This window comes from Deltaproteobacteria bacterium (assembly GCA_026388545.1).
In the GTDB taxonomy this organism is placed as follows: domain Bacteria; phylum Desulfobacterota; class Syntrophia; order Syntrophales; family UBA2185; genus JAPLJS01.
The window spans coordinates 1-57671 of the sequence record JAPLJS010000104.1 but is presented as its reverse complement, the minus strand read 5'-3'; the positions used below and the strand labels follow the sequence as shown (position 1 = coordinate 57671).

Below are 57671 nucleotides of genomic sequence, written 5' to 3'. Positions count from 1 at the left end.
AGTCTGCAGTCCGGCGGAAGCAGCTTTTCAATCTCCTGAATCAATCCGGAACGATTGATCTGGGGGTTACATCCCCCGCAGTATTTGATGCCTATCAAAGCCATTTAAGAGGAAGTGTTAATCTTTGATTCCGAGAATGTCCTTTGCAAGAGCCTTCTTGTATTCCAGGTTGCCCTGGCGTGAAATCATAATCCTCTGCGCCTGCGGCGATCCGGCGCCGTGCATGGATTCCGTCCGGTATCCGACGGCCGCTGTTCCCAGTGTGATGTTTTCAATCAGGCGCAGAACGCGGCAGCGATGCTCCGTCGGCACAGACGCCACTCCTTTCAAATATTTCTCCACGACCTTGCCGATCTCAGGGTGGCGCAAATCCTTTTCCGATGCCATTGTGACCATGAGTCCTCCCGCTATGTCCTCTGCCAGTCTCGCAATTTCATACGGAAAGCGAGTCACGTTCTGCTTGCATACGTTGGCCAGAAGCAAATCAATGAGATAGTTTCCGGATGCGGTCTTATGACCTTGCGACGAACAGGCAATACCGCAGGCATATAATGTTTCGTTGAGGTGAATCATTTCGATCAGCTTGTCCCGGACATGGGATGCCCTGGAAACGCCGTTGTAATCGGCAGCCAGAGCCGCCGCGCCGATCAGCACATCTCCGACACCGACTTTGCAGCCGCCATAGCTCTGGCGGTGGTAACCGGCAAAACGCTCTATAAGAGCGCCGGTGAATTCATACTCGCCACACATAAAGACGTTCTCCCAGGGAACGAACAGATTATCAAAAACCATCAGCGCCTCATGACCGCCAAATTGCGGATTGCCTACATCGATCTCGCCTCCCTCAAGTTTTCGGGTGTCGCATGACTGGCGTCCGTAAATATAGAAGATTCCCGCGGCGTCGGCGGGCGCCACAAAGGAAAGAGCATAGTCGCTGTCCTCTTCCGTCATCGTGATCGTCGGCATGACAAGAATCCAGTGGGAATTTACGGCCCCGGTCTGGTGGGCCTTCGCACCCCGGACGACGATGCCGTCCTTTCTCTTTTCCACCACGCGTGTATAAAGGTCCGGATCGGCCTGCCTGCCGGGTGAGAGACTCCGGTCCCCTTTTGGATCGGTCATCGCGCCATCCACCGTCAGGTCTTCTTCCTGCATCATGAGCAAAAACTTGATAAATCGGTCTCGATATCCGGTGCCAAATTTCTTATCCATTTCGAAGGTGACGCTGTCCATGGCATTGATGGCGTCCATTCCGACGCAGCGCTGAAAACAGGCTCCCGTCTTTTGCCCCATCAGCCGCTGCATCTTCACCTTCTTGATCAAATCGTCGGTATTCTGGTGGATGTGGCAGAACCGGTTGATCTTTTGTCCCGTCAGGTGCGATGTCGCCGTCATCAAATCTTCATGTTGAGGGTCCTGAGCAAGGGCGTAAGTCATCTTCACCGAATTCATCGACGGCCGGATGATGGGATGATCTACAGGGGTTTTTACCAACTCGCCCATCAAATATACTTTAAGATTGAGTTTCCGAAGACTCTCCTCATATTGTTCAGGGGTTTTCAGTGCCATTTTCTTTCCCTCCTTATTACTATATTACTTACCACTGCTCATGTAAGGATAGTAGCTCTGGGCCACGTCAAGTCTCGCCAGCTGCCCTCCACCAAGCCATATCTGGATAATCTTGCTGTCCCTCAGGTATTTCTCCACGTGGTACTCCCGGGCATAGCCGTAGGAGCCCATGAGCTCCATCCCTCTATTACATACCATCTCCGTGACGTCGCAGGCATGCACCTTGGCTGCACTCGCACGCGCTATGAGGTATTCCTCTCCCGGGTTTCCAAATCTCTTCCGGTTATTGAACATCGCCGCGACAGTGAGGTAAAAGGCGCGGGCCGATTCTATGCCGATGGCCATGTCGGCGATCATGGCCGCTTGCAGGGAATGATTCCGGACGGGTTTCCCCCCGTAAGCCCTCGTTTTGCTGAACTCTATGACGGCCTCTAAAACGGCTTGCGCGTTTCCAAGCGAGATGGGAGCGCTCGTGAGCCGACCCCAGCCGACGTTGGCCCTGAATAGTTGCCAGTCAACACCGGGCCCTCCGGCTCGATATTCCTTCGGCACCCTTACGTTATCGAAGTAGATGGCGGTATTCACATCCGTTACCTTCATCCCCATCTTTTCTTCCGGTTTGCCGAAGGAAAGTCCGGCAGTATCCTTCGGGACATAGATGAGAGCCACCCCTTCTTCCTTCAGGCCGGGATCGGTGGTACAGACAACGCAATAGACATCTGCAATGCTCGCGCCGCTGGGCCACATCTTTTGACCATTGATGACCCATTCATTTCCCTCAAGCTTGGCCGTGGTTCGAATAGTACGCGCGCGTTCGCCTACATCTTCAATATTGCAGCCTCCCGCCGGCTCGGTAATGGCCATACAGCCGCAACGCGGCGTGTCTTCACAGAACATGGGAATGAATTTTTCCATCAGGAACTTGTTGCGGGCGCCCATCGCAGCCGCCAGACACCATGGGATAATCAGGGTGTGCAGGGAAAGGCCGCTGTCTCCTCTCGATATCTCTTCAGAAATGGCGCAGACCGTAGGCCCCGAACGAATTCCCAGGCCACCGTATTCCGGCGAGAAACCCCGTTTCTGGATGCCGAGCTTGACCAGGCCGGCATAGGCCTTATCAAACACGGCATAGTCATCATCCAATTGCATGCGGACCGGCATTACTTCCTTTTCGACATAATTGCGGATGGTCGTCAAAAAGGCCAGTTCCTCCTCGGATGTGATAAAATCTCCGTACCTCTTCATAAAAAATTCCCTCCTTCTACCCTGGAACAATTCCTTCTTCGAAACCTTGCGCGTTTGCCTTACATCATCATTTGCAAAGGCTCAGTATTTCCGCAATGACCTCTCTCGTGTACGCTTTCATTCCCCACACCAAGGCTGTTGCAGACGCGTTTTCCGCAATTCTGCCGATCTCGGCTTCCGATACATTGGCCTCTTTCAGCGATACGGGACTGCCGATTGATGAGAACCAGCGTTTCAAATGATTGATCCCTTCCGCCGCCGCTTTCAGGTCGTCCTTTTCTTTGATATGAAAAAGCTCTCTTCCCAATCGGGCAAATTTCGATGGGTTTTTGGGCATGGCATAGATCATCCAGCCTGGCAGTGTTATGCTCAGGCCTGCGCCGTGTGCAATATCGTAAAATGCACTCAGTGAGTGTCCCATCATATGAGCGGGAAAGCTGACAAGACCCATGCCTGCCGTTGTCAATCCGTTGAATGCGAGTGTTGCCGACCACATCATGTTGGCTCTGGCGTTATAATTTTGAGGATCATTAAGAACTATTTCTGTGCTTTCCATAACGGTTTTCATTATCCCTTCAACCAGTCTGTCCTGGAGCGGGCTCTCCGGTTCCCTGTTGTTAAAATAGCCTTCCAACATGTGCGTAATGATGTCTACGGCGCTGTAGGCACTATAATCAGGGGTAAGCGAATACAGAACGGTGGGATCAAGGACAGACGACTTGGGCTGTATAAAGGGAGAGACGATGGTGAGTTTCTGTGCGCCTTCCTCCTTTGTAATGACAGCCGTGGGATTCATCTCCGAGGCGCTGGCGGACACGGTAACAACGGTCAAAATGGGAATAGCGCCTCGTATCTTTTTCTTAAAGGTGAAAAACTCCCAGAGATCTTCACCGGGATCCGCCTTTACACCCACAGCGATCGTCTTTGCCGTATCGATCACGCTGCCCCCTCCTACGGCAAGTATGACGTCAACATTTTCGCGCCGGGCAAGTTCGATCCCCTTGAGAACATGGGAGAGAACAGGATTCGATCTGGCGCCGGGAAATTCCACGATGGAAAGGTTTGCCTCATTGAGAGAGGAGATCACCTGATCATATATCCCATTTCTTTTGATACTGCCCCGGCCATAGACCAGAAGTACCTTCTTTCCGCATCGATTGACTTCACTGCCTATACGGGCAATCATTCCCTGGCCGAAAATAATCCGGGTCGGATTTTCGAATACGAAGTTTTGCATAATATCATGTCACTCCTTTCGAAATGTTAATGAACCGCCGCTCATTTCATGAGAAACTGGTTCTGTTACCGAGTCATGGAAACCTCCAGAATAGGCAAATGCTTTTAAAATAAGCGAGAAGGAAGAAATAAAACGAGAAGGGAAACAAAAAATATTTTCCAACTGAATTGTGACAGGAACATGCGCTGTAATATTTCAAGTATAGGAAAAACTGTTCTTGCATGTCAAGAAGAAAGGCTCCCGGTAGGTGGTGTATAAGGTTAATCCGGAAATAGCAGTGCAGTACTTTATGATAACGGCGTCCCAATGAGTATTACCATTTAAATGTTGCATTTTGAAAAAATTGCCAAAAACAAGACTACAGGAAGTTGTCCGCATCTTACCTGAACAGAAAATAAGCTGTCAAGACTTTGCGCCTTTCATCCCGAATTCAATAAATTAATTCGATTAGCAACTATGCACATTAGTATTTGCTATCAGTAAGTCTGAACTTGGTTAAATTCAAATAAATCTAAGCTCTTGTACAAAGGTTGTAGACAAGATTTTATCATGAATCGAAGATTTCCGGAAATGCCTCTTAACGCCAAGTTAAGGGGCGCGGCGGCTTTTTGCCGTGTCCCTTAGTTGTGGTTGGGCAGCAAATTTCTGACCAACATTCGATTAGCCTTTGACAAGGTGCAATAGACAGGGTTTACTTCAGGGTCTGATCCCAACTCTTCTTGCCATCTGGATCGTACCAGCCTTGGAAACGAAGCGCGCTGGGTACTTCACGCACCTTCCAGTACCCGTTGTTACTGCTGACGTATTTCCTCAGCGATTCGAGGATCTTGCCGTAGTCCTTCCGGTCTTGTTCGCTGAGTGTCACATTGGAGATCCGAGCGTTCAGGAACTGTATGGTCGCATCTCTGAGCAGCGCCAGATCGCTCTGAGGCCACTGCACGAGCTCCAGGTCGTTATCGGGATTCTTGTCAGCATCATTGGCCGTCAGGATCTGCTTCAGCTTGGCGCCTTGCTGTCTGAGGTTTTCGCCATACGACGACAGGACGTGGTCGCGACCAACGCTCATGACAAGCGCCTGCTGGGCCGGGCTTAACTTGTTCCATACGCTCTTATTGATGATCATGTAGGTGATCAGGAACTGCTGGTGCCAGCCGGGGAAGTGCAGGTACCGAGTCCCCACAGTACCGGGATTTCCCTCGGGAAGTCCGAAAAGCTGTGAGAAGTCGTCGAGGGGAGTAGCGAATTCATACGCCTGAATCTGGCCGTCGACCACGGCCTTGACCAGAGACCCACCCCCGGCGATGGCCGTGATAAACTTGATGTTCTTTTTCGGAATCACGCCACCCGCTACCAGGTTGTCACATGCGCGATCGAGAACGTACTGAGCCGGCGGGAGGTAGCGGAACGTCCAGTTCTGCTGACACAACCCGGCCAAGCCGACGCCGGCCGTTGATCCGACATTACCTATCGGCAGCATGAAGTAGCCGGAGCCCTGTTGACTGCTTCCGACAATGGGAACCGCCACAACGTTCTTGCCGCTTTTGTCAAGTATTTGCCGGAGCAGGTCGAGGCCGCTCTCTGTGCCTTCGATCGACTTCCCATAGAGAAAGCCTATGAACTCATCGAAGTTGGGGCCGAAGGGAACTGCCGAATTGTAAATAAACCCCCATGCCGGGTTGAGGTCCGATCCCGAAATATAGGCGGCGTCGAACCCTTTCCCTCCCGCCAAAGGTCCCCCAGCGCCGACGGCGGCCACAATATCTTTGAACTTTTTGGGAATCGCCGGGGTCGGCGTGTACTTGGTGAACTTGACCTCCCCGGCCTTACCGAGAACGGTCGTCGAAATGCTCAGCAGCTTGGCGGCATATTCATCCGCGGGAGGGCCGATTGCCGCCGAGCCACTAAAGCTGCGAAAGGAAATATCCAGCGCCAGAGCGGATTGCGCCGCCAACAAGATTGCACAAGCAAACGCCATAACAGTGGCACCGAAAAACGACAGGTGTTTTGTGTGAGATGCCATACGTTCATCACCTCCATGAACTGTGTAACTTCTGCCCAAATTTGAAGTAGCCATTTTGTCCTCCTTTCATTTACGTGATCAGCGCCTAACTATTTATTTACTCTTATTCAACAAAACCCCGCACTCTTTTGAGAAACGGGGTTTCAATAATCAATCCATGGCACCCTCACGCAGGGTTTATATGGTTCAGAAACATAATCGCTGCTGATACATACGTTTTTTTTATTATCACGAATTACAAAAGAAATCTATTGTAAAAAGGAAAATCGGGTTGGTAAGAATTACAAAAAAACATTCACTTTCTTCTTGAGCGGAAGAATAAAGGTTCAGGCTTTGCCCCTTTGATCCTGTAATCAATAAACCGGACCGATAGTCGGATATGAACGATAGTATTTGTTACCGATATTCATGGCAAAACGTAATTTGACAGTGTCCGTCATCTTGGAAATCTTAAAATACTGAAAATCACCAATCATGGGTTAATCCCGCTACTGCTCAGGCGGGTTCAAGAGGAAGAGGAAACGGGCCTCTGAAATCGGAGATTCCCGACTCTGTACTTATCCCTGCGCCCGTGAAAACTACCAAGTAGTGGGACTCACACATCAACTGTGCCAATGTTTGGATTCTTTTTTCCAGATCCCCGTTCATCGTTTATGTAATAAAACACTTTCCACCGGAGCGGTCAAGAAGGGAAGAATCGTTGCAGGGGGAAACCATCAACTCCTCCCTTTGGTAAAGGGAGGGTGGGAGGGATTTTAAAAGCGCTAAAGTATTATGCGGAAGTTAGTTTATCTATTGGCGATTAGAAAGAGATAGTTATAGGTGGATAATTGATCAAAAAGTGCCTGGACGAAGGTTTTAAAAAATAAAGGGGCTGCAAATCGCAGCCCCTTTATGGTAGGTGTCCACCTTATGGAAAGAATTAACAAAGAAAAGAATTTTTTCCTGATAGGTCCCCCTTTTCTAAAAGGGGAATATGGAATCTATTTTCGTAGGAATGACAATTTGAGACGAAACCGTCAAATTTATCCTCCAACTTAACTCTTCAGTAATCCTCGTTTGCGCCAATCGGCGATGGTTTTCTCCAGCCACGTCTGAGTGGCATCGCCATGCATCAGGTCGGGCAAATCGCGCTCTGCATTCTCTGGCTCGATGAGAATCAGCCAGCCTTTGCCGTAAGGATCCGAGTTCAACAAACCCGGCTTATTCATGACCTCCGGGTTGATTTCGATTACCTGTCCCGCGATGGGCGCTCTGAGTGGCCCGACGTACTTGCCCGCTTCCATCGTTCCGAACGGCTTGCCCTTGGCAATGGGCCGGCCCGGCGGCTTGAGCCGGACGGCGGTCACCGCTCCGGCTGATCGCTGGGCCAGGTCATTTAGCCCAACGGTTGCCCGTGTGCCTTCCATGCGCATCCACAGGTGATCATCCGGATGGTAATAGAGTTCATCCGGCAAATTGATTCCTTCGACTTGAGCCATACGGACCTCCTTAATTGTGAGACCTTTGAAAAATGCCTCCTTTTCGTCATTCCCACCCCCGATAAGTGCATTCGAGGGCAGGCTCCGGTGGAAATCCATAAAAAATTGAAAATAACTTTATCCTGATACGTCCCCCTTTGTAAAGGGGGATACAGGGGGATTTTTCTAACGATTATCAAATCCCCCCAACCCTCCTTTGCTAAAGGGGGGAATATACGGTGGCTATTCTCGTAATAGTGATAAGGGTCATTTGTCCAGGGCCTCGGCCAGCAATTCTACGATGTCTTTCACTGTGACATCGGGAGCGGTTTGCTCTGCTCCGCGCGTCAACGTCCGCACGCACTGTGGGCAGGCGGTCACGATGACCTGTGCGCCGGTTGCAGCCAGCTTGCCTGCCGTTCGCGCCGCCACGCGCCCGGTCAACGCCGGGTCTACCATTTCCAGGTCGCCGCCGCCGCCGCAACACAGCCCCCGCTCGCGCCGCTCGTGTACCTCGATGAGCTGCAGACCCGGGATTGCCGCCAGCACCGCGCGCGGCGCATCATACACCCCACCATTACGCGCCAGGTCGCACGGATCGTGGTACGTGACTATTCGTTTTACATCCTTCATCGGCAACCGTTGGGCAGCAGTCAACTCTGCCAGCAACTCGGTCGAGTGGAGCAGCCGCACGCCGGGCAAATGGCGAGCGTATTCTTCAAGCCACATCATCCGGCAGGCCGGGCAGTTAAAGACGATGGTTGTTGCGCCGATCGCGCGGACATGTTCCAGGTTGCGCTCAATCACCGCGTGCGCCTGTTCATGCATCCCGGCGGCAAGCAGCGGAAAGCCGCAGCAGATTTCGCCTTCGCCCAGGATCGTGAAATCCACCCCGGCGGCTTCGAGTACGCGGACAAACGCCTCGGCGATGCGCTGGACGCTCGGCGAAAAGGACGTCAAACAGCCGACAAAATAGACCATCCCGGCCTGATCCCGTTGGTAGAGATCGGCGGGGGCATCATCCATATACTCGACCCAGCCGGCCCGTTCGTCGTTCGGGTAGCCATAGACGTTGCCGGTCTTGGCGACGTTATCGCGCGCCGCCGCCAACCCTTGGGGCGACAGGTCTCGCGCGACTGTTTGCCTGCGCGCCTCCAGCCAGAACCGGCGCAGATCAATGCGCGTTGAGCAGACCTGGGTGCAGTGTCCGCACAGCGTGCATTGGTAGAGCCGCGTCATCTGATCTGCGGTCGGCGGTGTTCCCTCCATGATCAGCCGGGTGAGTTGAATGCGGCCGCGTGGCGAGCATGATTCCCAGCCGACGCCCGCGTAGGTCGGGCAGACCGCCCGGCAATAGCCGCAGTAAGCGCAGATGACTGCTTCGGCCATCAGTCCTTCGAAAAAGGCCTGATCCTTCATGGCCGCTCCCTTCCCAGTGCGATGTGCGCCGCGCCAAGCACTGTAGCTCCTATGCCAAACGTGATCGGCCACAACGGGAACGACGCCTGATACAACTTGCCTGGATTCATGATGCCCGACGGATCAAGCCGCGCCTTGCGCCGCCTGAGCTCGGACAATCGAGTCCGGCTGAACAACCGGGGCAGGTAGGCCGAGTTCCACAGCCCGACACCGTAGGGCCACCCACCATAGCGCGCGGCCAGGTCGTGCAACCGCTTGGTGAATCCAAGCGCCGCCAGGTATTTTACTGTACGTCGCTCGTCGGTCGGATAGAGAGACATGACCAGGGCCATGTCCGGTGCGACGGCCAGGCCATAAGTACCGATCAGCAAACGGCTGCGTTCGGCCAGGGCCTTGACCGACTTGAGGTAGTGGTGCAGCGCGTCTATCGGCAGCCACGATTCGGCAGCCAAAAGCGTTGGCCCGGCCCGCTTGGCGCGCAGGTGATACAGGCGCAGATTCCATTCCTCCAGCGCCAGGTCGGAAGACAGCTCGCACCCCGCCACACGGGTCAGCCTGTCTTTGCCCTGATTGACCTCATACGGCTCGCCCTGGAAACTTACCAGGAGCAAGCTTTTCTCGCTGACAGGAAAATGTGACTGCGGCAAGTCGAGCGGAATGTGGAACCCGGCGCGCGCCAGCAGGCGCAGGTAGCCGCTGTCGGCGAAAAAGATGGTGAAGGGGCGTGGCTCAGCGCGGGCGAGCGAGACGACGTTCCGGCCGAGTGTGTTCAGGTCATCGAAGGCGAACAGGTGATGAGACTCAGCGGCAGGACGCGGGCGGATGGTCAGTTCAACCTGGGTGATCACGCCCAAGGTGCCTTCGGCGGCGACGAACCAGTCGAGCGGCGGATCGCTTTCGCGCGTGACGTTGACCAGCTCGCCATTCGGCAGCGCCACTTGCAAGCTGACCAGTAGCTCGCCCACTCCGCCGTACTTGAGACTGCCCATGCCGTGACCCTGCATACTCACCCAACCGCCGACAGTCGCCGAGACCGCGCTTGACGGATACGACTTGACGGCAAAGCCCCTCTGTTGCAAGGCGTCATCCAGATCAAACCAGGTGGTGGCCGGCAGCACTCGAACGGTCTGCCGCGCGGCGTCCAGCTCGATTCCATCGCGCAGGTCATTCACATCCAGCACCCATCCCCCACGCACGGGCACGGAGTTATAGTAGCTAGTGCTGGCGGCGGCGCGGGGTGTGACCGGGATGCGCTCGCGCGCGGCATGGCGCATCACCTCGGCCACGTGCTCGGCGGTGCCGGGCCGGATGACGGCATCGGGCAGCGTCAGGAAAAACGGCTTGACCATGATGGCCGGGACAGGGGCCAGGTCGCGCGAATACAGCTTGCGCTCGATGGCGTCCTCGGTCACGCGGTCAGCCGGAATGGTAGGGAATGTTATCACCGATTTTAAAATTTTGTCCCTTTTCGAGGTCATTTTTCGGGATTCCCGATCAATGCATCAAACACGTTACAATAGCTTTAGAAACGTCAAGCATATCATTTACAGGCACAAAACATCCCCTTCCGGCCCAGGTTATTCATCTATGCTTTCCTACTATTCACTCCTGCAATCTTCCGCAGGTCTTTCTTTTCGGCCACCACAATCTTTAAAAGGAGTTGAAACAACCCTTCCATGTCCCGCAGGTCGATCATTTCGACGGGTGAGTGCATATACCGGACTGGTATCGAAATCATTAACATTGGTATCCCTCGTGAAAGAAAATGCTTGCCGTCGGTGTATCCGCCGGTAGGGCCTGTTTGGAGGGAAATTGCCTCTTTCTTGCTGAGGCTTATAACCCACCGGGCCAGTTCCGGAGTTGAAATTGAGTGGTGATCCATCATCCGCAAAATAGGTCCATTTCCGAGTACAGATGGACCATAGTGAAAAGGAATCCCCGGTACATCGGCGCTGGAATAGGAATCGACGGCAAACATGACGTCCCATAGCCCCCTGCTTGCGAGAACCTGCCCGCCAATTGCGCCAATCTCTTCTTGAACCGTCCAGGCGAAGGTTATTTCAGAATCAAGTTTTTTCTTGTATGCCTCTTCCAACAATTTAATCAACAAGGCGCATCCGAATCGGTCATCGATAGCCCGTGCCGCGCAACGATTTTGGTTTAAAATAATAAAATCTTTTTTAAATATTATGGGGCTCATGATCTTAGTTCCCAGAGATTCTGCTTCTTTTCTTGAGGAGGCGCCGATATCGACAAAGATCTTGTCCCAGGTCGGAACTTCACGAAGACGTTCAAAATCCTCCAGGGAGGTGTAAAGATGGGGTGGTCTTATCCCGATGACACCCGGAACTTTACCGCCCTCACTAATAATTTCGACAGTACGACCGATCAAAATCCTGTCATCAACCATGCCCACTTTCCGGATTCTTAAAAAACCATCATCTTCAATATAACTGACGACCATCCCGATTTCGTCCATGTGGGAGGCGAAAAGAATTCTGGGAGTTCCGGCTCCGATAGTAGCCGTCACATTTCCCACAGGATCAACCTTCGGCGCCGTGAACTTTTCAATTCTCTTTATGATAAAATCTCTTATCGGTGATTCGTAACCGGAAAGGCCGGGTTGGAAAATAAGTTCTTTCAATAAGTCCAACATACACCCCTCCTTTTAAAGAGAAGAAAGGGGGGTATACCCCCCTTTCTCAAAAAATGAGATACCTCTATCGCACCATCTACTATCACATGTTATTTTTTCTACCCTTTGAGTTTTCCACCCGGCTTTCTCATTCCCATTAACTTTCGAAATTCAGCGGGCGCAATGATCTCACGTCCAAGGAGCTCAATCATTTGCTTGGCTGCCAGGTAGGTTTCGAGATTGTTCTTAATTTTGTCATCTCGATGTGGCCATCTCCATACGGAATCCTCCATACCAACCCGAATATGAAGGCCAAGAAGGAGGGCAAAAGCCGTGAGGAACGATGATGCCCTGCCGGATGCACAGACAACAATTTGAGAACCTTCATCGATTTCCTTTATTCTGTTTGTATAGTGCATCAGTACTTCAACCATAGCTTTGGGATTCTGCATTGGCGAGCCGCCGGGGAGCGTCGGGAGAATAATCCAGTAATAGGGTTTCTCCAGAAGCCCGGTCTTAATTAGATATCGATTCGCGTTGTCGATATCACCGTCACTGTAAACAGCAACTTGCGGTTTGACGCCGAGTTCCTGGCAAATTCGCGTCTTTTCAATCATGACATGAGGCGGTTTCACAAAGACGGTATCTCCACAGTAGGCGGCCACACTATTAATGGGTGTCTGATCAAAGAGCCCATCTTGTAAACACTCGATCATTTTTGGCCATTCGCCTTTCTGAAATGGGACCATACATCCGCACACGATCCTATCAGGATACTGTTTCCTTATGGGGTCAATCACGTAGTGAAAAAGTTCGGGATCCAACACATTGTATCCGTCCTTATCCCGAACATGAATATGTACGTTCGGAGCTCCCGCTTCAAGGCATGCCAAAGCCTGCTCTTTAATTTCATCCGGTTCGATGGGGTGATTTGGGTTACCCTTCTTACTGTAAAAGGCTCCAACAATGGTCTGAGACACAAATACTTTTTTGGGAATGTTCCACTTCGGCTGAACCTCAACCCCAATACCGTATTTAGTATTGACGGGATCAACAATCTCCGGAAGGCCATACGGAATCCAGATGCATTGGAACTCTTCATGTCCTCCCAAAGGAGTAGGGTCTTTTTTCCACTCGTTTACCCATTCCCAATTTACTTTTCCCTTTGTCATAGTGACACCTCCTTTTTTCTTATTTAATAAACCCCTTAATTCTTTGATGCAGCGGCCAAAGAGCTTTAAAGGCCACCGGTGATGAACTTGGCTTTCTCCGAGGCCAGGAAGGCCACCATGCAGGCGATATCTTCCGGATCGCCGTGATGTCCCAGGGGGATGTTCTGCTTGGCGAACCAGTCAATGGCTTCCGGCCCTGACATCCCAATGAGCTTGCCCAGTTGCTCACCCAGTTGTCCGGGGCCCTCCCACAGCGGTGTGTGGATGGGCCCGGGGCAGACAGCGTTTACCAGGATGTTATCCTTGGCCAGATAGTTGGCCAGATCCTTGGTGAACATGATCACGGCTGCTTTGATAGAGTCATAGTCCACCAGGCCGCCCGGTTGCTTCCCGAAGATCGAGGAGATATTGATGATCCGTCCCCAGCCCTGCTTCCGCATGCACGGGACGACCTCCTTGGAGCACTGAATGAGGCCGAAGAACATCAGGTCCATGTTATAACGGAACTCTTCCTCGGGAAGCTGCATCAAGTCGCTCAACCGGCCTGTACCGGCATTGTTCACCAAGACATCAATGCGCCCGAACTTTTCGATGGTCTTGGCTACCATGCTCTTGATGTCTTCCGGTTTAGAGACATCTGCCTGGATGGCGAGGACCTGCATCCCCTTGGATTTGATCTCCTCGGCCGCCTTCTCTAAGGCTTCCTTACCGCGAGCGCAGATGGCCACGTCGCACCCTTCTCCGGCCAGTACCAGGGCGCAAGCCTTACCGATGCCCCGGCTGGCCCCGGTGACCAGCGCTACCCTTCCTTTTAATCCCATGTCCATTGTTTATCCCTCCTTGCATAGACTACTTAAGACCTTTGAAAAATACCCCCTCACGTCATTCCGGCGGAAGCCGGAATCCAGAACTATATGAAATAACTGGATTTCGGGTCACGCCCGGAATGACGAAGAAAGGATTCAATTAGAAATTCAAAGTTCTCTACTTGTGGAGTTGCCAACAGCTCCTGAACTGAAAACACCGGGCATCATTTTCCCTGCCCGGACTTCTTCCGCATGGTACGAGCTGCGCACTAAAGGCTCGGCCATGACCATTTGAAAACCCAGGGCTTGACCTACCTCACGATACCACGCGAACACGACCGGGTGGACGTGATCGGCCACCTCGATTTGCCGGCTCGTCGGCTGAAGATACTGGCCGATGGTCAGAATGTCGCAACCGGAGCGGCGCAGGTCACGCATTGTCTCGATCACTTCACCGCACGTCTCGCCCAGGCCGACCATCAACCCTGATTTGGTTGTCAGTCTTCGCTGTTTGGCCCAGGCCAGCACGGCCAGCGAACGGCGATACCCGGCCTTGGCCCGCACTTTGTTAGACAGCCGCTCGACGGTCTCAACATTGTGATTGAACACATCGGGCCGTGCGGCGGCCACAGTGTCCAGAGCCGGGAGCGACCCGCAGAAATCGGGAACAAGTACCTCGACCGTCGTACCGGGCAAGCGGTTACGAATGGCCTGGATGGTCAAGACGAACTGGCCGGCGCCGCCATCGGGCAGGTCGTCGCGCGTGACCGAGGTGAAGACGACATGATGCAGACCCATTCTCACAGCCGCCTCGGCGACACGGCAAGGTTCCTGTGGATCGGGTGGAAGCGGGTGGCCGGATTTCACGTTGCAAAAGCGACAGTGACGAGTACACACATTGCCGAGCAGCATGAACGTGGCCGTGCCCCGCGCCCAACATTCACCGATGTTCGGACAGGCGGCTTCCTGGCAAACAGTATGTAAACTCAAATCGGCGACCAATTGCTCAATTCTCGCCGTCGCTTCCTGGGGCGCGGGAGCAACCAGCCATGGCCCGGGCATCAAACGCGGCGCGACCTGGCGCATGAACACGCGGCTAAAGGCAGCAGCGAAACTGTGTTCGACTTCCTCCATCGCCACTGGCTTCCCCAGGACTGCCCGCATGGATGTGACGCCACGGCTGTTCAAGCCGCACGGGACGATCAACTGAAAGTGTGCCATGTCGGGATCAACATTGAGCGCCAGTCCGTGAGTCGTCACCCGATCCTGCACCGCCACGCCCACTGCCGCGATCTTGTCTCGTCCGATCCATACGCCCGGGTGCCGCTCGACACGCCTGGCGGCGATGTCCCATTCGTTCAGAACCTCCAGCGCGACCTGCTCCAATCGCCATAGATAATCATGCAGGTCATCGTTCGGCAATTTCAGGATTGGATAAACAACCAGTTGGCCCGGGCCGTGATACGTCATGCGTCCACCGCGCTCGGTTGGGATGACTTCAATGCCGAGTTGCCGGAGATAGTCGGAGGATGCACGCAAATCTTCGCTTCCGCCTGCACAACCCAGCGTGATGACCGGCGGGTGCTCGACGAGAAGCAGCGCATCTCCCATGTCACCCCGACGGCGGGCGTCAACGCCTGGCCAAGGATCGCTCGCCCGGCCTCCACCATACTCTCGCTCAGCGTCGGGTGAATCCGGATAGCCCACGCAAAATCCTCAGCCAGGGCTTCGAGCTGGATACCCAGTGTCGCTTCGGCGATCAATTCGGTCGCCCGGTGGCCGACGATGTGAACGCCCAAGACCTTGCCCAGCTTGCGGTCGGTGACGAACTTGATGCCGCCTTCGACCTCGCCCAGGCCCATCGCCCGCGTGTTTGTTCCATAGGCGATGTTGGCGACCTCAACGTCGTAGCCCTTGTCAGTTGCCTCGTCTTCGGTCAGGCCGACGGTAGCGACTTCGGGGATCGAGAACGCATAGCGCGGCACCGCGCGTTGATCCAGGCGGCGATTGCGTCCCATCGCGTTTTCCGCGGCCACCAGACCCCCGGCCGTTGCCAGCGAGGAATACATCCGCCCGCCGGTCAGATCGCCCAGGGCATAGACGCACGGCACGCTCGTCTGCATGCGGGCGTCCACGATGACGGCGCCGTCGGCCAGTTTGACACCTGCCTCCTCCAATCCCAGCCCGTTGGTCGCCGGGACGCGACCGGCCCATAGCAATTTGTCCACCACGACCGGAGTCTCGCCCTTCAAACCGGACAGGGTGACATCCAACCCCCCGCCGGTGCGCATCGCGGACTTGACGCGGACGTCGTTCATCACCTGGATGCCCTGGTTCTGCAAGATGCCCTGGAGCCGCTGACCGATTTCGTAATCTTCCATGGGCAAGGGGTATGGCCCGTCCACGGCGAGCGTCACCTGGCTGCCCAGCGCGGCATATAACGTGGCAAACTCGATGTCAGACGCACCCCCGCCCCAGATGAGCAGCCGGCCCGGCACCGAGTCGAGCTTGATCGCCTCGTCGGGCCGCAGGACATCCTCCACGCCAGGCGGCAACGGCGCCCACCGCGCCCCGGTCGCCAGGATGATGGCGCGGGTTGCCCGCAAGCGTTGTCCATCCACCTCGACCGTCTTCGCATCCACGAGACGGGCCTGGCCCTGAACGATCTCGATGCCAAAGGTCGGCAGCAGGCCCGTTATCCCCTCGCGCAAATCTTGAACGATGCGATCCTTGCGAGCAATCATCCCGGGCACATTGAGCGAGGCTGGTCCTACCTGGATGCCCATGTCACCGGCCTGGCCGATGCGCCGGTACAACTCGACGCTCGCCAGCAGGCTGGTCAAGGGGATGCAGTTGTTATTGACGCAGTTACCGCCCAGGTGTGCACGCTCAATCACGGTCACCTGCGCGCCAAGCTGTGCGGCGCGAGTCGCGGCGGCAGTCCCACCCGGTCCCCCTCCTATAACGATGATATCCGGCATAAAAACCTCCATTGTCATTACGGGCAACTGACCTCGTTTTTCGCATCGAGGTTATTGATGTAAAATACTTTATATTCCCTCTCCCTCGATGGGAGAGGGGCAGGGTGAGGGTGAAAAACACATAAATATCATTACGTTCTATTTCCCCCTCCCTCAATCCCTCCCACCAGGGGAGGGAAGTTTAAGAGGTCGAAATGACATAATGTTGTTTTTCAAAGAAAACCCCGTCTATCGATAGGCGGTACATTCCTGTGCCGCCGGTAGTGCATAAAGGGTTTGAACTGTCCGTGGCAGATATGTCACTGCTGCGCGAGAAGCATGATCGCGTTTGTTAAATCGCCGGTTGTCAGGCCTGGCGATTGAATGGCGATGCTGCGATACATATCTTCGATGCGTGCCCGGACGGCGCTCGCTTCCAACGCCGTCCCGCGCAACGCCTGTTCGAGCACGCCCGGCGCGAACTTGGGCAGCATCGTGAAATCGCCGGAGAGCGTTACATCGTCAATCCGCCCGTCGCGCACCCGGGCGGTCACACGGATGAGGCCTCCCGGCGTTTTCAAAGCCACTTCCCGCACGCGCACATCCTGGTGAATCTTGACTCCGGCTTGCCGCAAGCCCCCCTTTTGGTACAGCCACTCGTCCGTCACAAATTGCTCGTCAAGTTCCACTGCAAGCGCAAGCTCCCTGGCGGTCAGCTCGCCGCGCAAGATGGGGCGTCCGAGTGTGGCTTGCGCCTTTCCCATATAAATCTTGATAACGGCGTCGCGGTCAGGCGTATAGCCGAGCTGACGCGTCATCGTCGTCATGTACTCGTTGAGCGACTGGAAAATTTTGTCGCGCATCTTTTCCGACGAGACCTTGAGCACTTGCGACATCAACTCGAAATTGAAATCGAACATCAGCGATCCGACGACGACTTCGGCCATGCCCATCTGCGCCGCGCCCGTGCCGCCTATTTTTTTGCCCTCCACGTGTACGTCATTGATGGGACGATAGTGTGCGGGGATGCCAATCGTGTGATACGTTTCGACGAGCGGCTTGACATACAGCGCAAAGCGCTCGTTAATGTCGCACGGCAGCAAGTCTCGGTGAAAAACCCACTGCATAAACAATTGGTTCTTATCGAGATACACCGCGCCGCCGCCAACTTCGCGTCGAACCATCGGCAATCCGTGCGCGTGGCAGTACTCTACATCTATTTCTTTTTCGAGTTCCTGATGAAAGCCGATGCAGACGTATGGCTCGCTCGGCGCGACGAGAATGATGGTGTCGTGCGTGTTCCCGTCAAGAGCGTAGGCAACGGCGTGGTAAATCGTTTGCGAACGAATCGGCGGAACATGCCCCAGGTCGAGCAAGCGAATGGCGTCCATGGTTCAAGCTTTCCGGTTACACATCCACCGGGCAATCCTCACACAAGCAGCCGGTACGGATTCTCTATCATCTCCTTGAGCGACCGCATGAACTCGGCGCCCGTCGCGCCGTCAATCAGGCGATGATCTATTGTCAGGCTGAGCACCATCATTTTCCGCCGGGCGATCTGGTCGTCGTGGACGACCACCCGCTCGACGATCCGGCCCACGCCCATGATCGCGGCCTCCGGCGAATTAATGATGGGCGTAAAGCCGTCAATGCCATAGGCGCCCAGGTTGGTGATGGTGAAGGTGCTGCCCATCACTTCGTCCACCGTCAGCGTGTCTTCCCGCGCTCCCTGCGCCAGTCGCCGGACTTCCCGGGCGATTTCCTGCACTGTCCGCTTGTCGGCGTCGCACACAACGGGGACAATCAGCCCATCTTGCAGCGCCACGGCGACGCCGATGTGAATGGACTCGATCTGATGAACCTCGTCGCCGATGAGCGTCGCGTTCAGCATAGGATGAAGTTTGAGCGTCTTGGCTACGGCCTTGACCGCCAAATCAGTGTATGTCACATCAAAATCAGCCTTGACCTGCTCGCGCAACCTGACCAGGTCGGTGACGTCCACTTCCATCATCATGGTCAGTTGAGCCATGTTGTGCAGGCTCTCGACCATGTGTTCGGCGATGGCCTGGCGCATCCCGGCGAACGGGAAGACGCGGGCTGCAGGCGTGGCCGCCTCTGTCGGCGCGGCTGATGACGGGGCCTTAGCCTGCGCTTCAAAAGCCAGAACATCCTGCTCGGTGATCCGTCCGCCGATGCCGGTGCCGGGGATCTCGGCCAGTTTAAGACCGCGCTGCTCGGCGAGCTTACGGGCCGCCGATGTCGCCAGCACCTCGGCGGCTTGAGCGATTTCATCGATAAAGCGCGTTACGTCTGTCTCGGTCACCATGCCATCGGGCCCGGTGCCTTTCGCTTGAGCCAGGTCAATTCCCTTCTCCTTTGCCAGTCGGCGGGCAGCCGGGGAAGCCAACACAAAGCCGGGCTTGGCCGGGGGTGGAGCGGCCGGCGCGGGAACCTCAGTCGTCACAGCCGTAGCGGCGGCTGCCGGAGCGACATCCTCGACTGCCGGGACCGGCTCGCCGGGCGCAGTAATAAAAGCGATGACTGAGTTTATGGGCCGCGTTTCTTTCTCCCTGACAATGATGCGCAGCACGCCCGACTCGGGCGCTTTGAGCTTGTAAGTGATTTTTTTGCTCATCACGACGGCGATCTCTTCGTCCTTGTTCACCCAGTCGCCGTCGCGCTTGTTCCACTTGGCGACAATTCCTTCGGTCATCGCCATACCTAACTTGGGCATGATTATCTTGATCGCCACAGATCAGTCCCTCTCTTTCGAGTTGCCAAGCCGTTGAAAAACTCCGCAGCGGGTGGCTTCTTCCATGCAACGGGCAATATCCACGACGCGGGGGCCATTATTCGTCAGTCGGACGGTGATCGTCCGCGTGCCGTACACCTCTATAGAGCGCTCGCCATCGAGGGCAATGGTGCAGGGATTGGAACTCAGCGTCACCGTGCTTCCAACAGGCACCAGGTGGTGTTCCCGAACGGGGACTCGCGTGACCAAGCCCGGCCCTATCGGGGCGAGCACCTGTGTGCCGCCTGGACCGAGCGCCAGGTACATCCCATACCCATCGCGGGCGCTCAGCGCCTGAAAGCAACTGCCGACCGACGACAGGCCGATGCTGCCCGGCTCGGCGCGCGCCAGGACAATTTCCTGGATGTGGCTGTGGTCCCAGATGGCCCGCGTGGCAATCCACAGATCACAACTGGACAGTACGTCCACCAGCGCAATGTCCACCAGCTCGCCGTCAATATACACTTCCAGCCGCTTGGCTTGATAAGTCACTGCCTCCGCATCCACCGCGCCCAGCGCGACCAAACCGGCGGCCATCCCCGCGATGGTGCCTTCGACCATCACAGGAAAGACGTTGTTGGTGCCGGTAGAGATCGTGACGATGGGGACGCAGCCGCTACCTTTCCCTACGACGCGGTTAGTGCCATCGCCGCCCAAGACCACGATGCTGCCGACATTCATCTCGCTCAGCCGCCTTGCCGCCGTAGTCGAATCCTCGTCGGTTGATATCATCGGCATATCCAGAATGTCGGCGCGCAGCGAGGACAGTCTCAACATATCCAACGCCCTTTCTCCGATGCCATAGTAATCGGGCATGATGCTCACCCGATCAATGCCGATGGCGTCCAGGGCCAGCAGCACCCGTTGCAGGATGTTGACCTTTTCGTTGTTATTGAACACCGACGCATGGGCGACCAGGCGGCGGATGTCCTTACCGGAAGCCGGGTTGGCGATGATCCCTACATGCGACATGGAGTGTCTTTCTTTGTTCTTTACAATGCTCCGCTCCGTAGATTACATCCGGAGCTTTCGAATGTCACCAGACAGTTTTATGAAAGCATAAGATACTTGGGCGGTATTGCCCTTAAAAGCACTTAGCTATCAGCCGTCAGCCTGAGCACGTTATGTGTATTTGGCCAAAAACTGATAGCTGAGTGACAACCATAGTTATGCGACAGCCTCCTTGACTGCGGCAACGATTTTGGCCGGGCTGGGAATATAGGCATCCTCCAGCGGAGGGCTAAATGGTACCGGCGTGTGCGGTGCCGTGACCGTTCGCGGCGCCGAGTCCAGGTAGGCAAATGCCTGCTGAGCGGCCAGCGTGACAATGTCATTGGCGACACTGCAGCGCGGATTGCTCTCGTCCACGACCACCAGACGGTGAGTCTTTTTGACCGATTCGAGAATGGTGCTTTCGTCCAGCGGTGAGAGACTTTGCGGGTCAACAACTTCGACGTCAATACCGTCCTTGGCCAGAGCTTCTGCCGCTTGCAGGGCAAACAGCCTCATGCGACCGATGGCGACCACGGTCACGTCCTTGCCGGTGCGGGCGATCTCGGCCTTGCCGAGCGGGACGATATATTCGCCCTCAGGCACCGGTCCCGACGAGTCGAGGAGTACGAGATGCTCCATGTAAATCACCGGGTCGTCGTCGCGGATGGCCGCCATGAGCAGGCCCTTGGCATTGTATGGTGTGGAAGGCGCGACGACCTTGAGGCCTGGCATGTGTGTAAAGATCGAATACAGCACAGCCGAGTGCTGGGCGGCTGCGCGAAAGCCGGCGCCGTACAGCGTGCGGATCACCATCGGCACCTTGGCCTTGCCGCCGAACATGTAGCGCATCTTGCCGCCCTGGTTGAAAATCTGATCCAGGCACACGCCTAAAAAGTCTACAAACATCAACTCGGCGATGGGGCGCAGACCGGTGGAAGCCGCGCCGACGGCCGCGCCGATGAACGACGATTCGCTGATGGGTGTGTCTCTCACGCGCGACCGGCCAAACTCTTGGACGAGGCCCTTGGTGACGCCCAGGTCACCGCCCCACGCTTCCTCGCCCTTTTCCTCCAGATGCGTAGCCGCGCCGCCCGCCACGTCCTCGCCCATCAGAATCACAGCGGAGTCACGTCGCATCTCTAGCCGGATGGCCTCATTGATTGCTTCACGGTAAGAAATAATTCGGGTAGTCATGACAACACCTCCTAGTAGCTTACATAAACGTCGGTCAGGACCTCTTCCAGGGCTGGATAAGGCGATTGCTCGGCTAATTGGATGGCCTCGTCAAGGACCTCCTTGGCGCGGGCGTCAATTTTGGCCAGTTCGGCTTCCGACAACAGTTTGCGCTCGGTCACGCGCTTGGTGAACTTGTCAATCGGGTCGCGCGTCTTTTGCCCGGCCCTTTCCTCTTCCGTGAAATAGCTCAGGTTATCGCCCTCGAAGTGACCATAGTAGCGGAAAGCTTTGCACTCGATAAGCGTTGGCCCCTCGCCTCGCCGCGCCCGCGCGATAGCTTCACCGGCGGCTTCATAGACGGCGAACAGGTCGGTGCCGTCCACACTAAAGCCCGGCATGTTGTAAGCCGTCGCCCGGTCGGCAATGTCCGCGGCGGCGCAGTGGTAGCACGATGGCGTCGTCTGGGCATAGCCGTTGTTTTCGCAGACAAAGATCACCGGCAGTTTCCAGATGGACGCCAGGTTCATGGACTCGTGCATCGTGCCCTGCGCGGCAGCGCCGTCGCCAAAGAAGCAGACGGTCACCTGATCCGTTCCTTTGACCTTGGCAGTCAAGCCCGCACCACAGGCCAACGGACCGCCTGCGCCGACGATTCCGTTCGCGCCCAACATGCCTTTGTCTACATCGGCGATGTGCATCGAGCCGCCCTTACCTTTGCATGAGCCGTTCTTTTTTCCGTACAGCTCGCACATCATCGCCTTGATGTCCACGCCCTTGGCGATGCAGTGGCCGTGGCCGCGGTGCGTCGAAGTGATATAATCGCGGTCGCTCAGAAGGGCGCATACCCCGACGGCGATGGCCTCTTCGCCGGCGTACAGGTGCACAAAACCCGGCACCTTACCCTGCGCAAACAACTCGGCTGCCCGGTTTTCGAACTCGCGAATGAACCGCATACGTTCATAGATCCAGAGCAGCTTGTCCTTGGTGATTTCAGCCATAGTTTGCCTCCTTTTTTCTTATAAAAGTTTATTTCTGCTTTTTCCACCCAGACAGGGGTGGTATAAGTAATCAAGTCCACACTATTTATCCTTCAAACAGCTCATCGCCGCTTTTGCCCCCCAGCCCGGGGTGTCCATCGAAGCGAACGGCCCCAACTGCCGCCTTGCCGGCGACCGCCTTGACGATCCGAGCCGTTCCTACGTTGCCGAACCCACCGCACAACTCGATCGCCTGCACGCCTTCGGCCACCAATGATTGGGCTACCTTCTCCGCCTCGGCATAATCACGGGCCGCGACGGCCGTCAATTCCACTGCAGGCGTCATTACTGTAGAGCGATGTTTCGCCGGGTCAACGTCCGGCGCCAAGAAAATGAATGCTGCTTTCAATGCCATCTCAAAACCTCCTTGTCGAGTTTTTGCCGCAAACGACACGAATTTCACCGATACCTGCCTATATAAAGGCCGTATTGCTCCTTCACCAGTTCCGCCAGGCTGAGTTCTGTTTGTGGGAGATTATGAAAGTTCTACTTATTGTTGATGTCGTCTTTCGATCCCCCTTTCGATTATTGATTTGTGTTCATCAAAGAATAAGAGGACATTTTACTGCAATTGTAACGACAGTTTGATAATCAAGAAGTAAGTGAGTATTAGGAGGAGTAACGTACCGTTTGAATAGATGAGAGAAACAGGGTAAGAACAAGCAATTGTCTGTTAATTATAGTAGAAAACAATAATTTGTCAACGGCAAAATGGGTGGCCAGAGAATATATCTTTGATTGCCACTCAAAGTCTGGAATATCTCGTTGTAGAAACGTATGCGACTCGACAGCAAAGTCCTGCCGTTTATTTGTAAGTCACCTATGAATATCAGGTTTTTATTACCTTCATGCCCTGTGCTGACACCACGAAGGCATGTAAGTCACCCTCACCCTTACCCTCTCCCTTGATGGGAGAGGGTAAATGGAACCCGACTTTTTACGAAAATGCCGTCTTTATTGTCCCTAATTTTTCATGGAAGGCGGCTGTCCGGTTGTTTCGAGAACGCGCATCCATATATTGCCCTCAGGATTGACCTTAGAGCCTGACGCGACCATCCGGAAAGGGATGTGAACGTATTCGTCTTTTATCAGCCCGACCAGCATCCTTGTTTTCCCTGCCATACCCGCATGAACTGCATATTGACCGAGGGCTCCGCAGTAGATAGCATCACTGGCATTGGCAGGGACACTTCGAATTGTATAACTCGGGTCTATATATTTAAGGTTAATCTCCAAGCCGATTTTCTTGAAATACTCTTCTGTGTGTGTCTTTAAAAATGTGCCAATATCCAAAAGCTTAACATTGCCCGATGCGTCCTTTTCAATGGCTTCATTACCTTTAAGAATATGATCCTGGCCCGCACCTTCCGCAGCGAGGATGACACAATGTCCACTATTTTTAAGGCGGTTCTCCAGGACCCTGAAGAAACCGTTTTCTCCTTCCAGATCGAAGGGCACTTCCGGAATCAACACGAAATTGACATCTCCCTGCGCCAGAGCGGCGCCCGCGGCAATGTGGCCGGATTGGCGCCCCATGATCTTAACAAGACCAATGCCCATGGGGGCGCCTTGCGCTTCCGCGTGTGCACACTGGAGAGCCTTTACTGCTTCTGAGATGGCCGTATCAAATCCGAATGTTTTTTGAATAAGGTTGAGGTCGTTGTCGATGGTCTTCGGTATACCGATCACGCTTATACTGAGTTGTCTCTTCGCTATCTCTTCTCCAATGAATCCGGCGCCTCTCATGGTGCCGTCTCCACCTATGCAGAAAAGTATATCCACATTCATGCGTTTTAATGTATTTACAATTTCGGCAGGCTCCTGCATACCGCGTGATGAAGAAAGAATACTTCCTCCAAATGTATGGATATCTTTAACAAAATCAGGCGTCAGTACCATTGCCTGGTGACCGTATTTTGGTATTAAACCCTGGAATCCATATTTAATTCCCACTACGTTTTTCACTCCGTACCGGTAAAAGAGCTCCATTACAATTGCCCTGATGACGTCATTGATGCCGGGGCAGAGGCCTCCGCAGGTAACAATTGCTGCCTTGGTCTGGGCAGGGTCAAAAAAAATCTTTTCCCGTGGACCAGCCACCTCAATTGAGAGAGGAGTACCGTCCGGCGCAGTTAAATCTTTATAGTGCTCAAGGTAAATATTAAAAAGGATCCGCTTGCTATCGCACGTATAATAACTGACGTTTACCGGTGATGGAATGGTTTTCTCCCCCAGATCATGAATGGTAAAATCATTATCCATATTTTTTCCCCTCCTGTTCCAAAATTGAATGAGCCGCATTCATGCCGGATAGTATTTCTCCCTCAAAACCAAGACCTGCCAGTAACATCCCTCCAGTCATAGTGACATTACGTAGTGGTGTCTTATTGGGCATATTTACCATACCGAAAAAAGATTCGGACCGCAAACGATACTTCTGATTTGCCACATCCTGATACTTTCTTGATAATTCGATAGATTTGTCGATATTAAGGAAATCGATATTTTCCGCAAGGAAAGGAAGGAATGTCTCAAGCTTTCTGAGCACAGTTTCTGAAATATCTTTGAGTTCTTGATTGTTCAATACCAGTGGAGATTCTTTTACAAAAACAGTCGCGCTTAATGCCCGTTTCCCGAAAGGGGCTCGTTCAGCATCGCCGGAGTCGCTGATCTCAACAAAAACGAGATTATTATCCATAACGGGTCTGTTTTGCTCATCAATAATGGCAACGTAATTCGCCATTTTTTCGGGAATGCCTTTTTCAAGAACGCCTATGTGCAAAGTGAAAGGATGGTATGCCGCTTTAACCAACGTAAGCCTTCTTTCCAGACGCCGTAATTTCCGGTCATTAAGGAGAAGCAATCGAAATTTTTCCCATTTTGTACTTGCGATGAGATATCTTCCCCTGATATTTGACAATGTATCCGTAGTGTCAATATCGACATCAACTTCTTTATTTAAGTTAATTCTGATGACAGAACAATTTTTTATAAGACGACCTCCGGAATCCTCAAATCTTGATGTGAGTAATCGAAAGAGTAATTCATTGCCGCCCTTATGATAATATAGTCCCCTTAAGGGAAGGGAAAGGGTATAGGCCGACAAGGGACAAAGGGGTCTCATAGGGTCTCTATAAGCGTTTGAAAGGAGGGCGATTTCTGTCTCAAATACTCTCGCTAATGCAGGATCATTTTTAATTGTACGAAATGCTTTTGAACATGACAATCGTTCCTTTATTAATGATGGAATCTTTTTCAAAAGCTCGACAAGTTCTTTATAGTTTTTCGGATAAATATATGGTTTTTCACTGATCCACTGATGCACAAGATCACTCATCTTCAAAAACGATGCATATACCTTGCGAATATCCTGAGCCTGATTGGCAAACTCTCTTTCCATATCATTAAGGAGTGCTTCTCGATCATAAAAACAATCTATTCTGTGATCGGGAAGGATAATTTGGAGACCGGGATTCAACAAATGGAGACCGGCGAATTCCTCGATAGGTATGGCAAGATCCGCTAATAGACGGGACATTATCTGTGTTGGGCCGAAGCCGACCAATGGGGAGGGATCGATAGTGAAGGTATAACCTGATTCCGAGAAGCCATATTGATTATCGCCTTCGGATAAAAGAACCGTTTTCTTTCCCTGGTGAGAAAGTATTGCAGCCGCGATGAGCGAGCTTAAATCACTACCGATGACAATAGTATCGTACATGTTTTAAACAGACACTTTATTGAGATATTAGTAAACATTGAGTTCTTAGATTGCCCGCATTTCATTTCCCAAGGCATATCACTGTAGGCGTGTTAAAAAACTGTCAGGGGAGGATTATAAAGTGGTGTTTCGGGTATCCTCTTACTGCCTTTTATTCTGACTTTTCTTCCTATTATTTCAATTCTGCCTTCGGCGTAAAATTGAATGGCCTGAGGATAAATTCTGTGTTCTTCTTTGAGTATTCTTGCGGCAAGGGTATCCTCGGTGTCATCGTCATAAGCCGGAACGACGGCTTGAATAATAACAGGGCCGGAGTCTATACCCTCGTCGGCAAAATGAACAGAACAGCCGGAAAACTTTACACCGTATTCAGCAGCCCTTTTCTGAGCGTTGATACCGGGAAAAGCAGGAAGAATTGCGGGATGTATATTCAAAATTTTCATGGGAAACGCATTCAGAAAAAGAGGGCTTAAAATTCTCATAAACCCTGCCATTACAACCAGTTCAACAGAGTATGCTTTAAGGACATCGATTATTTTCTGATCACAATTTTCCCTGGTTTCGAAATCAGTATGTTTGATAATAACTGATGTAATATTATGTTTTTTTGCTCTTACAAGAGCATATGCATCGGGGTTGTTGCTTATCACAACATTAATATCAGCATCCAGGAAACCTCTTGCTATGCTGTCTATGATAGACTGGAGATTTGAGCCGCTCCCGGAGACAAGAACACCCAAATTTACTTTTTTCTTCATAGTTTTAAATAAATGAAACTGAAGATTGTTCTTTGTCTCTTTTTTCTATAAAACCGATTGCGTATGCCTTTTCTCCAAATTTATCGAGGCGTTCGACTACTTCTGCCGCCGTTTTTTCCGGTGCGATAACCATCATGCCTATACCCATATTAAAGACCCTGTACATTTCTGAGTCGTCGATATTTCCCATATTTTTTATAATGGTAAAAACATGTGGTATATCCCAGCTATTCTTTAAAATAACCGCCCGACACTGACCAGGTAAAATGCGTGGTACGTTATCGATGAATCCACCACCGGTAATATGAATAATACCTTTGATGTTAAAATTCTTGACCAGATTCAAGATGGATTTCACGTAAATTTTTGTCGGTCGCAGAAGCTCCATCCCTATGGAATGCCCGAGATCATCTATTTTGTCATGGGCATTCATTTTTCCTTTTTCAAACAAAACCTTTCTGGCAAGGGAAAAACCATTGCTGTGCATGCCGTTTGAAGCAATACCGATAATCCTGTCACCGACGTGTATTTCGGTACCATCGACTATTTTATCAGCTTCTACTAAACCGACACAGAACCCCGCCAGATCATATTCCTCATCTTTATAAAAATCAGGCATTTCGGCAGTTTCTCCACCGATAAGAGCGCAACCTGCCTCCTGGCATCCCTTTACTATCCCTTCAATGATCTTTACATTTCTTTCTACGTTGAGTATCCCTGTTGCTATGTAGTCAAGGAAAAAGAGAGGTTCTGCTCCCTGGACCACGACATCATTGACAGACATTGCAACAAGGTCGATACCGACAGTGTCATGTTTATCCATCATTTGGGCAATCTTCAATTTCGTACCAACACCGTCTGTTGATGAAACCAATACGGGATCGCTGAGCTTTCCCATATCAAGATGAAACAGACCGCCAAAACCCCCGATAGGGCTCATGACTTCTTTGCGAAAAGTTGATTTTATAAGTGGCTTAATTTTCTGAACAAAAAGATTACCCTGGTCGATATCAACACCGGCATCCTTATACGTTAATTTATCGAGCATATTATTTCCAATACGTGTGTAAGATGGGGATCAGCTTTATCGTAATTGTTCTCGATTGTCAATTCTTTACTTGCGAAAAAATTGAATATCTGTTAACTGCATGCAGTCTTTATATATGATATTATTATATTAATAGTGAGCTTGGCAGATTTGATATGGAATCATTGAAAGCAATCCTTGAAAAAATAGAGGCGCCGCTTATGTTCTTATCAAAAGACTCATATAAGCATCTGCCGCTCATCAAGGACTTTGAAGGAACAATGACGACATTCTTAAAGCAACTGAAAAACGAATTGTCAATGTATGCAATGCAAGAAGACTCTGTTATGACATGGGGAGATACCATTTCCGGATTTGAAGAAGCAATTCTGGGCTTTGATAAAAAACAATTAGAAGACAAAAAGGAGCGCATAGAAAAAGCAATTCTTCACTTAAATAAAATGAAAGAATTTGTCAAAGATGACATTCAAAATGACGATTCGGTCCAACGATTGAATACTGGTGAGCTCAGTTTAGAGAAATTATCCCTTCCCGTACAGTTTATAAAAGGGGTGGGACCAAAAATTTCTGTTTTACTTGAAAAGAAAGGCTTAAGAACTGTTGAGGATTTACTTTATTTTGTACCGAGAAGATACGAGGACAGGCGCACTATAAAAGATATTCAATCAGTCAGGTTTGGTGCACGGGAAACAGTTATCGGTAACGTTGTCAGGATAGATACCAGGTTTTACAAGAAGAGAAAAGTTTACGAGGTTACCATAGACGATGGGAGTGGGGTGCTTACAGCCAAATGGTTCAAAGGGAATCACACGTACCTGAAAAGAATTTTCAAAAAAGGTATGCGCGTTATAATGACCGGTGAAGTAAGCAGTTACCTTCTCGGTAAAGATATGATCCACCCGGACTTCGAAATTCTGGACGACGATGAAATCAAGGATAATCTCCTCCATTTTAAAAGGATTGTTCCTGTTTATTCCGAGACGGAAGGCCTTCACCAGAAGTATATCAGAAGAATCATGGCCTATGTGATCGAAAATTATTCACAATATATTTTGAGCCCCATACCCGAAGAAATATGTAGAAAACGAAATTTTGAGGATATTGACAATGCTTTAAGAAGCATTCACTTTCCTGCAATTAGCGAAGATATTGAAGCCTACAACGAAATGCGATCATGGGCACACCAAAGACTTATTTATGATGAATTTTTTTTTCTTCAGTTGGGCATAGCTCTGAAGAGAAAGGGGAATATCCTGGACAAAGGTATCGCATTTAAGACGGGAGGAGATCTTCTTAATAAATTTTATAAGATTCTTCCTTTTGGCTTAACCGATGCTCAAAAAAGAGTAATTAGAGAAATCGAAGCTGATATGGAGAAGACCTTTAGCATGAACAGACTTCTGCAGGGAGATGTAGGGTGCGGTAAAACAGTAGTTTCCATGGCAGCAATGGTTATTGCCTGTAAAAATGGGTACCAGGCGGCAATAATGGCGCCAACGGAGATTCTGGCAGAGCAGCACTATAAACGTATTAACCACTGGGCCGATCAGCTTGGATTAAAGGTTGTTTTGCTTACCAGCGGTACAAAAAATACGGAAAGACGGAAAATTTATGAAAATACAGAAGAAGGAGAGGTTCATATCATAGTCGGCACCCATGCGTTGATCCAGGAAGATGTCACTTTTCGGAATCTCGGATTTGTCGTTGTCGATGAACAGCATCGCTTTGGTGTTATCCAGAGAGCATCTCTGAGAAATAAGGGTGTAAACCCTGACGTTTTAGTTATGACAGCAACCCCCATTCCGAGGACGCTTGCCATGACGGTATATGGAGATTTAGATATTTCAGTGATTGATGAATATCCTCCCGGACGGAAAGAAATTAGGACAAAGGTGTTTTTTGAAGAGCAACGAACCAGGGTTTACGAAATAATCCGTATGGAGTTAAAGAAAGGAAACCAAGCCTTCATCGTTTATCCTTTGGTTGAGGAATCTGAAAATCTTGATCTGAAAGATGCGACGAGAATGGCGGAACACCTGCAAGAGAATGTATTTCCGGACAACAGGGTAGGGCTGATTCACGGCAGAATGAAAGGAAAAGAAAAAGATCAGGTAATGACAGGTTTTTTAAATAAAGAGATCGACATCCTCGTTTCCACAACCGTCATTGAAGTGGGGATTGATATTCCCCAGGCATCACTGATGGTGATAGAACATGCGGAGAGATTCGGACTGTCACAATTACATCAATTAAGAGGACGTGTTGGAAGGAGTGATATTCCTTCATACTGTGTTTTAATGTCGCAACGCAAAGGTTCTGAGGATTCAAGAAGAAGACTCTCTGTTATGGAAGAGACAAATGATGGTTTTAAAATCGCTGAGGAAGATTTAGCCATTAGGGGCCCCGGTGAATTTATGGGTACCAGGCAGTCAGGCATTCCCGATTTCCTGATCGCTAATATCCTCAGAGATGTGCGCATTTTAAATGATGCAAAAAATGATGCCTTCACATTCATTGAAAAAGATCAACTCCTCGAAAAAAAGGAACATTCATTATTAAAGGATGTTCTCTTGCACAGATGGGGAGGCAGGCTTGAGCTGGCAAAGACAGGTTAACATACCGCTTATTTGCTTTGACAAATATGGGTTAACTGTTATAGAAATTGCAGCGTTCTAGAAACAGGGACACACTTTGTCGGGTAATAAAGCCAAAAAGCTTAAATAAAAGTAATGACAAGGGTATGAGCTCATGAAAACGATCAACCTGGGATTAATCGGCTTCGGTACTATCGGAACCGGGGTAGTCAGGCTGCTTCAAGAAAGCAGTGAACTCATCCAAAAGCGACTTGGTGCGAAACTTGTTCTTAAGAAAGTTGCTGATCTTGATATTACCACGCCGAGACAGGTCACCGTTGAGAAAGAGCTGTTAACCAAGGATGCGAAAGCAATACTGAATGATCCTGAAATATCCATTGTTATAGAACTTATTGGTGGGTATGAGCCGGCTCGCTCGTTTATGCTCGAAGCCATTCGTAAAAAAAAGCATGTAATTACTGCCAATAAAGCACTTTTGGCTGCATACGGAAATGAAATATTCCAGGCTGCTGAAGAAGAAGGAGTTGATATCGGCTTCGAGGCAAGTGTAGGAGGAACAATCCCCATCATCAAGACACTGAAGGAAAGTCTTGTAGCAAACCGGATAAAGTCAATTTTCGGTATTATGAACGGCACATCAAATTATATATTGAGTAAAATGACTGATGAGGGGAAATCTTTCGATGTTGTGCTGAAGGAAGCCCAGGAACTCGGTTTCGCGGAAGCTGATCCGACATTTGACATCGAAGGCATCGATACGGCGCATAAGCTTGCCATTACATTATCTTTGGCGTACGGCAAGAGGGTCAACCTTGACGATGTCTACAGAGAAGGTATCTCAGGGATTAGCCGGCAGGATATTGATTTTGCAAGTGAACTCGGTTATCGGATCAAACTGCTCGCCATCGCTATTCAAAGAGGAGACACCATAGAGGCAAGAATTCATCCTACTATGATTCCCCTTGACCACCTCCTGGCAAATGTCAACGGTAACTTCAACGCATTTCATTTTGTCGGTGACGCATCTGGCACTGTTTTCCTGTACGGTCAAGGCGCAGGGATGATGCCGACAGCAAGCGCTGTAATCGCTGACGTTATTGATGTTTCGCGGAATATAGTGAAAGGAATATCGGGGAGGGTGCCGGCACGTTCACTGAGAGAAAATGTAATTAACGATATCGAGCTGATGTCTTTCGAGGAGATCTTTACAAACTACTATTTCAGGTTTTCTGCCTTGGACCGGCCGGGAGTACTTTCAAGAATATCCGGAATTCTCGGTGAAAACAATATAAGCATTGCCGCAGTTATTCAAAAGGGAAGGCAAGCGGCAGGTCCCGTTCCTATCGTCATGACAACTCATAAGTCACAAGAAAAAGATGTGCAGAAAGCAATTACAGAGATTGATCAACTTGATATAATTCATGGGAAAACAATAGTAATACGAATTGAGGACGAAAACCTGTAATGAAGTACATTATCCTTCTTGGCGATGGTATGGCGGATTATCCTTTGGAAGAACTAAACGGTAAAACACCGTTGGAATACGCCCGCACCCCCAATATGGATAAGATTGCGAAAGAAGGAACATTGGGACTGATCGATACTATACCCGCTGGGTTTTCACCGGGGAGTGATGTAGCCATTATGACTGTGCTCGGATATAATCCGCAAGAATACTACACCGGTCGTGGTCCTCTGGAAGCAGCGAACATGGGGGTTCAACTTGGAGAAGATGATGTAGCCTTTCGCTGCAATCTTGTGACTTTGGACAGAAGTGAACAACACATAATGGAAGACTTTACCGCGGGGCATATAACATCACAAGAAGCAAAGACAATAATAACTGATATAAATAAAGAGATGGGAACGGATAGCTTTCAATTCTATCCCGGGGTAAGCTACAGACACCTTTTTGTCTGGAAGGATGGAAAATCCCTTCTTCAGACAACACCTCCGCATGACATCACCGGAAAAGCGATCAGAGAGTATCTGCCTCGGGGTGATGGTGCGGAACAGATAAACCATCTCATGGAACGTTCTCAGGATATTTTGAAAGATCATCCTGTGAACCGATTACGTAGTGCGGAGGGCAAAAAACCGGCAAGCTCCCTATGGTTATGGGGGCAGGGAAGGGTCCCGAAGTTTATTAAATTGACCGATAAATATGGTTTACAGGGTGGAATGATATCGGCCGTTGACCTTTTAAATGGTATTGGTATTTACGCAGGCCTTAAAGTCATCCGTGTTGATGGGGCGACGGGGTATAGTGATACTAATTATCTTGGAAAGGCAAAAAAGGCCCTGGATGCCTTAAAGGAGATCGATTTTATATTTGTACACGTTGAAGCCCCGGATGAAATGGGTCATGAAGGAAACATTGAAGGCAAGGTTAAGGCTATTGAAGATTTTGATGAAAAGATAGTCGGCACTATCTTGAATGAAATTTATGGACTCGCTCCATTCAGGCTGATGGTTTTAAGCGATCATCCTACACCCATCAGGCTAAAGACACACGCATCCGACCCATCTCCATTTGCACTACTGTCTTCCGATGAAAGGGAAAATTTAAAAAACGGTTCAGCCTTTAGTGAGTCATCGGCAAGCAATAATGACGTGATGATATCACCTGGCCACATTCTTATGGATAAATTCATCAAGGATTGGAGGGGATTTATTGAAGAGAAATCACGTTAAGATACGTGTAATTTACGCGGATACGGATGCGATGGGTATCGTTTATCATACCAATTATATCAAATGGTTCGAGATAGGACGAACAGAACTCCTCAGAAGCATAGGCATAGTATATGCACAAATGGAATCGCAGGGTTATAACCTGCCATTGACTGAGGCATATTGCCACTATTTGCTGCCGGCAAGATATGACCAGATCATTATTGTTGAAACTGAAATGGAATATCTTAAAAGGGCGAGCATGAAATTTAACTATACCATCTCGGATGAAGACAAAGAGAAGATTCTCGTCGAAGGATATACCGTTCACGCCTGTACAAATAACCTCGGGAAAATAGTCAGGATACCATCATTTATCGTAGAAAAGCTCAATGAGCAGATGCAATTAAATTTTTGACAGGAAAACACTATGGCAGGAAAAATGACAAAGAAGGAACTTGAGAAGCCTGATACATTACAATTAATATTAAACAAATTTACCGTTTATGTATCGGAAAACAAACAGAAGATTTATTTGATATCCGGCATTATCACATTAATCGCCTTGCTTTCATCCGGCTGGTATCTGTACCGGATGAATTACGAGAATAATGCACAGAAGCTCTATGCAAAGTCCCAGTTTGAAGGCATGAAAATTACCCTGCAAGGGGGTAGCCCGGATCAAAATACTGTGAAAATGTACCAAGATATCGTGACTCAATATCAAGGCTCAAAAGCGGCCATGATGGCAAATTATCAATTGGGGAATATCTACTACAATCTCGGTGATATTGATGCTTCAATAAAGGCTTATACTGAATTTCTTAAAGAAGCGCCGGAGGGCAACGATTGGAAAATTCTCGCATATAATGGATTGGGATACTGTTACGAGGTGAAAAACGATTTGAAGAATGCCCTGGAGTCATTCGAGAAAGCCGCATCTATCAAATCCGCCGGGAGCTTTGAAGGTATAACGTACAGAAATATTGCGAGGATTTACGAAGAGATGAAAAACAAAGAAAAAGCATTAGAATATTATCAAAAAGCACTCAGTAAAACTACAGATCCTTCCATGGAGCATCTTTTAAAAAGAAAAATATCAACTATATGACGAACTAGTAAAAAGTCTTAAATACCTCCTCTCCCTTGATGGGAGAGGACTGAGGTGAGGGTGATACTTATTAAATATCAATTAGTTATGTTCCCCCTCCCCTTAATCCCCTCCCACGAGGGGAGGGGAAATTCGACTTTTTACGAGACCATCAACTATCAGTTGAAGACAAGCTATTTTTATAGCTGGTTTGGCAGAAAAAACCATAAAAGGAATACAAAAAAAGTATGAAGGTATTGATGTCAGGAAACGAGGGTATTGCAAGAGGAGCATATGAATGTGGAGTTCGCTTTGCTTCCGGATATCCGGGGACTCCAAGTACTGAAATCATGGAAGCATTTGCACAATATGATGGTGTCTATGCAGAATGGTCTCCCAATGAAAAAGTTGCCCTTGAGGTTGGTATTGGCGCAGCTTTGGCGGGTGCAAAAGCAATGGTTGTCATGAAGCATGTCGGGGTTAATGTTGCGGCCGATCCACTCTTTACCCTGAGCTATACCGGCACGAACGGAGCGCTGGTTATTATTAGTGCCGATGATCCTTCATTGCACAGTTCACAGAATGAGCAGGATAACCGTAACTATGCTAAATTCGCTAAAATACCCATGCTTGAGCCTGCAGATAGTCAGGAAGCAAAAGATTATATAAAAATTGCGTTCGATATTAGCGAGAGGTTTGATACTCCCGTATTTCTCAGGACAACCACTCGGGTTTCCCATTCGAAATCCGTTGTAAATATTACAGATCCTTCAGTCGCGGATGATCGAACAGCACTGCATTTTAATACTTCAAAATATGTCATGGTTCCTTTCAACGCACGTGTCAGAAGGGTAGAAGTGGAGAATAGGCTCAAACGATTAAGAGAATTTTCCGATAGTTTTTCTGAAAACAAGATTGAAATGAATGATCCCGAAGTCGGCATCATTACATCCGGCATGTCTTATAACTATGCAAAAGACATTTTTCCCAATTATTCATATTTAAAGCTCGGGATGGTTTATCCAATACCCTCTGATCTGATCCGTGATTTTGCCTCCAAAGTAAAAATACTCTATGTTATTGAGGAGCTAGACCCTTTTATTCAAGAACAGGTGTTGGCAATGGGTATCAAGGTCATCGGCAAAGAAGTCTTTCCTTACACAAACGAGTTTGATCCGGGTGTGATCGAAACTGCCATAAAAGGCAAAAAAACCTCAATAGTCAGTTTACCGGATGTAACGATTCCACCAAGACCACCGAATCTGTGCGCCGGTTGCCCCCACAGAGGTCTGTTTTATGTACTCGGAAAGCTGAAGGCATTTGTCTCGGGAGATATAGGTTGTTATACCTTATCCTTCATGAAGCCCTTGGAAGGTCTTCACTCATGTATCTGCATGGGGGCAAGTATCGGCATGGCGCATGGTATGAGCAAGGCTTTAAAAGATAAGGGAAAAGGAAAGGTTGTTGGTGTTATCGGGGACGCCACGTTTATTCATTCCGGCATTACACCGCTCTTAAACATGGCCTATAACAGAAGTGATGCCGTCATTGTTATCTGTGACAACAGGACAACCGCCATGACAGGTATGCAGGAACATCCCGCTACCGGATATACCCTGCAGGGAGAAAAAACAAAAGAGCTTGATTTTATAACACTTGCCTCTGCACTAGGGATTGATAGCATCCGTGTGATCGATCCCTATGACATCACAACAACACGGAACGTAATGAAAGAAGAATTATCGAAGCCAGGTCCTTCAGTTGTTATATCGAGAAGATCATGCGTTCTGTTCAAGCGGAATATGAATGATGTTAGAAAACCACTTGAAATTGATGAGAATAAGTGTACCGGGTGCAGATTGTGCCTTGGTCTTGGATGTCCGCCAATCTCCTGGATGAGGTTTGAAGATATGCCTGTTGAAAAAGTTAAGAAAAATGCGAAAAAACAGGAAGGTATCGCATTTATTGATCGTGACCTTTGCAATGGCTGTACTCTATGTCAGCAGGTATGCAAGGCCGGCGCTATTGTCGAGGTGTTATAATATAATGAAAAAAAATAGTGCTGTGAAAAGTATTCTCCTCGCGGGTGTCGGCGGTCAGGGAATACTCAGGGCAAGTGACATTTTATGTCTTGTTATGATGGAAGTTGGTATGGATGTAAAGAAAAGTGAAGTCCATGGAATGGCCCAGCGTGGAGGGTGTGTGACCAGCCATGTCCGATATGGACAGAAGGTGTATTCACCAATCGCAAAAAAAGGTGACGTAGATATCCTTGTCTCATTTGAGAAATTGGAGACACTTCGTTACCTCGATTTTATGAAACCAAACGGCACTGTCGTAATCAATCAAGTAGAACTGTATCCTCCTTCCGTTAATTTAGGAGATGCGAAATATCCGCATAATGTTATTGAGTTAGTGAACCAAGCTTTCAAAACGGTCAAAGTCGTCAACGCTCGCGATATTGCAGTGCAAGCAGGAAATATCAGGGCAGAAAATACGGCACTTCTGGGCGTCATATCTTCTTTTTTGAAAGTGGATGTCACTTTATGGGAGAAGGTACTTCGCGAATCCTTTCCAGAAAAAGTTGTGAACGCAAATCTCAAGGCATTCCATTTAGGAAGAGAAGCTTGAAATTAAAATCCGTGTGAAGGCAGGCGATGAGCATAGCCAACAATTTGTCTCTTTTACGCAAGCATTATGAATAATCCTTTTAAGAGACATTATCAGTTCACTATCTTTATACTGGCGCTCGCGAATATTTTGCTTCCGCTCTGTACCCAGGCCTCAGAAGGGCAGGCCGACAACCCTGCGAAACAGTTCGCATTTGCGGAAGCGCTCTTTACCGAGGGGGATTATTATAGGGCTATTACTGAGTACAAACGGTTTATCTTTTATTTTCCCCAAAATGAGCTTATCGAAAAATCCGCATTCAGGATAGGTGAAAGCTATTTCAGAGCGAAAAGATGGCATGAAGCTATCAATACTTTCGCATTATTTACGACACAATATCCTCAAAGCAGTATGTCGACGGAGGCCCTGTACCTCAAGGGAATGGCAGAGAAACAACTGAAACGATACCGTGATTCCCTTTCAACATTCCAGGATATCATAAGATCTAAATCAAATGACTTTACTGATAAAGCCATTTATCAAAGCGCCCTCATCATGATGGAAAAGGAAGAATGGCAGGAGGCTCGAAAAAGATTTTTACTTGTACCGAAAAATAGCCCGCTGTCTGAATCAGCAAATATAATGTATTCGAGTCTCGGATATATTGATGATATACCGCAAAAATCACCTGCCGTTGCAGGCACTCTTGCCGCAGTTCTTCCTGGCGCCGGCCATCTTTATACGGAAAGACCCAGAGATGCCCTTGTTGCCTTTCTATTGAACGTTGCTTTCATTGTTTCTGCTGTAGAACTGTTTCATCATGAAAATTATTTTGCAGGAGGAATCGTATCATTCTTTGAAATTGGCTGGTATACAGGCAATATCTACAGTGCTGCGAGTAGTGCCCATAAATACAATAAGAGAAACAAAGAAGATTTCATTAGGCATTTGCAGGAAACAAGCTCCATTTCTATCAGACATGATCCTGCAACTTCTTCCAATCATTTAATGGTTAACTATAGATTTTAATAAAAAAAGTTATTTCAGCTTGCTTAAGTGTGTAAATGACTGTATTAATATGGAATTATTTCAGTAGTTGTTTCGCTCAATGCTTGATAAATAAAAATGAGTGGGTAATTCATCGTTATGGCAGAAGATTATTATAAAATATTAGGGATTGAAAAAACAGCGAGCGCCGAAGAGATGAAAAAAGCCTATAGAAAGCTGGCATTGAAGTGGCATCCGGATAAAAATCCTAACAATAAAGCCGCAGAGGAAAAATTTAAAAAGATCAGCGAAGCGTACGCCGTTCTTAGCGATACACAAAAACGCAAAGATTACGACATGTATGGATCCGCAGATCAGTTCAGGCAGAGATATACCCAGGAGGATATATTCAGAGGGTTCGATCTCAACGATATATTAAGAGGTTTCGGCTTTGGCGACTTAGGTGGAAGAGGTGCAAAAACATTCAGGACAAGCAGGGGAGGGGGGGCCTTTACACAGAACGACTCATTTTCTGACATTTTCGAGGGAGAGCGGCAAAGATTCTCTCGCATGCCGCAAAAGGGTCAGGATTTTGAATATAATCTGTCAATTACGTTAGAAGAATCCGTCTTGGGCGCCGAAAAGAAATTATCCCTTCAAAAAGAAGACAGCATTGAGGAAATCAGTTTTAAGATCCCGCCCGGCATCAATTCAGGAAAGAAACTGAGATTGGCCGGCAAGGGTACGCCCGGCGTTGACGGAGGCCCTCCCGGAGATTTATACTTATTTATCAATATTCTTCCCCATCCTATTTTCGCCAGGGACGGCCATGATCTCTACATCGAAAAGGCAATCAGCTTTACACAAGCAATTCTGGGAACAAGCATTGATATACCCACCCTTGACGGAGCAACGAAAAGAATCAAAATTAGCCCGGGCACTCAGAACAACACCAAAATTAGAATGAAGGGCTTTGGAGTTCCTGGATTGAAGGGCACAGACAAGGGAGATCAGTTTGTAAAAATCACTATAGAAGTTCCTAAAAGATTAAATGACAAGCAACTTCAACTGGTCAGGAAATTGGCTGAAGAAGGTTTATAGCAACATGTTTTGTTCGTGATGATGTGTCTCATAAGATATGTTATGTAAACTAGCAAAAAAACTTTCTTGTTGCTAATGCTCTTCACAATAATCAATTCTTAATCGCTTAATACACTCCTCTTAAAAATTAAACCAACTCAATATCTCCAATAGCACCAAAATGATCTCCAACAATTATCAGGATACCTAAAACTCCGTTTAAATTTAACCCCTTTTCGAGGGCCGACCTGATATTTCGTTTACTCTTCACGAGGTTTCCGATAGCAGTTGCAGCGGCATCAGCCATAGCGGAAGATTTTGAAACAACACATACTGCATCTGCTCTCCCAAAGCTCAGAGAGTGTCCTACCGTTCCGGAAGAAGTGCATACACCGATTGGCATATGTTCAGGCTTTAAAAGAATATTTACACTGTAGTTCAGAGGTGATTCACCTGCAAAGACACCAACCCTTACCTCACTTTCCGTTTTCAAATAAATATCTCCGCCATTTTCAACTATGACATTGTGAGCTTGCTTAAGGAGATCATTACCAACATATTCCGCAATTGCCCCGGCAACAGAAGCCATCGGGCCTACATCCGCTATAAAAGATGTTTTGAGCATGTCTCTTACAATAGCAGGGGCCAGCCAGTCATCATCGAGGGGCTTTAAGGAAGTCAGGAAAGAGGGATGATATTTGATGTAGGATTCGATAAATCCACGATATTTATAAACGGATTGAAAAGCGATTTCAGAAAGATCTGTGTCGGAGCATATAAAAAGATCGGTTTCACCGACACTTACGTTGAATGATACAAGAAGCTTATTCGATACTTTGTTCCTGTAGGTCCTCTCCTGATATGTCATTCTTATACTTAAACTACTACATAATAGTATCGTTATAAATCTTCTAATTATCAGACTTATTATTATAACTAAAACGAGTTGCGGCTGCACTCAAAAGAAGATCTGCTTCTTCTTTTAGTTTGTCAGTCAATTCAAGACGGCTATCCTTTCCCAGGTAAACAATAACTTCGCTTTTGCCGTTTAGAATATGGATGAACCCATCGCACTTACCCTTGTGATTTATAAGTAATTTATTTAGAGATTCGATGTCTTCTGATGATGATTTTGTTACATCAATCATAAAATGCACTGCATCATAAGGTTGCTCTCGTGAACCGGCAAGAGCGCTAAGTTCAGATGCTATGACTTTAACACCCTCATCCCCGGCATCTATAGTTCCTTTTATCAAAACGGGCTCTTCACTATGGAGAAGACCAAATGCCTTTTTATATATATCGGCGAAAAATATAACTGTGACGGAACCTTTCAGATCCTCAATAGTTATATACGCCATAACATCCTTTTTTTTCGTTGTTACCTCACGAATATTGCTGATGACACCACCAAAAATCACTATATCACGGTCCAACTTATCATTGATGCTTGACGAATCGACATTAGCAATTAGTGAGAGTTTATCGGTGAATTTAAGGAGTGGATGTCCAGTTATATAAAATCCGAGTGTTTCCTTCTCATGTGCAAGTAATTCACGATGATCCCATTCAGGGATATCAGGAATCAAACAATCTTTAACAGGATCGAAATCTGAATTCTGTTCACTTTCTAAGTGATCAAAGAAGCTGGCCTGACCGCTGGATCTATCTTTATGACGCCGCTGAGCCGCATCAACAATTCCTTCGTGATATTCTATTAATTGTCTTCTATTATAATCAAGTGAATCGAAGGATCCGCATTTAATAAGACTTTCAATCATCCTCTTATTAATTTTCTTTAGATCGACACGGTTGCAAAAATCAGCAAAAGTTGTAAATCTGCCTTCGTTTTGCCTGACAGAGATAATTGAGTCGATAGCGCCGACACCCACGTTCTTGACGGCGGCGAGACCGAACCGAATATGTTCACCTGATACACTAAAATCCCTATGAGACTCATTGATATCGGGAGGGAGAACATTAATGCCCATATCTTTGCAACTGTTTATGTATTTTATGATTTTGTCACGGTTGTCCTTTTCACTTGTCAGTAGCGCTGCCATAAATTCAACCGGGAAGTTTGCTTTCAGGAAGGCAGTTTGGTATGATATCATTGCGTAAGCGGTACTATGTGACTTGTTAAATCCATATTCCGCAAATGTTTCCATCTGCTCCCAGATTTTTTTTGCTTTTTTTTCAGGTATCTTTGTCTGCTTGGCGCCTTCAAGAAATTTAGGTTTCTCCTTCTCCATCTCGGATGTTTTCTTCTTGCTCATGACCTTTCTCAGAATATCCGCTTCAGCCATAGTATAGTTGCCAATCGCGCCGGCTATTTGCATAACTTGTTCCTGGTATACAATAACGCCATACGTCTCCTTTAGTATTTCTTTTAACTCAGGAATTTCATAAACTATCTTTGTCTTACCCTGTTTACGAGAAATAAATTCAGGAACCATATTCATAGGCCCGGGTCTGTAGAGGGCTATCAATGCAATGATATCCTCAATGCAATCAGGTTTCATATTTAAAAGGATATCTTTCATACCGGCACTTTCCAACTGAAATATACCGTCGGTAGTTCCCTTCATCAGCAATTGAAATGCTTTTTGATTATCTAGAGGGATTGTCTCGATGTCAATTACTTCTCCCCTGCCCTCTTTTATGAACTGTATTGTATTTTTGATGACGGTAAGGGTTTTTAAACCTAGAAAATCAAATTTGGTCAATCCCACCGCCTGAAGATCATTCATTGAATACTGCGTGACAATTTCATCCTTGGGGCTTTTACAGAGAGGTACACGCTCCACGAGTGGTACATCGGATATGACGACCCCCGCCGCGTGTGTTGAGGAATGACGATTTAAGCCTTCAAGTGACCGTGACAATGCAAGGAGCTTTTTTATCTTTTCGTTTTTTTTCTCTTCTTCCTGAAGGCGTGGTTCACTTTGGATTGCCATATCAAGAGATATATTAAGTATATTGGGAACCAACTTAGCGATCCTATCAACATCGCTATAAGGTATGTTCAATGCCCTTCCTACATCTCTTATAACTGCTTTTGCCTGCATTTTACCAAATGTAATGATCTGGGCGACTCTATCGCTCCCGTATTTATCCGTAACGTATCTGATAATCTCGTCTCGTCCGTCCTGACAAAAATCTATATCTATATCAGGCATGCTTATCCGGTCTGGATTTAAGAATCTTTCAAAAAACAGTCCGTATCGTATTGGATCGATATTGGTAATGCCGGTAGCATACGCAACGAGACTGCCGGCAGCAGAACCTCTTCCGGGTCCCACAGGAATATTTTTTTGTTTTGCGTAATTCACAAAATCTGAGACAATAAGAAAATATCCTGCAAATCCCATTGACTTGATCATTTTCAATTCTTCTTCGAGGCGCTTTTCATATTTTGCCCAGGGTTCTATATCTGAATAACCTCTCATAATGATAGGCTTCAAGCTTTCCAAACCTTTTTGGGCCGAATTCATCAAATATTCATCAAGTGTTTCACCCGTATCGATCTCATAATTGGGCAATGAAATATTGCCGAAATCAAATGTAAAGTTACATTTATCAGCAATAACTATCGTATTATCAATAGATTCCTGAATATCCTTAAAAAGATGCTTCATGTTTTCGGGTGACCGGAAATAAAATTGATCTGTCTTGAATTTCATCCGATCGGTATCTTCAATGGTCTTCCCGGTCTGGATACATAACAGGACTTCGTGTGCCTCTGCATCTTCTCGATTGATGTAGTGGCAGTCATTAGTTGCCACAAGAGGTATTGAAAGTTCACGACCAATTTGTATGAGACCGATATTTACCATTTTTTGTTCCGGTAGACCGTTTTCCATGATTTCCAGATAGAAATTACCGTTGCCGAATATGTCTCTATATTCTTCGGCAACCCTCCTGGCAGCTTCTTTATTTCCTTTAAGCAGAAGGTATGATATTTCTCCATGAAGGCATGCACTCATCCCGATAAGTCCTTCGTTATGTTGTACCAGGAGTTCCTTGTCTACGCGCGGTCGATAGTAAAATCCTTCAAGATAAGCACTGGATACAAGCTTCATGAGATTTTTATAACCATGCATATCCTTCACAAGTACGAGCAGGTGGTGAGAATTTTCTCCGGTAGCATGAGAATTCTTATCGAAGCGGCTTTTGGGGGCAACATAGAGTTCACATCCGATAATTGGCTTAATGCCGTACTTCTGGGCATGTTGATAAAAGTCAACAGCACCAAAAATATTTCCGTGGTCGGTCATTGCTACCGCCGGCATTTTGTACTCTTTTGCTTTTTTAAATAGATTATCAAGACGAATTGTTCCGTCGAGAAGGCTATATTGTGTATGAACATGAAGGTGAACAAAATCGGCGTTATTCATTTATCTAATCCAGCCAATAGTTGGGCGATTCTTTAGTGATAATAACATCGTGGACATGGCTTTCCCGAAGTCCAGCTGACGTAATACGAATAAATCTCGTTTTCTCTCTCAATTCTTTTGTTGTTCTGCAGCCAACATATCCCATGCCGACTTTAAGACCGCCGACGAGTTGGTTTATACTGGCAGAGAGTGAGCCTCTGAACGGTACCCTCCCCTCTATACCTTCCGGAACCATTTTAAGGCTGCTCTCAATATCATCGAGATAATACCGGTCCATACTTCCCATTTTCATGGCTTCAAGCGAACCCATTCCCCTGTATACCTTGTAACTTCTCCCCTGAAAGAGAATTGTTTCACCCGGGCTCTCTTCCGTTCCCGCAAAAAGGCTTCCAATCATAACAGAATGGGCGCCTGCTGCAAGGGCCTTAACAACATCACCTGAATATTTAATACCTCCATCGGCAATAATCGGTACGTTATATTTTGCTGCAACCTTTGAAGCATCTCTAATGGCACTCATTTGCGGCACGCCAACACCGGCGATGATCCTTGTTGTGCATATTGATCCAGGACCCACTCCTACCTTGATTGCATCCACACCCGCATTAATAAGTGCTTCTGCACCTTCTGACGTTGCAATATTACCTGCAATGAGTTCGCATTTCGGGAAATTTGCTTTTGTGTCCCTGATGGCATCTAAAACACCTTTCGAATGTCCGTGAGAGGTGTCTATTGCAATCACGTCGACACCTGCAGTTAATAAAGCGTCAACTCTCGCCTCCCTGTCGATAATACCAACAGCACCGCCAACCCTTAGTCTCCCGAGTGAATCTTTGCAGGCATTTGGATATCTTTTGATTTTTTCTATGTCTTTTATTGTTATCATACCTTTCAAATTATACTGATCGTCAACTACCAGCAACTTTTCAATTCTGTACTCATGCAGAAGTTTTTTGGACTCTTCCAGAGTAATATTTGCTGAAACAGTAACGAGCTTGTCTTTTGTCATAACATTCGACACCGGTTGGTCGAGATTCGTTTCAAACCTGAGGTCGCGATTTGTCAAAATTCCTACAAGTCTGCGGTTTTTAACAACAGGAACGCCTGATATACTGTATCGATGCATCAGTTCAAGTGCTTTATAAACCATCTGATCGGGTTCTATTGTGATAGGATCGACGATCATGCCACTTTCAGATTTTTTTACTTTATCTACCTCGAGCACTTGCTTCTCAATAGCCATATTTCGATGAATGATCCCGATGCCACCTTCCTGAGCAAGACATATTGCCGTCCGAGACTCTGTAACAGTATCCATTGCCGCACTGACAATAGGAATATTCAGGGTGATGTTATTCGTAAGAAGCGTCGAAGAATCGGCATCCTTCGGAAGAATATTCGATTCGCACGGGATAAGAAGAAGGTCGTCAAAGGTCAATGTATCTTTTACATGATCATCCAGCATAATTGCGCCTCCATTTGCTTTATACTTTTTTTATAGCTTTACACCCCTTACATAATAGGGTGTTTTATTCAGTAAAACGAAGAATTCGTCTTTATCAGTATCATGTTCTATGAAATGTGCGATTTGATAATAACTTGCTCTTGAAAAACGAGCATTAAACGCATGATTTTTCACACTACAATACAGCACATCGTCATTTCCGACCCATAAAGTGCTCGGATCCAGTTTCTCAAGGCATTGATCAGACAGGAGAAGATTAATACATTCCTCATTGTTCAATGCTGTAACGGTTTTATAAACCGCTTTTATAACATAGGGGGTGTCCTCCACGTCAAGGTAACAACAATCATCCTCCGACTCAATAATATATCTTCCGAACTCATCTTTTTTAAGATTTTGATAGAAATAATTAATGATTTCCTTTCTTATAATTTCTTCGCCCCTGTAATACCAGGTACCTTCTTTGTCTATTGTTATATTACAGGCAGGGATATCTCTCTCCATAGCCGCCATTTTGATTATCTTTTAAAATGTTTTTTTGCTGTCAAGCAGCACGGTTACCGGGCCGTCGTTTACCGATTCTACTTTCATCATGGCCTGAAATTCACCGGCAACTACATCATTAATTATTTCGCTGGTTTTGCTTATAAAATATTCATAAAGTTTCTTTGCTTCTTCCAGTTCTTCAGCGCATATAAATGAAGGTCTTCGGCCCTTTCGACAATCACCGAGAAGGGTAAATTGAGAGACAACGAGCATCTCTCCCTTTATGTCAAGGAGAGACAGGTTCATCTTCCCATCAGCATCTTCAAATATTCGTAAATTTATAATTTTTTCGAAAAGATAGTTCGCATCATTAATACTATCAGCTTTTTCTATGCCGAGAAAAACAAGGATTCCCTTTCCGATAGTAGATATTATCTTGCCTTCAACACTGACCGTTGCCCTGTCGACCCTCTGAACAACAGACCTCATATCCATTCATATCCTTAGCTTGTTTGGACGGCATGTTAGCAATAATCAATTAATGCTTCAAGTCTTTTCTCGGCTACTGCTGTTCGGTATTCATTGATTTGTTTTGTTAGGAAAGTTAATGAGTTATGTGTTCGTAATGTTCCGCCTGACAAGCATGAAGAAACGTTACATACTGTATTTTTTAGATATAATAAAAAATACAGTATGTTATATTCTATAATAAATATTGTGTTGAGAATTTTATTATATTTTTTATCATGTCTCAGAGTTGTATATTTGATAAATCACTCATAAATATGCTATATTCTATTATATGAAAAAAAATATTCTTCTTATAAATCCATGGATATATGATTTTTCAGCTTATGATTTCTGGATAAAACCACTTGGACTTCTTTATATTGCAAGTTTACTCCGTAAAAATGATTATAAAGTCCGTTTTATAGACTGCTTGAATCCAATTCATTCACTGTTAAAAAAAGAAACAAATATCAAATTGCCTAAGAGGAATGCTTTCGGACACGGTAAATTTCCCCAAGAAATTATCCCCAGACCGTATCCCCTAAGATCTATTGAGAGACGATATCATCGATATGGCATAACACCTAATATTTTTTATGATGAACTGAATTTATGTGATAGGCCGGATATAATTCTCGTCACATCTATGATGAGTTACTGGTACCCGGGGGTATTTGATGTTATCAATATTACTAAACAATCATTTCCTGGAATACCAATTGTTTTGGGGGGAATATACGCCACACTATGTCCTGAGCATGCATCAAAATCAGGAGCCGATTTCACGGTATCAGGTGAAGGTGAAAAACATATTCTCTATTTATTAAAAGCATTGTTTAATCTTGATCCGATTTATGTTCCTGACCATCAAAATCTGGATTCATTGCCCTACCCTGCTTTTGATCTCTTACCTTTAAAAGATCAGGTTCCTATCCTAACGTCGAGGGGCTGTCCTTGTATGTGTACATATTGCGCCTCTCATATATTAAATGATAATTTCAGACAGAGAGACCCTATAAAAGTAGTTGATGAGATCAGCTTTTGGAATAAACACTTCTGCGTAAATCATTTTTCTTTCTATGATGATGCCCTATTAATAAACCCTGAACAAATGGCGATACCCATGCTTGAAGAAATAATCAAAAGAGAGTTGCCGTGTAAATTTCACTGTCCAAATGGTCTCCATCTTTCTGAAATAACGGAGAATCTGAGTAGTCTGATGTACATGGCGGGATTTAAAACCATTCGTTTCGGCTTTGAGTCGTCAAATCTAACGACACAGATAAATACGGGCGGAAAAGTCTGTAATGAGCAATTAAAAATTGCGGTCAGTAACCTGAAAGAAGCAGGGTATAAGTCCGAAGATATAGGTATTTATTTACTGTGTGGAATGCCTGGACAAGAAGCTTCAGAAGTTCTTGATAGCATTCATTATGTGCAATCATGTGGTGCGAAACCAATTATTGCTGAATATTCTCCTATTCCGAATACGGCGTTATGGGAATCATCAGTAAATGCATCACAATTTGACCTTGAAGGAGAACCACTTTTTCACAATAATTCGTTACTTCCCTGTAGGAGCGAAAAATTAACGTTAGAAATGTATCAAGAGTTAAAAATGCTGTCAAAATATCATTAATATTTAGCATTGTTTCACTTCCGAAATCGTGATATTTATAAATAGAGTGCAATGGATGGTTGGTTAAAGAAATGAAATACTGCTTTTTTCTCCCAATCTGCTTATTCGTATTTTCACATGCTTCCCTAAATGCTGACTGTATAAAAGGGAATTGTGAAAATGGTCAAGGAACCTATATGCATATTGATGGTTCAGTTTTTGAGGGTCAACATAAAGATGGTAAACGTGATGGAGAAGGGACTTACATGTACCCCGATGGTACAAAGTATATTGGTCAATTTAAGGAAAGCAGTTTTAATGGAAATGGAATTTATATCCTCTCTAACGGAGAACAATATGAAGGTGAATTCAAGGATGGTAAACGTGATGGTTCCGGAATCTATTCCTATACAGACGGTTCAAAATATGAAGGACAGTTCAAAGAAGATAAGCGTCATGGAAGTGGAACATACACTTATGTTGATCGTGTACAGTATATTGGTGAATTCCAAGATGATTACCGCAATGGACAGGGTGTTTTGCTCTTTCATGACGGGAAAAGAATAGATGGTAAATTTAAAAACGATAAACTCGACGGTATAGGTATTATGACGTATCCTGATGGGAGAAAGTTTAAGGCAGAACAGACAAACGATAATACATTTAAGATCATATTTAACAAATAAAATTACAAATGATGATCGTATATACTATTTGATTACATTTTGAATATGTTATGAAAGAATAAGTTTTATGGGTTCATGGTTTTGGTGGGGAAAGAACATCTTTATCGCATTATTTTCGTTATTATTTTTGCTGTTTGGCATCCAAGCACTTATTTCATCATATAGCATGAAAAATCCGCTTGAGTTTATTATGTGTTTTTTCTCATCAAGCCTGATAATTCTGATCAGTATTGTAGGAATAATTTATCCTTCCTTTCGTATAAAAGCAATACTGAAACTCCAAAAGATGGATGAAAATGGAAAATAAATATGAGGGGGTATTGATATGTATAATTGTATCAATACTTCTTTTTACCAGTATACCGTCAGTGGGATTTTCATATGAACTGGAGAAGAGGGTTACGTCATATACACTACAAAACGGTTTGAAAATTCTCATGGTAGAGAGGCATTTAAGCCCTACCGTTTCCTTTTACATACGGCATTGTGTGGGTGCCGTTGATGAAGATAATGGCAGAACCGGTACGGCTCATCTTTTAGAACACATGATGTTTAAGGGAACAAAAACATTAGGCACGAAAAATTACAATAAGGAAGATAAAATTCTCAGACTGATTGCTAAAACAGGGAAAAATCTTGATACTGAGATAATGAAAGGGAACCGTGCCGATGCAAAGCTTATTGAATCGCTAACCAAACAGGTAGAGATATTACAGCAAAAACATAAAGAATTATTTGTGGAAAACGAAATTGACAGGCTCTACACAGAAAATGGAGCAGATGATATGAATGCATCCACGGGACAGGATATGACAACGTATCATGTCAGCCTTCCCTCTAATAAAATTGAACTTTGGGCCAGAATCGAAGCAGATAGAATGACAAACCCTGTCTTTCGCGGATTCTATTCTGAACGAAATGTGGTCATGGAAGAACGAAAACAGAGGGTTGAATCTGATCCTGAGGGCCAGTTATATGAACAGTTCCTAGCTACAGCATATATTGCCCATCCGTATAGAAGACCGATACTGGGCTGGAGCTCGGACATGAGATTTTTGAGCCTCGAATACATGGAGGCTTTTTTTAAAAAATACCATGCACCGAACAACACTGTCATTGCAATTGTAGGAGATATTGATCCAGTAAAAACCCTCATAATTATCAAGAAATACTTCGGTTCTATCCCTAGCCGTAATTTAAATCCATCACCTGTTACAGAGGAACCTTCACAAAAAGGCGAACGTCGTTTCAATATTTCATCTGATGCTAATCCTCAGATGATTCTGGGTTATCATAAACCGACGATACCCGATTTTGATGACTATGTATTTGATATGATAGAATGTATCCTTTCCAAGGGAAGGACATCGAGATTCTATAAATCACTTGTTGAGAAAAAGACCCTTGCCGAAAGTATACATACAAACAACGGCGTACCGGGGGCAAAATACCCGAATCTTTTCATAATATTTGCAAAACCGCGCCATCCGCATACCAACGCCGAGGTGGAGTTGGCTATCTATGAAGAAATTGAAAAAATCAAAACAATAGCGATTTCTCACAGAGAATTAGAAAAGGCGAAGAATCAACTCAAGGCTGATTTTTTAAGAAATCTGGAGTCTAATTCAGGACTCGCAAATATGCTTTCCTATTTTGAAATCCTTGTCGGGGATTATCGATATATCACAAATCACATTAAAGTAATTGAAAAGATTACACCTGAGGACATCATGAGTGTATCAAGAAAATATATGATCCCTGAAAACAGGACGGTGGCAAATATTGTTAAGAAGAAATGATATTAAACGATGAAGCAACGTATTTTATTGTCGGTTTTATTATTGAATCTATTGTTGAGCACTGCTGTTTATGCTACGGTAACTTCACGTATTCCTCTTACCAATCCCGATAACCTTCAGAATCAACCGATCGATTTCAGTCCGCCACAGGCACAAAGGGTAGTCCTTGATAATGGTATCATTCTCTATATATTTGAAGATCATGAACTCCCACTGTTGAATATATCTGCCGTTATCAGAACCGGTTCCAATCATGATCCCCTTGGAAAAGAAGGTCTTGCCGACATAATGGGCACGGTAATGAAAACCGGAGGCACTCTTGCCTTGTCCGGTGACGCCATCGATGATGCATTAGAATTTATTGCCGGTACTCTTACGGTTTCAATGAACCGAGAGTCAGGGTCGTTCAATCTTTCCATTCTAAAAAAAGATTTGGATGAAGGACTTAATATCTTTTCTCAGATACTTACAAATCCTTTATTTGAAGAAAACAAACTGAAACTGACAAAAAATTTAAAAAATGAGGAACTCAGAAGAATTGCTGATGATCCCCAAAAACTGGCTTTCTTGGAATTTAAAAAACTCCTGTACCACAATAATCCAGCAGGGAGATTTCCTTCAATCACATCTGTTAATAGCATTAAAAGAGATGATCTGAACCAATTTTACAAAAGATTCTTTTATCCCGAAAACATTATGATAGCGATTTCCGGAGATATTTCAAAAGAAGAGGCTATCGCTAAAATCAGGCAGTATCTTGGAGCGTGGAATGTATCGAAAAAATATCACGATATTTCACCCATACCCCTAAAACAGAAAGGGCAAATCTATTTTTTATTCAAAGATATTCCTCAATCTATAATTATCTCTGGTCAATTTGCACCAGGCAAAAAAGAGCCAGAGGCATATCCATTTGATGTACTTGATTTTATTGTTGGTAGTGGCGGTTTCAGGTCACACATATTTCAGGAAGTAAGAAATAACCTGGGCCTTGCATACAGTACCGGAAGTTTTTATTCTAAGAAGAATGAATACGGGGTTTTTGGGGCTTATGCTATGACAAGGTCCGAATCAACTGCCAAAGTGATTTCAATAATCCGTTCAATCATAAAAGATGTAAGAACAAATGAAGTAGATAAAAACGAACTTGAATGGGCGAAAAAATCCATCAATAACAACTTTATTTTCTCTTTTATATCGGCAGAACAGATTGCTTATCAGCAGTTAATGATTGAATATGAAAAACTGCCAACAGATTATCTTACAACGTACAGAGACAAGATCGCAAAGATTCAGGCAGAAGATCTGAAAAAAGTAGCCATTAAATATTTATCACCGGATGAAACTGTAACCCTCGTTGTGGGGAACGAAAGTACTTATAATCAATTGATTTCCACCTTTGGAAATGTCATAAAAATAGAAAGGATACTATGATTGATACAACGGCTTACGAAAATATTGCCAGACGTATCGATACCTATAAAGACGACATGGTGAGAATGCAAATTGGCCTCACAGCTATTCCTGCCATCTCTCCGGATAATGGTGGGGATGGTGAATATAATAAGGTGCAGTATATTTTATCCAGTCTCGACAAGATGGACTTTAAGAACATCATTGATATTAACGCCCCTGATGGAAGGGTTTCCTCGGGCATCCGTCCGAATATCATCGTAACAATACCCGGTAAAAATACACAAAATACTGTTTGGATTCTGACACATACCGATGTTGTGCCACCGGGAGAAATGGGATTATGGGATGAAGACCCCTTCCATTGTTATATAAAGGACGGGAAATTATTCGGGAGAGGTACGGAAGACAATCAGCAGGATATGGTAGCATCAATATTTGCGGTAAAAGCTTTTTTAGATGAAGGTATGGTACCGGAATGTTCAGTAGGCCTGGCTTTTGTTGCCGATGAGGAAACAGCAAGCAGTTTTGGTTTATCATATGTTTTGGAAAATGAAAAAAATCCTTTTCAAAAAACAGATATTATAGTGATTCCTGATTCGGGAAATAAAAATGGTACAATGATCGAGATAGCGGAAAAAAGTATCTGCTGGCTTTGTTTCAGAACCATTGGAAAACAGTGTCATGCCAGCAGACCTGACCTTGGGAAAAACGCATTTCAAGCTGCTTCTCATCTTGTGGTTTCTTTAAATAACCTTCATCATGTATTTAATGCATCTGATCCTTTTTATCAGCCCCCGACAAGTACTTTTCAACCATCAAAAAAAGATCCCAATGTCCCCAACATCAATACTATTCCCGGAGAAGATATATTCTATATGGACAGCAGAATCCTTCCCCAGTACCGTTTATCTGATGTATTTCATGAAATAAGGAAAATGGCTCATGAAATTGAAAGGAAATTCGATGTTACCATTGAAATAAGGACTATTCAGGAAGTTCAGGCACCTCCTCCGACTCCACATGACGCCCCTGTTGTCATAGCCCTTCAGGAAGCCGTTAAGCACGTTTATAATGTTCATGCTAAACCACAGGGGATAGGCGCAGGGACTATTGCCGCTGTTTTTCGTAAAAACAGCTACCCTGCTGCTGTATGGTCCAAGGTTAATCATACTGCCCATCAGACAAACGAAAACTGCCTTATTTCCAATATGATTGGAAATGCCAAAGTATATGCTCACCTGTTTTTGCAAAAGGAGATTTTGACGAGGCAAAAATAGTTGCAATCAGAAATCGTGCATGATAGCATTGTAGCAGAAAATAGTTAATATAAAGAAAACAATATCTACCATTACCCGCTAGTTTATAACGAGGTCCTATATTTACTTGAAGAGAAGCCCCGATTTCATTGCGGTTAACAAGATAAATTTTACGGACAACAATCTCCTGAAAAGCCTTTTCGGAGAACACGACAGGAATATAAAACTAATTGAAAAATTGGTGCCGGTTAAGTTAGTTATACATGGAAATAGCTTATCCATCACCGGAGAAAAGATTTCAGTAGATCTTGTACATAATCTTATTGTTCAACTCTATTCGTTATTAGAGAAGGGATATCCAATTTTTCCCGCCGATATCGATTACGCCCACAGGATACTCTCCAGTAATAACACAATAAACCTTGAGCAGATATTTCTCGATACCGTTTTTATTTCTTCCAAAAAACGTTTAATTACCCCCAAGAGCATAGTTCAGAAACTTTATATTGATCTAATCAGAAAATACGATATAGTTTTTGCTATTGGTCCAGCAGGGACAGGCAAAACATACCTTGCTATGGCAATGGCTGTTTCTGCTTTGCTTGAAAAGAAGGTTAATCGTATTGTGTTGGCAAGACCTGCCGTTGAGGCCGGTGAAAAACTTGGCTTTTTACCGGGTGATCTTGCAGAAAAGGTTAACCCGTATCTCAGGCCACTGTATGATGCACTTTTTGACATGATTGATTTTGATAAGGCGTCGGCTCTTATTCATAAAGGTGTCATTGAAGTTGCTCCTCTTGCGTTCATGCGAGGCAGAACATTGAATGATTCGTTTGTTATCCTTGATGAAGCACAGAATACGACCTCTGAACAGATGAAAATGTTCCTAACGAGATTGGGATTCGGGTCAAACGCCGTCATTACAGGTGATATAACACAGATAGATCTCCCACATGATAAAATATCCGGTCTTATAGAGGCGGAGACAATCCTAAAAAAAACAGAAGGGATCAAGTTTGTCCATTTCTCAGATATTGATGTGGTGAGGCATCCCCTTGTCCAGAACGTGATTAGGGCATATAATCACCTTGACCGAGCAAAGAGCAAAAGTAAAAAACAATTATCGAGATGATACTTAATAATCTCAAACTAACCCACATCTTCAAAATTATTAAATCAAAAATAAATCAAAAAAGTATAATACCCGATTTTGCGAGAAAAATTGCATTCCAAAGTTGGCATCTTCCACCAAAGAATTGATTATCCCGAACCGGTTATTCTAGAATTTAATGGCAGCAAAAAAGAAAACAACGTCAATACTGATCGAAGACAGGCAAAAAACAATAAACGTTGATCTTCGGCATGTACGGCGAGTAATGAATATAATTTTAAGTTATCTTCAATGTGAAGATAAAGAAATCAGCCTGCTTTTTGTTGATGACAATGAAATAAGAGAAATTAACAGCCGTTATTTAAATCGGGATTATCCCACGAATGTTATCAGCTTCTCTCTTGCAGAAGGAGAATTTGGGAATATAAATCCTAACATCCTCGGTGACATTGTTATTTCTGTGGAAACAGCAATGAAAGATGCCGATGAAGCTGGTATCGAATTCAATGATGAGCTGGAATTCCTTATGATTCATGGTATCCTTCATTTACTTAATTACAACCATGAAAATACAAGCAAAGATAAGGCACAGAAAATGAAAGAAAAAGAACAGGAACTCTTCACCATGTTGAAAGGTTATCAGATTGAATAATAGTGATATTATTTCACGATTATAACCTGCCCCGGATGTATGTTATCTTCACGGGCTAATTTATTGATTTCAAGTATTTTATCAAGGCTTACTCCATTTTTCTTCGCAATTTTGTCCAAGTTATCTCCCTTTTGAACAGTATATTTTTTTGACACGGTAGTCGTAACCACCTCCTTGCCTTTCTTACTCCCTTTTTTAGGAGTTTCTTTATCGGCGCTGTTGCTTTGTTGCTTTTCCGCGTTTCTGGAACTAATCATGATGACCTGACCGGGTTTGAGGGTTTTTCTGTTTTTAAAATTATTTAATCTTTTAATTTCATTAACAGAAGTATCAAAACGCCTCGCAACAGATGACAGTGTATCGCCTTTTTTAACCGTGTATTTGCTTAATTCTCCGTTTGTCTGAATATTTACATTGTCAGTTCTTTGAGTTGATTTAACTTTTGCATAGTTAGATCCCTGAACAGGTATAACCAACCGCTGACCGGCCTTGATCTTTTTTCTGCCGGATATGTTATTATAGGTCATAATCGCACTTACAGACGTTTTAAATTTCCGAGCGATTGAAACGATGGTTTCTCCACGTTTTGCCTTATAATTGATAAATACCTGGCGGGGTTTTTCACATTTTGGAATTTCATTTACAACCCTGGCAAATTTTTCGGCCATTTCCGGGGGCACTTTGAGATTATATTCTTTGTCAGGTGTGATTTTTTGTCTTAGTTCCGAATTAAGGGAAATAAGAATATCATCAGATGCTCCGAGGTAATGTGCAATATCCTGTAAACGCATGGATTTCTGCGTTTTTACTGTTTCATAGCGGTAGGAGCCTTGTTTATCAAAACCTTCATTTAGATCAATACCGTACTTTTTGGGATCTCTTATTATTTGTAGAGTTGCTAAAAAACGGGGTACATAACGCGCCGTCTCATAAGGAAGTTGGTGATAAAGGTCCCAGAATCGATCAAAATAATTGATATGTTGCCTTGATATAACTTTAAGAACCCTTCCTTCTCCACAGTTGTATGCGGCCAGAACTGTTAGCCAATCACCGAACATACCGTGCAGTTCCTTTAAATAATCTATGGCCGCCCTGGTTGATTTTTCGACATCCATTCTTTCATCAATCCATTCGTCACGGTTCAGTCCATATTTATAACCTGTGGACGGAATAAATTGCCATAGACCTAGGGCACGCGCACGGGATAACGCGTGAATTTTAAATCCACTTTCAACGAGGGGAAGCCACGATAACTCTTCAGGCAACCCCGCTTTTTTTAACTCCCTCAAAATAATGGGACGATAAAGGCCAGAACGACCGTATGACTGGATAAAAAAATCTTTCTCTACTGTTTGAAAGAGCCTGATTTCTTTCTCTATATCCGAGTTGACGATATGCGGTATTTCACTTCTTTGACCATTTGTAGTTGTATGCTTCGATGAGTAAATCGTAAGGAGTTGCTTTGATATCAGTAAACGCATGTCGTCTTTTTGACGAGCTATATCCGGTTCTCCATTTGTATCCAGTATCAGTGCATAAGCCTGATCGAGCAGGTCCAGGGCATTTTCCAGATCGTCCTTGACCCAGTAAGCTCTCGACTCATTAAGCAATTCAAGAGCCTCTTCCATTACATCCCTGCCCTTTTCTGCCCTTTTCTGCTCTTTCAACATCCCATTTGAAGGAGACGCGTTTTTCAGTTCCGATGATGTGTCTTTAATGGACTGTTCTTTTTGCTTTTGATTAGAGGGATCTTCAATAACGGTGAAATCTATCGTCTTTTGTACATTATTAGTGCCTGCTAATTTCTCGGCCGTAATAGCTTTGCGGGATGTTTCCTTTCCTGTTATTGTCTGTCCATATGCATCACCAATAAAACTAATTTGAGTGAAAAAAAAGAGCATGGTTATAATTGACAGGAGAAAAAAGCTTTCTCTCGACATCTCGATGGACTCCTTTCTATTTGTATATGTTTACATCCAAACAACTTTAGTAACCGAGTTGTGAACGGCAGATCGCATATACCACATTTTAAAATTTCCACATACAGTTTAATTAAGTCAACAGATATGCCTCAATAAGATCATCTATGTCACCATCTAATACCCTGTTTACATTGCCAATCTCCATGTTTGTTCGATGATCTTTAACGAGTTTATAGGGGTGAAGGATATATGATCGAATCTGGCTTCCCCATGCAATGTCTTTCTTATCCTTGTTCATTTCATCAATTTTCTTTTTTTGTTCCTGAAGCTCCATTTCATACAGCCGCGATTTCAAGAATTTCATTGCGATAGCCTTATTCTTATGCTGAGATCGTTCATTCTGGCATTGTACAACGATGCCCGTTGGTAAATGGGTAATTCTCACTGCTGAATCTGTCTTATTAACATGCTGTCCCCCTGCTCCGGTAGCTCTATACGTATCTATGCGAAGATCTTTTTCATCAACCTCTATAACTATTTCATCATCAACTTCAGGATAGACAAACACGGAGGCAAATGAAGTATGTCTGCGAGCACCCGCATCGAAAGGTGATATCCTCACCAACCTGTGAATCCCGATTTCTGCCTTGGCATAACCATAAGCATATCCGCCTTCCATAGTTATGGATACGCTCTTGACACCGGCTTCATCTCCGGGTTGATAATCAATAATGCTGGTTGAAAATCCCTTCCTTTCCGCCCATCGTAAATACATTCGTAAGAGCATTTCCGCCCAATCCTGAGCTTCTGTCCCGCCGGCACCCGCATGAATTGTCATGATAGTATTCATAGGATCCTGCTCTGAACCCAGCATCAGTTTGAACTCTTCATCCCTTACAGATGATTTAAGCTTATCAGTGTCTTTTTCAATCTCTTCTAGCATTGTTTCATCATTTTCCTCGCAAGCCAGATTATACAACATTTCTATATCATTGATATTGCGCTCAAGCTTTTTCCAGTTATTGACAATAATCTCCAGCTTGTTCTTATTCTTGAGGGTTTCGCGAGCTTTTCCCTGTTCACTCCAGAAATTCTCATTCTGAGAAGTTTTTTCCATATCTTTGATTTGATTATTCTTCTCAATGACGTCAAAGACATTCTCCGAGATGGTCTATTCTCTTTTTTAAATCGCAAATGGTTTCAGAAAGTCCTGCCAACATCATTTTTCCTCCTCAAACTTATTAAAATACAACACATTAAGGATATCGTGCA

General features: G+C 46.1%; 46 protein-coding genes (1 of these 46 running past the window's edge). 16 read left to right on the top strand and 30 right to left on the bottom strand.

Going from position 1 to position 57671, the window contains the following annotated elements; all coding sequences use genetic code 11:
• From NTW12_12155 to purM, 23 genes are all read right to left on the bottom strand, one after another.
• Positions 1–104, bottom strand: the 5' portion of a protein-coding gene (locus NTW12_12155; protein ID MCX5847087.1) for a hypothetical protein. 229 nt of this gene lie to the left of the window's left edge; the window shows 104 of its 333 coding nt (coding positions 1–104); the start codon lies at positions 102–104; its stop codon lies off the left edge, out of view.
• Between the two features lie 13 nt (positions 105–117).
• Positions 118–1569 carry a 4-hydroxyphenylacetate 3-hydroxylase family protein gene (locus NTW12_12150; GenBank protein MCX5847086.1) on the bottom strand — a complete coding sequence of 484 codons (1452 nt, stop codon included), beginning with the start codon at positions 1567–1569 and terminating at the stop codon, positions 118–120.
• A 24-nt stretch (positions 1570–1593) separates the two neighbouring features.
• Positions 1594–2814 (bottom strand): acyl-CoA dehydrogenase family protein, encoded by a 1221-nt coding sequence (locus NTW12_12145; GenBank protein ID MCX5847085.1) that lies wholly within the window; start codon positions 2812–2814, stop codon positions 1594–1596.
• A gap of 67 nt (positions 2815–2881) precedes the next feature.
• Positions 2882–4051, bottom strand: a complete 1170-nt coding sequence (locus tag NTW12_12140; GenBank protein MCX5847084.1) for an iron-containing alcohol dehydrogenase — start codon at positions 4049–4051, stop codon at positions 2882–2884.
• Positions 4052–4742: 691 nt separating this feature from the next.
• Positions 4743–6125, bottom strand: coding sequence for a hypothetical protein (locus NTW12_12135; protein ID MCX5847083.1), 1383 nt, complete (start codon positions 6123–6125; stop codon positions 4743–4745).
• A gap of 983 nt (positions 6126–7108) precedes the next feature.
• Complete coding sequence (locus NTW12_12130) at positions 7109–7552, bottom strand: glycine cleavage system protein H (protein MCX5847082.1); 444 nt, start codon at positions 7550–7552, stop codon at positions 7109–7111.
• A gap of 246 nt (positions 7553–7798) precedes the next feature.
• On the bottom strand, positions 7799–8950 hold the full coding sequence (locus NTW12_12125; GenBank protein MCX5847081.1) for a (Fe-S)-binding protein: 1152 nt from the start codon (positions 8948–8950) through the stop codon (positions 7799–7801).
• The gene (locus NTW12_12120) at positions 8947–10428 is read right to left on the bottom strand and encodes an FAD-binding oxidoreductase (protein MCX5847080.1); all 1482 of its coding nucleotides are present in this window, start codon (positions 10426–10428) and stop codon (positions 8947–8949) included. The genes NTW12_12125 and NTW12_12120 overlap by 4 nt, the downstream gene beginning before the upstream one ends.
• A 107-nt stretch (positions 10429–10535) precedes the next feature.
• Positions 10536–11606 (bottom strand): M20/M25/M40 family metallo-hydrolase, encoded by a 1071-nt coding sequence (locus NTW12_12115; protein ID MCX5847079.1) that lies wholly within the window; start codon positions 11604–11606, stop codon positions 10536–10538.
• Positions 11607–11704: 98 nt separating this feature from the next.
• The gene (locus tag NTW12_12110; GenBank protein MCX5847078.1) at positions 11705–12757 is read right to left on the bottom strand and encodes a 3-keto-5-aminohexanoate cleavage protein; all 1053 of its coding nucleotides are present in this window, start codon (positions 12755–12757) and stop codon (positions 11705–11707) included.
• A gap of 65 nt (positions 12758–12822) precedes the next feature.
• Entirely contained in the window at positions 12823–13584 is a 762-nt protein-coding gene (locus tag NTW12_12105; protein MCX5847077.1) for an SDR family oxidoreductase, read from the bottom strand.
• Between the two features lie 147 nt (positions 13585–13731).
• Positions 13732–15135 carry a lipoyl synthase gene (gene lipA / locus NTW12_12100; protein MCX5847076.1) on the bottom strand — a complete coding sequence of 468 codons (1404 nt, stop codon included), beginning with the start codon at positions 15133–15135 and terminating at the stop codon, positions 13732–13734.
• On the bottom strand, positions 15030–16544 hold the full coding sequence (locus NTW12_12095; GenBank protein MCX5847075.1) for an FAD-dependent oxidoreductase: 1515 nt from the start codon (positions 16542–16544) through the stop codon (positions 15030–15032). The genes lipA and NTW12_12095 overlap by 106 nt, the downstream gene beginning before the upstream one ends.
• A gap of 299 nt (positions 16545–16843) precedes the next feature.
• Positions 16844–17914: a lipoate--protein ligase gene (locus tag NTW12_12090; GenBank protein MCX5847074.1), complete on the bottom strand. Its 1071-nt coding sequence runs from the start codon at positions 17912–17914 to the stop codon at positions 16844–16846.
• A 38-nt stretch (positions 17915–17952) separates the two neighbouring features.
• Positions 17953–19275, bottom strand: a complete 1323-nt coding sequence (locus tag NTW12_12085; protein MCX5847073.1) for a dihydrolipoamide acetyltransferase family protein — start codon at positions 19273–19275, stop codon at positions 17953–17955.
• A 3-nt stretch (positions 19276–19278) separates the two neighbouring features.
• Positions 19279–20286 carry an NAD(+)/NADH kinase gene (locus NTW12_12080; GenBank protein ID MCX5847072.1) on the bottom strand — a complete coding sequence of 336 codons (1008 nt, stop codon included), beginning with the start codon at positions 20284–20286 and terminating at the stop codon, positions 19279–19281.
• A gap of 195 nt (positions 20287–20481) precedes the next feature.
• A complete protein-coding gene (locus tag NTW12_12075; protein ID MCX5847071.1) occupies positions 20482–21501 on the bottom strand; it encodes an alpha-ketoacid dehydrogenase subunit beta in 1020 nt (339 codons plus the stop codon).
• Positions 21502–21512: 11 nt separating this feature from the next.
• Positions 21513–22481 carry a thiamine pyrophosphate-dependent dehydrogenase E1 component subunit alpha gene (locus tag NTW12_12070; GenBank protein ID MCX5847070.1) on the bottom strand — a complete coding sequence of 323 codons (969 nt, stop codon included), beginning with the start codon at positions 22479–22481 and terminating at the stop codon, positions 21513–21515.
• Between the two features lie 85 nt (positions 22482–22566).
• Positions 22567–22875, bottom strand: coding sequence for a DUF6506 family protein (locus NTW12_12065; protein MCX5847069.1), 309 nt, complete (start codon positions 22873–22875; stop codon positions 22567–22569).
• Positions 22876–23483: 608 nt separating this feature from the next.
• Positions 23484–24782, bottom strand: coding sequence for an ATP-dependent 6-phosphofructokinase (locus NTW12_12060; GenBank protein ID MCX5847068.1), 1299 nt, complete (start codon positions 24780–24782; stop codon positions 23484–23486).
• On the bottom strand, positions 24775–26241 hold the full coding sequence (locus tag NTW12_12055; GenBank protein MCX5847067.1) for a hypothetical protein: 1467 nt from the start codon (positions 26239–26241) through the stop codon (positions 24775–24777). The genes NTW12_12060 and NTW12_12055 overlap by 8 nt, the downstream gene beginning before the upstream one ends.
• Positions 26242–26333: 92 nt before the next feature.
• The gene (purN, locus tag NTW12_12050; protein ID MCX5847066.1) at positions 26334–26999 is read right to left on the bottom strand and encodes a phosphoribosylglycinamide formyltransferase; all 666 of its coding nucleotides are present in this window, start codon (positions 26997–26999) and stop codon (positions 26334–26336) included.
• 4 nt (positions 27000–27003) lie between these two features.
• Positions 27004–28047: a phosphoribosylformylglycinamidine cyclo-ligase gene (gene purM / locus NTW12_12045; protein ID MCX5847065.1), complete on the bottom strand. Its 1044-nt coding sequence runs from the start codon at positions 28045–28047 to the stop codon at positions 27004–27006.
• A 155-nt stretch (positions 28048–28202) separates the two neighbouring features.
• Here purM and recG point away from each other — a divergent pair, with 155 nt between their 5' ends.
• The 9 genes from recG (at position 28203) to NTW12_12000 (ending at position 39102) form a co-directional block, all read left to right on the top strand.
• Positions 28203–30662: an ATP-dependent DNA helicase RecG gene (gene recG / locus NTW12_12040; GenBank protein MCX5847064.1), complete on the top strand. Its 2460-nt coding sequence runs from the start codon at positions 28203–28205 to the stop codon at positions 30660–30662.
• Between the two features lie 133 nt (positions 30663–30795).
• Positions 30796–32106, top strand: a complete 1311-nt coding sequence (locus tag NTW12_12035; protein ID MCX5847063.1) for a homoserine dehydrogenase — start codon at positions 30796–30798, stop codon at positions 32104–32106.
• Positions 32106–33335, top strand: coding sequence for a cofactor-independent phosphoglycerate mutase (locus tag NTW12_12030; GenBank protein ID MCX5847062.1), 1230 nt, complete (start codon positions 32106–32108; stop codon positions 33333–33335). The genes NTW12_12035 and NTW12_12030 overlap by 1 nt, the downstream gene beginning before the upstream one ends.
• Positions 33316–33732: a thioesterase family protein gene (locus NTW12_12025; GenBank protein ID MCX5847061.1), complete on the top strand. Its 417-nt coding sequence runs from the start codon at positions 33316–33318 to the stop codon at positions 33730–33732. The genes NTW12_12030 and NTW12_12025 overlap by 20 nt, the downstream gene beginning before the upstream one ends.
• A gap of 12 nt (positions 33733–33744) precedes the next feature.
• Entirely contained in the window at positions 33745–34425 is a 681-nt protein-coding gene (locus NTW12_12020; protein MCX5847060.1) for a tetratricopeptide repeat protein, read from the top strand.
• A gap of 227 nt (positions 34426–34652) precedes the next feature.
• The gene (gene iorA, locus NTW12_12015) at positions 34653–36446 is read left to right on the top strand and encodes an indolepyruvate ferredoxin oxidoreductase subunit alpha (GenBank protein ID MCX5847059.1); all 1794 of its coding nucleotides are present in this window, start codon (positions 34653–34655) and stop codon (positions 36444–36446) included.
• Between the two features lie 4 nt (positions 36447–36450).
• A complete protein-coding gene (locus NTW12_12010) occupies positions 36451–37035 on the top strand; it encodes an indolepyruvate oxidoreductase subunit beta (GenBank protein ID MCX5847058.1) in 585 nt (194 codons plus the stop codon).
• Between the two features lie 66 nt (positions 37036–37101).
• Complete coding sequence (locus tag NTW12_12005; GenBank protein ID MCX5847057.1) at positions 37102–38043, top strand: tetratricopeptide repeat protein; 942 nt, start codon at positions 37102–37104, stop codon at positions 38041–38043.
• Between the two features lie 117 nt (positions 38044–38160).
• Positions 38161–39102 carry a DnaJ domain-containing protein gene (locus NTW12_12000; GenBank protein MCX5847056.1) on the top strand — a complete coding sequence of 314 codons (942 nt, stop codon included), beginning with the start codon at positions 38161–38163 and terminating at the stop codon, positions 39100–39102.
• A gap of 127 nt (positions 39103–39229) precedes the next feature.
• Here the strand turns inward: NTW12_12000 and NTW12_11995 are convergent, their stop codons facing one another.
• The 5 genes from NTW12_11995 to dtd are packed head-to-tail and all read right to left on the bottom strand — an operon-like array spanning position 39230 to position 45918.
• A complete protein-coding gene (locus tag NTW12_11995) occupies positions 39230–40039 on the bottom strand; it encodes a UPF0280 family protein (protein ID MCX5847055.1) in 810 nt (269 codons plus the stop codon).
• Positions 39993–43478 carry a DNA polymerase III subunit alpha gene (locus NTW12_11990; GenBank protein ID MCX5847054.1) on the bottom strand — a complete coding sequence of 1162 codons (3486 nt, stop codon included), beginning with the start codon at positions 43476–43478 and terminating at the stop codon, positions 39993–39995. The genes NTW12_11995 and NTW12_11990 overlap by 47 nt, the downstream gene beginning before the upstream one ends.
• Before the next feature lie 4 nt (positions 43479–43482).
• Positions 43483–44943: an IMP dehydrogenase gene (guaB, locus tag NTW12_11985; GenBank protein MCX5847053.1), complete on the bottom strand. Its 1461-nt coding sequence runs from the start codon at positions 44941–44943 to the stop codon at positions 43483–43485.
• Between the two features lie 30 nt (positions 44944–44973).
• Positions 44974–45456: a DUF1285 domain-containing protein gene (locus NTW12_11980; GenBank protein MCX5847052.1), complete on the bottom strand. Its 483-nt coding sequence runs from the start codon at positions 45454–45456 to the stop codon at positions 44974–44976.
• Positions 45457–45468: 12 nt separating this feature from the next.
• Positions 45469–45918, bottom strand: a complete 450-nt coding sequence (dtd, locus tag NTW12_11975; protein MCX5847051.1) for a D-aminoacyl-tRNA deacylase — start codon at positions 45916–45918, stop codon at positions 45469–45471.
• A 313-nt stretch (positions 45919–46231) separates the two neighbouring features.
• On the opposite strand from dtd, the gene NTW12_11970 reads away from it, so the two are divergent.
• The 7 genes from NTW12_11970 (at position 46232) to ybeY (ending at position 54477) form a co-directional block, all read left to right on the top strand.
• Positions 46232–47578: a cobalamin-dependent protein gene (locus tag NTW12_11970; protein MCX5847050.1), complete on the top strand. Its 1347-nt coding sequence runs from the start codon at positions 46232–46234 to the stop codon at positions 47576–47578.
• 176 nt (positions 47579–47754) lie between these two features.
• Positions 47755–48243 carry a hypothetical protein gene (locus NTW12_11965; protein ID MCX5847049.1) on the top strand — a complete coding sequence of 163 codons (489 nt, stop codon included), beginning with the start codon at positions 47755–47757 and terminating at the stop codon, positions 48241–48243.
• Positions 48244–48539: 296 nt separating this feature from the next.
• Positions 48540–50042 carry a pitrilysin family protein gene (locus NTW12_11960; protein ID MCX5847048.1) on the top strand — a complete coding sequence of 501 codons (1503 nt, stop codon included), beginning with the start codon at positions 48540–48542 and terminating at the stop codon, positions 50040–50042.
• Positions 50043–50258: 216 nt separating this feature from the next.
• Positions 50259–51476 carry a pitrilysin family protein gene (locus tag NTW12_11955; protein ID MCX5847047.1) on the top strand — a complete coding sequence of 406 codons (1218 nt, stop codon included), beginning with the start codon at positions 50259–50261 and terminating at the stop codon, positions 51474–51476.
• Positions 51473–52735, top strand: a complete 1263-nt coding sequence (locus NTW12_11950) for a M20 family metallo-hydrolase (GenBank protein MCX5847046.1) — start codon at positions 51473–51475, stop codon at positions 52733–52735. Before NTW12_11955 ends, NTW12_11950 begins: the two co-directional genes overlap by 4 nt.
• 106 nt (positions 52736–52841) lie before the next feature.
• Positions 52842–53846, top strand: coding sequence for a PhoH family protein (locus NTW12_11945; protein MCX5847045.1), 1005 nt, complete (start codon positions 52842–52844; stop codon positions 53844–53846).
• Positions 53847–54003: 157 nt separating this feature from the next.
• Entirely contained in the window at positions 54004–54477 is a 474-nt protein-coding gene (ybeY, locus tag NTW12_11940) for an rRNA maturation RNase YbeY (GenBank protein MCX5847044.1), read from the top strand.
• An 8-nt stretch (positions 54478–54485) separates the two neighbouring features.
• On the opposite strand, the gene NTW12_11935 is transcribed toward ybeY, so the two are convergent.
• Both NTW12_11935 and prfB read right to left on the bottom strand, forming a co-directional pair.
• Complete coding sequence (locus NTW12_11935) at positions 54486–56417, bottom strand: LysM peptidoglycan-binding domain-containing protein (GenBank protein ID MCX5847043.1); 1932 nt, start codon at positions 56415–56417, stop codon at positions 54486–54488.
• A 112-nt stretch (positions 56418–56529) separates the two neighbouring features.
• Positions 56530–57619 (bottom strand): peptide chain release factor 2 gene (gene prfB / locus NTW12_11930; protein ID MCX5847042.1). Its coding sequence is split into 2 segments (ribosomal slippage): positions 56530–57549 and positions 57551–57619, totalling 1089 coding nucleotides; the frame shifts between segments, so codons are not numbered across the junction.
• Positions 57620–57671 lie beyond the last annotated feature (52 nt).

Excerpts from the sequence above, each read along its gene's own strand:
- NTW12_12150 (MCX5847086.1), bottom strand. The coding sequence starts at position 1,569 with ATGGCACTGAAAACCCCTGAACAATATGAGGAGAGTCTTCGGAAACTC.
- NTW12_12145 (MCX5847085.1), bottom strand. The coding sequence starts at position 2,814 with ATGAAGAGGTACGGAGATTTTATCACATCCGAGGAGGAACTGGCCTTT.
- NTW12_12140 (MCX5847084.1), bottom strand. The coding sequence starts at position 4,051 with ATGCAAAACTTCGTATTCGAAAATCCGACCCGGATTATTTTCGGCCAG.
- NTW12_12135 (MCX5847083.1), bottom strand. The coding sequence starts at position 6,125 with ATGGCTACTTCAAATTTGGGCAGAAGTTACACAGTTCATGGAGGTGAT.
- NTW12_12130 (MCX5847082.1), bottom strand. The coding sequence starts at position 7,552 with ATGGCTCAAGTCGAAGGAATCAATTTGCCGGATGAACTCTATTACCAT.
- NTW12_12125 (MCX5847081.1), bottom strand. The coding sequence starts at position 8,950 with ATGAAGGATCAGGCCTTTTTCGAAGGACTGATGGCCGAAGCAGTCATC.
- NTW12_12120 (MCX5847080.1), bottom strand. The coding sequence starts at position 10,428 with ATGACCTCGAAAAGGGACAAAATTTTAAAATCGGTGATAACATTCCCT.
- NTW12_12115 (MCX5847079.1), bottom strand. The coding sequence starts at position 11,606 with ATGTTGGACTTATTGAAAGAACTTATTTTCCAACCCGGCCTTTCCGGT.
- NTW12_12110 (MCX5847078.1), bottom strand. The coding sequence starts at position 12,757 with ATGACAAAGGGAAAAGTAAATTGGGAATGGGTAAACGAGTGGAAAAAA.
- NTW12_12105 (MCX5847077.1), bottom strand. The coding sequence starts at position 13,584 with ATGGACATGGGATTAAAAGGAAGGGTAGCGCTGGTCACCGGGGCCAGC.
- NTW12_12095 (MCX5847075.1), bottom strand. The coding sequence starts at position 16,544 with ATGCCGGATATCATCGTTATAGGAGGGGGACCGGGTGGGACTGCCGCC.
- NTW12_12090 (MCX5847074.1), bottom strand. The coding sequence starts at position 17,914 with ATGGACGCCATTCGCTTGCTCGACCTGGGGCATGTTCCGCCGATTCGT.
- NTW12_12080 (MCX5847072.1), bottom strand. The coding sequence starts at position 20,286 with ATGTCGCATGTAGGGATCATCGCCAACCCGGCTTCCGGTAAGGACATC.
- NTW12_12075 (MCX5847071.1), bottom strand. The coding sequence starts at position 21,501 with ATGACTACCCGAATTATTTCTTACCGTGAAGCAATCAATGAGGCCATC.
- NTW12_12070 (MCX5847070.1), bottom strand. The coding sequence starts at position 22,481 with ATGGCTGAAATCACCAAGGACAAGCTGCTCTGGATCTATGAACGTATG.
- NTW12_12065 (MCX5847069.1), bottom strand. The coding sequence starts at position 22,875 with ATGGCATTGAAAGCAGCATTCATTTTCTTGGCGCCGGACGTTGACCCG.
- NTW12_12060 (MCX5847068.1), bottom strand. The coding sequence starts at position 24,782 with ATGGATAATGATTTTACCATTCATGATCTGGGGGAGAAAACCATTCCA.
- NTW12_12055 (MCX5847067.1), bottom strand. The coding sequence starts at position 26,241 with ATGTACGATACTATTGTCATCGGTAGTGATTTAAGCTCGCTCATCGCG.
- purN (MCX5847066.1), bottom strand. The coding sequence starts at position 26,999 with ATGAAGAAAAAAGTAAATTTGGGTGTTCTTGTCTCCGGGAGCGGCTCA.
- purM (MCX5847065.1), bottom strand. The coding sequence starts at position 28,047 with ATGCTCGATAAATTAACGTATAAGGATGCCGGTGTTGATATCGACCAG.
- recG (MCX5847064.1), top strand. The coding sequence starts at position 28,203 with ATGGAATCATTGAAAGCAATCCTTGAAAAAATAGAGGCGCCGCTTATG.
- NTW12_12035 (MCX5847063.1), top strand. The coding sequence starts at position 30,796 with ATGAAAACGATCAACCTGGGATTAATCGGCTTCGGTACTATCGGAACC.
- NTW12_12030 (MCX5847062.1), top strand. The coding sequence starts at position 32,106 with ATGAAGTACATTATCCTTCTTGGCGATGGTATGGCGGATTATCCTTTG.
- NTW12_12020 (MCX5847060.1), top strand. The coding sequence starts at position 33,745 with ATGGCAGGAAAAATGACAAAGAAGGAACTTGAGAAGCCTGATACATTA.
- iorA (MCX5847059.1), top strand. The coding sequence starts at position 34,653 with ATGAAGGTATTGATGTCAGGAAACGAGGGTATTGCAAGAGGAGCATAT.
- NTW12_12010 (MCX5847058.1), top strand. The coding sequence starts at position 36,451 with ATGAAAAAAAATAGTGCTGTGAAAAGTATTCTCCTCGCGGGTGTCGGC.
- NTW12_12005 (MCX5847057.1), top strand. The coding sequence starts at position 37,102 with ATGAATAATCCTTTTAAGAGACATTATCAGTTCACTATCTTTATACTG.
- NTW12_12000 (MCX5847056.1), top strand. The coding sequence starts at position 38,161 with ATGGCAGAAGATTATTATAAAATATTAGGGATTGAAAAAACAGCGAGC.
- NTW12_11990 (MCX5847054.1), bottom strand. The coding sequence starts at position 43,478 with ATGAATAACGCCGATTTTGTTCACCTTCATGTTCATACACAATATAGC.
- guaB (MCX5847053.1), bottom strand. The coding sequence starts at position 44,943 with ATGCTGGATGATCATGTAAAAGATACATTGACCTTTGACGACCTTCTT.
- NTW12_11980 (MCX5847052.1), bottom strand. The coding sequence starts at position 45,456 with ATGGCGGCTATGGAGAGAGATATCCCTGCCTGTAATATAACAATAGAC.
- dtd (MCX5847051.1), bottom strand. The coding sequence starts at position 45,918 with ATGAGGTCTGTTGTTCAGAGGGTCGACAGGGCAACGGTCAGTGTTGAA.
- NTW12_11970 (MCX5847050.1), top strand. The coding sequence starts at position 46,232 with ATGAAAAAAAATATTCTTCTTATAAATCCATGGATATATGATTTTTCA.
- NTW12_11965 (MCX5847049.1), top strand. The coding sequence starts at position 47,755 with ATGCATATTGATGGTTCAGTTTTTGAGGGTCAACATAAAGATGGTAAA.
- NTW12_11960 (MCX5847048.1), top strand. The coding sequence starts at position 48,540 with ATGGAAAATAAATATGAGGGGGTATTGATATGTATAATTGTATCAATA.
- NTW12_11950 (MCX5847046.1), top strand. The coding sequence starts at position 51,473 with ATGATTGATACAACGGCTTACGAAAATATTGCCAGACGTATCGATACC.
- ybeY (MCX5847044.1), top strand. The coding sequence starts at position 54,004 with ATGGCAGCAAAAAAGAAAACAACGTCAATACTGATCGAAGACAGGCAA.
- NTW12_11935 (MCX5847043.1), bottom strand. The coding sequence starts at position 56,417 with ATGTCGAGAGAAAGCTTTTTTCTCCTGTCAATTATAACCATGCTCTTT.